The sequence below is a fragment of the Mesorhizobium sp. M0306 genome (genome assembly GCF_040321655.1).
Taxonomy (GTDB): Bacteria; Pseudomonadota; Alphaproteobacteria; order Rhizobiales; family Rhizobiaceae; genus Mesorhizobium.
In genome coordinates, this window is the sequence record NZ_JAMYRY010000012.1 from 57672 (window position 1) to 115342 (window position 57671).

Annotated in this window: 46 protein-coding genes and 8 pseudogenes (2 of these 54 cut by a window edge); 27 read left to right on the plus strand and 27 right to left on the minus strand. The window is 62.3% G+C overall.

All coding sequences use genetic code 11. The annotated features are described in order from the left end of the window. On the plus strand, positions 1-1121 hold the 3' portion of the coding sequence (locus NKI95_RS18195) for a helix-turn-helix transcriptional regulator (protein WP_352718627.1). The gene continues 94 nt to the left of window position 1, outside the view; the window shows 1121 of its 1215 coding nt (coding positions 95-1215); its start codon lies beyond the left edge, outside the window; it ends in the stop codon at positions 1119-1121. A 321-nt stretch (positions 1122-1442) separates the two neighbouring features. After that, a pseudogene (locus NKI95_RS18200) lies at positions 1443-2108 on the plus strand (IS6 family transposase); the annotation flags it as partial. A gap of 404 nt (positions 2109-2512) precedes the next feature. Here NKI95_RS18200 and NKI95_RS18205 read toward each other — a convergent pair. From NKI95_RS18205 to NKI95_RS18235, 7 genes are all read right to left on the minus strand, one after another. Further along, positions 2513-3490 carry a chymotrypsin family serine protease gene (locus tag NKI95_RS18205; protein ID WP_352718629.1) on the minus strand — a complete coding sequence of 326 codons (978 nt, stop codon included), beginning with the start codon at positions 3488-3490 and terminating at the stop codon, positions 2513-2515. Positions 3491-3673: 183 nt separating this feature from the next. After that, positions 3674-5239, minus strand: a complete 1566-nt coding sequence (locus NKI95_RS18210; RefSeq protein WP_352718632.1) for a hypothetical protein — start codon at positions 5237-5239, stop codon at positions 3674-3676. A gap of 6 nt (positions 5240-5245) precedes the next feature. Next, positions 5246-9802 carry a hypothetical protein gene (locus tag NKI95_RS18215; protein ID WP_352718634.1) on the minus strand — a complete coding sequence of 1519 codons (4557 nt, stop codon included), beginning with the start codon at positions 9800-9802 and terminating at the stop codon, positions 5246-5248. Continuing rightward, positions 9799-12492 (minus strand): hypothetical protein, encoded by a 2694-nt coding sequence (locus NKI95_RS18220; RefSeq protein WP_352718637.1) that lies wholly within the window; start codon positions 12490-12492, stop codon positions 9799-9801. Before NKI95_RS18220 ends, NKI95_RS18215 begins: the two co-directional genes overlap by 4 nt. A 2-nt stretch (positions 12493-12494) precedes the next feature. Next, positions 12495-15776: a DUF6603 domain-containing protein gene (locus NKI95_RS18225; protein ID WP_352718639.1), complete on the minus strand. Its 3282-nt coding sequence runs from the start codon at positions 15774-15776 to the stop codon at positions 12495-12497. A 59-nt stretch (positions 15777-15835) separates the two neighbouring features. Next, entirely contained in the window at positions 15836-16237 is a 402-nt protein-coding gene (locus NKI95_RS18230; protein ID WP_352718641.1) for a hypothetical protein, read from the minus strand. 291 nt (positions 16238-16528) lie between these two features. Continuing rightward, positions 16529-16774 carry an IPT/TIG domain-containing protein gene (locus NKI95_RS18235; RefSeq protein ID WP_352718644.1) on the minus strand — a complete coding sequence of 82 codons (246 nt, stop codon included), beginning with the start codon at positions 16772-16774 and terminating at the stop codon, positions 16529-16531. A gap of 114 nt (positions 16775-16888) precedes the next feature. Between NKI95_RS18235 and NKI95_RS18240 the strand changes: the two are divergent. Continuing rightward, positions 16889-17110, plus strand: a pseudogene (locus NKI95_RS18240) (DUF2130 domain-containing protein); the annotation flags it as partial. 224 nt (positions 17111-17334) lie between these two features. Beyond that, positions 17335-17802, plus strand: a complete 468-nt coding sequence (locus tag NKI95_RS18245; RefSeq protein ID WP_352718647.1) for a Ros/MucR family transcriptional regulator — start codon at positions 17335-17337, stop codon at positions 17800-17802. 102 nt (positions 17803-17904) lie between these two features. Here the strand turns inward: NKI95_RS18245 and NKI95_RS18250 are convergent, their stop codons facing one another. After that, a complete protein-coding gene (locus NKI95_RS18250; protein ID WP_352718650.1) occupies positions 17905-18456 on the minus strand; it encodes a DUF309 domain-containing protein in 552 nt (183 codons plus the stop codon). Between the two features lie 326 nt (positions 18457-18782). Here NKI95_RS18250 and NKI95_RS18255 point away from each other — a divergent pair, with 326 nt between their 5' ends. From NKI95_RS18255 to NKI95_RS18305, 11 genes and pseudogenes are all read left to right on the plus strand, one after another. After that, positions 18783-19688 carry a tyrosine-type recombinase/integrase gene (locus tag NKI95_RS18255; protein ID WP_352718653.1) on the plus strand — a complete coding sequence of 302 codons (906 nt, stop codon included), beginning with the start codon at positions 18783-18785 and terminating at the stop codon, positions 19686-19688. Between the two features lie 4 nt (positions 19689-19692). Next, positions 19693-20478 (plus strand): annotated as a pseudogene (locus tag NKI95_RS18260) (IS91 family transposase); the annotation flags it as partial. Between the two features lie 598 nt (positions 20479-21076). Then, positions 21077-22000 (plus strand): MBL fold metallo-hydrolase, encoded by a 924-nt coding sequence (locus tag NKI95_RS18265; RefSeq protein WP_352718656.1) that lies wholly within the window; start codon positions 21077-21079, stop codon positions 21998-22000. 54 nt (positions 22001-22054) lie between these two features. Continuing rightward, positions 22055-22273 carry a (2Fe-2S)-binding protein gene (locus NKI95_RS34450; protein ID WP_502909189.1) on the plus strand — a complete coding sequence of 73 codons (219 nt, stop codon included), beginning with the start codon at positions 22055-22057 and terminating at the stop codon, positions 22271-22273. Between the two features lie 599 nt (positions 22274-22872). Beyond that, positions 22873-23628: an SDR family oxidoreductase gene (locus NKI95_RS18275; protein WP_352718659.1), complete on the plus strand. Its 756-nt coding sequence runs from the start codon at positions 22873-22875 to the stop codon at positions 23626-23628. A 435-nt stretch (positions 23629-24063) separates the two neighbouring features. Continuing rightward, entirely contained in the window at positions 24064-24474 is a 411-nt protein-coding gene (locus NKI95_RS18280) for a cupin domain-containing protein (RefSeq protein ID WP_352718760.1), read from the plus strand. Positions 24475-24507: 33 nt separating this feature from the next. Next, positions 24508-24783, plus strand: coding sequence for a CBS domain-containing protein (locus tag NKI95_RS18285; protein WP_352718661.1), 276 nt, complete (start codon positions 24508-24510; stop codon positions 24781-24783). A gap of 77 nt (positions 24784-24860) precedes the next feature. Continuing rightward, positions 24861-25504 (plus strand): annotated as a pseudogene (locus NKI95_RS18290) (response regulator transcription factor). Beyond that, on the plus strand, positions 25497-25886 hold the full coding sequence (locus NKI95_RS18295) for a response regulator (RefSeq protein WP_352718664.1): 390 nt from the start codon (positions 25497-25499) through the stop codon (positions 25884-25886). Before NKI95_RS18290 ends, NKI95_RS18295 begins: the two are co-directional and overlap by 8 nt. Then, a pseudogene (locus NKI95_RS18300) lies at positions 25876-26268 on the plus strand (response regulator transcription factor); the annotation flags it as partial. The gene NKI95_RS18295 and the pseudogene NKI95_RS18300, both read left to right, overlap by 11 nt. 70 nt (positions 26269-26338) lie before the next feature. Continuing rightward, on the plus strand, positions 26339-26926 hold the full coding sequence (locus NKI95_RS18305; protein ID WP_352718667.1) for an SOS response-associated peptidase: 588 nt from the start codon (positions 26339-26341) through the stop codon (positions 26924-26926). Positions 26927-26952: 26 nt separating this feature from the next. Here NKI95_RS18305 and ligD read toward each other — a convergent pair whose 3' ends face one another. From ligD to NKI95_RS18325, 4 genes and pseudogenes are all read right to left on the minus strand, one after another. Next, positions 26953-27960, minus strand: coding sequence for a non-homologous end-joining DNA ligase (ligD, locus tag NKI95_RS18310; protein WP_352718669.1), 1008 nt, complete (start codon positions 27958-27960; stop codon positions 26953-26955). A gap of 64 nt (positions 27961-28024) precedes the next feature. After that, a pseudogene (locus NKI95_RS18315) lies at positions 28025-31286 on the minus strand (error-prone DNA polymerase). Further along, complete coding sequence (locus NKI95_RS18320; RefSeq protein ID WP_352718672.1) at positions 31283-32806, minus strand: Y-family DNA polymerase; 1524 nt, start codon at positions 32804-32806, stop codon at positions 31283-31285. The pseudogene NKI95_RS18315 and the gene NKI95_RS18320 overlap by 4 nt, the downstream one beginning before the upstream one ends. Then, the gene (locus NKI95_RS18325; protein WP_352718675.1) at positions 32721-33479 is read right to left on the minus strand and encodes an ImuA family protein; all 759 of its coding nucleotides are present in this window, start codon (positions 33477-33479) and stop codon (positions 32721-32723) included. The genes NKI95_RS18320 and NKI95_RS18325 overlap by 86 nt, the downstream gene beginning before the upstream one ends. Before the next feature lie 200 nt (positions 33480-33679). Between NKI95_RS18325 and NKI95_RS18330 the strand changes: the two genes are divergently transcribed. Further along, positions 33680-34345 (plus strand): DUF6088 family protein, encoded by a 666-nt coding sequence (locus NKI95_RS18330; RefSeq protein WP_352718677.1) that lies wholly within the window; start codon positions 33680-33682, stop codon positions 34343-34345. Next, entirely contained in the window at positions 34342-34566 is a 225-nt protein-coding gene (locus tag NKI95_RS18335; RefSeq protein ID WP_352718679.1) for a hypothetical protein, read from the plus strand. Before NKI95_RS18330 ends, NKI95_RS18335 begins: the two co-directional genes overlap by 4 nt. A gap of 161 nt (positions 34567-34727) precedes the next feature. Here the strand turns inward: NKI95_RS18335 and NKI95_RS18340 are convergent, their stop codons facing one another. From NKI95_RS18340 to NKI95_RS18355, 4 genes are all read right to left on the minus strand, one after another. Further along, positions 34728-35105, minus strand: coding sequence for a TetR/AcrR family transcriptional regulator (locus NKI95_RS18340; protein ID WP_352718762.1), 378 nt, complete (start codon positions 35103-35105; stop codon positions 34728-34730). Positions 35106-35306: 201 nt separating this feature from the next. Continuing rightward, positions 35307-37040, minus strand: coding sequence for a ubiquinone-dependent pyruvate dehydrogenase (gene poxB / locus NKI95_RS18345; protein ID WP_352718682.1), 1734 nt, complete (start codon positions 37038-37040; stop codon positions 35307-35309). Between the two features lie 103 nt (positions 37041-37143). Then, entirely contained in the window at positions 37144-37641 is a 498-nt protein-coding gene (locus NKI95_RS18350) for a Dps family protein (protein WP_352718684.1), read from the minus strand. A gap of 46 nt (positions 37642-37687) precedes the next feature. Beyond that, a complete protein-coding gene (locus NKI95_RS18355; protein WP_352718686.1) occupies positions 37688-38737 on the minus strand; it encodes a cupin domain-containing protein in 1050 nt (349 codons plus the stop codon). 182 nt (positions 38738-38919) lie between these two features. Here NKI95_RS18355 and NKI95_RS18360 point away from each other — a divergent pair, with 182 nt between their 5' ends. From NKI95_RS18360 to NKI95_RS18375, 4 genes are all read left to right on the plus strand, one after another. Then, positions 38920-39624 (plus strand): YoaK family protein, encoded by a 705-nt coding sequence (locus NKI95_RS18360; RefSeq protein ID WP_352718687.1) that lies wholly within the window; start codon positions 38920-38922, stop codon positions 39622-39624. Positions 39625-39658: 34 nt separating this feature from the next. Continuing rightward, positions 39659-41173, plus strand: a complete 1515-nt coding sequence (locus NKI95_RS18365) for a sensor histidine kinase (RefSeq protein ID WP_352718689.1) — start codon at positions 39659-39661, stop codon at positions 41171-41173. Beyond that, a complete protein-coding gene (locus NKI95_RS18370) occupies positions 41170-41787 on the plus strand; it encodes a response regulator transcription factor (RefSeq protein ID WP_352502293.1) in 618 nt (205 codons plus the stop codon). The genes NKI95_RS18365 and NKI95_RS18370 overlap by 4 nt, the downstream gene beginning before the upstream one ends. 103 nt (positions 41788-41890) lie before the next feature. Beyond that, the gene (locus NKI95_RS18375; protein WP_352608321.1) at positions 41891-42259 is read left to right on the plus strand and encodes a response regulator transcription factor; all 369 of its coding nucleotides are present in this window, start codon (positions 41891-41893) and stop codon (positions 42257-42259) included. 87 nt (positions 42260-42346) lie between these two features. Here the strand turns inward: NKI95_RS18375 and NKI95_RS18380 are convergent, their stop codons facing one another. From NKI95_RS18380 to NKI95_RS18405, 6 genes and pseudogenes are all read right to left on the minus strand, one after another. Beyond that, positions 42347-42910 carry an HdeD family acid-resistance protein gene (locus NKI95_RS18380; RefSeq protein ID WP_352718691.1) on the minus strand — a complete coding sequence of 188 codons (564 nt, stop codon included), beginning with the start codon at positions 42908-42910 and terminating at the stop codon, positions 42347-42349. Positions 42911-43237: 327 nt separating this feature from the next. Continuing rightward, a complete protein-coding gene (locus NKI95_RS18385) occupies positions 43238-44695 on the minus strand; it encodes an FAD-dependent oxidoreductase (protein WP_352718694.1) in 1458 nt (485 codons plus the stop codon). A gap of 192 nt (positions 44696-44887) precedes the next feature. Continuing rightward, the gene (locus NKI95_RS18390; protein WP_352718696.1) at positions 44888-45193 is read right to left on the minus strand and encodes a UBP-type zinc finger domain-containing protein; all 306 of its coding nucleotides are present in this window, start codon (positions 45191-45193) and stop codon (positions 44888-44890) included. A 63-nt stretch (positions 45194-45256) separates the two neighbouring features. Next, the gene (locus NKI95_RS18395; protein WP_352502288.1) at positions 45257-46078 is read right to left on the minus strand and encodes an alpha/beta fold hydrolase; all 822 of its coding nucleotides are present in this window, start codon (positions 46076-46078) and stop codon (positions 45257-45259) included. A 171-nt stretch (positions 46079-46249) separates the two neighbouring features. Next, positions 46250-47062, minus strand: coding sequence for an IS21-like element helper ATPase IstB (istB, locus tag NKI95_RS18400; RefSeq protein WP_352718698.1), 813 nt, complete (start codon positions 47060-47062; stop codon positions 46250-46252). Next, positions 47052-47228: pseudogene (locus NKI95_RS18405) on the minus strand (IS21 family transposase); the annotation flags it as partial. The pseudogene NKI95_RS18405 and the gene istB, both read right to left, overlap by 11 nt. Between NKI95_RS18405 and NKI95_RS18410 the strand changes: the two are divergent. From NKI95_RS18410 to NKI95_RS18435, 6 genes and pseudogenes are all read left to right on the plus strand, one after another. After that, a pseudogene (locus NKI95_RS18410) lies at positions 47219-47359 on the plus strand (aminoglycoside phosphotransferase); the annotation flags it as partial. The pseudogenes NKI95_RS18405 and NKI95_RS18410 sit on opposite strands and share 10 nt — an antisense overlap. A 213-nt stretch (positions 47360-47572) precedes the next feature. Continuing rightward, entirely contained in the window at positions 47573-48139 is a 567-nt protein-coding gene (locus NKI95_RS18415; protein WP_352718763.1) for a hypothetical protein, read from the plus strand. Beyond that, a complete protein-coding gene (locus NKI95_RS18420) occupies positions 48136-48843 on the plus strand; it encodes a hypothetical protein (protein ID WP_352718700.1) in 708 nt (235 codons plus the stop codon). Before NKI95_RS18415 ends, NKI95_RS18420 begins: the two co-directional genes overlap by 4 nt. Before the next feature lie 295 nt (positions 48844-49138). Beyond that, entirely contained in the window at positions 49139-49951 is an 813-nt protein-coding gene (locus NKI95_RS18425; protein ID WP_352502287.1) for a helix-turn-helix domain-containing protein, read from the plus strand. Positions 49952-50098: 147 nt separating this feature from the next. Continuing rightward, positions 50099-50998, plus strand: coding sequence for a sugar phosphate isomerase/epimerase family protein (locus NKI95_RS18430; RefSeq protein WP_352502286.1), 900 nt, complete (start codon positions 50099-50101; stop codon positions 50996-50998). Between the two features lie 2 nt (positions 50999-51000). After that, on the plus strand, positions 51001-52101 hold the full coding sequence (locus NKI95_RS18435) for a Gfo/Idh/MocA family protein (protein WP_352718703.1): 1101 nt from the start codon (positions 51001-51003) through the stop codon (positions 52099-52101). A 242-nt stretch (positions 52102-52343) separates the two neighbouring features. Here the strand turns inward: NKI95_RS18435 and NKI95_RS18440 are convergent, their stop codons facing one another. The 5 genes from NKI95_RS18440 to NKI95_RS18460 all read right to left on the minus strand — a co-directional run. Beyond that, positions 52344-52889 carry a VOC family protein gene (locus NKI95_RS18440; RefSeq protein ID WP_352718705.1) on the minus strand — a complete coding sequence of 182 codons (546 nt, stop codon included), beginning with the start codon at positions 52887-52889 and terminating at the stop codon, positions 52344-52346. 89 nt (positions 52890-52978) lie between these two features. After that, the gene (locus tag NKI95_RS18445) at positions 52979-54565 is read right to left on the minus strand and encodes a GMC family oxidoreductase (protein WP_352718706.1); all 1587 of its coding nucleotides are present in this window, start codon (positions 54563-54565) and stop codon (positions 52979-52981) included. Positions 54566-54643: 78 nt separating this feature from the next. Continuing rightward, positions 54644-55960 (minus strand): histidinol dehydrogenase, encoded by a 1317-nt coding sequence (hisD, locus tag NKI95_RS18450; protein ID WP_352502282.1) that lies wholly within the window; start codon positions 55958-55960, stop codon positions 54644-54646. A gap of 70 nt (positions 55961-56030) precedes the next feature. Continuing rightward, entirely contained in the window at positions 56031-57311 is a 1281-nt protein-coding gene (locus NKI95_RS18455; RefSeq protein ID WP_352718708.1) for an ABC transporter substrate-binding protein, read from the minus strand. 115 nt (positions 57312-57426) lie between these two features. Continuing rightward, a protein-coding gene (locus NKI95_RS18460; RefSeq protein ID WP_352718709.1) for an ABC transporter ATP-binding protein crosses the window boundary here: on the minus strand, positions 57427-57671 show its final stretch. The gene runs 919 nt beyond the window's last position; only the last 245 of its 1164 coding nucleotides appear in the window; its start codon lies off the right edge, out of view; its stop codon occupies positions 57427-57429.

Genomic DNA, 57671 nt, shown 5'->3' on the forward strand with positions numbered 1-57671 from the left:
ACTGCGCGCTCGATCCTTCGCACTGGGAGCGGACGCTGGCGGAGATCACACAGGCGATGTCCGGCGAATCCGCCATTCTCTCTCTGAACGATCTTCGACATGATCGCCTCTTGATCGAGAAGAGCGTGGGTTGGGGACAGCTCGGGTTCGAAGAGAGGCAGAAACATATTCCAGAAATACACGCACGGTTGAGCGAATGGCTCGCCAAAGGACCCTCTCTGGACGACCCATTTGTCGCCTCGCGTCAGCTCCAACCCGATTATTTGGAGAAATCGCCTTACGTTCAGCGTTGTCTGAAGCCGCTTGGCATCGTGGACGTCATGCATCAATTCCTAGTGTATACACCTTCGCATTTCTCTGAGCTTGTGATTGGGCGCCATGAGCGGCATGGCCTTATCACAGATAGGGAGGTCGAGATCGTGGCGCTCCTGCTTCCGCATCTCCGTCGCGCGGTCACCGTCAGCAATGTGCTGGACGCCCACGCCATCGGGCGCGTGCGCATGGCCGATGCCCTCGATGCGCTCCGCATCGGCGTGGTGCTAACTAATGGGGAGGGCAGTATTCTGCATGCGAACCGCTCGGCGGAGCGTATGCTGCAAGACGGCACTGCCGTGCAAGGTACGAGCGGCATCCTCAGCGCCAAAGCGCCGGCGGCGTCGCGGGAACTGCGCAGGGCGATCCGCCTTGCGGCCCGGGACGAGGTGATGCTCGGCAAGACGGGCCTTGCCATCCGCCTCACCGGACCGCCGGCTCCGCCCGTCCTCGCCCATGTAATGCCGATGAACGGCAGCGAACTGCGTACGAGGTTGCAGCCCGAGGCGGTGGCCGCCGTATTCATCGGTCCGTCCATGACCGCAGCCTTCGACATGACGCCCGTCGAGACGAAGGAGTATCTGCGCCGCCGGTTTGGGCTAACGAACGCAGAAGCCGACGTCGCCCTGGAGGTTGTCAAGGGCGACGGACGCGCCGCGGCTGGAGCCCGGCTTGGTATCACGGCCACGACGGTCAGGGCACATCTGAGCCACATCTTCGAAAAGACCGGCGTGCGCCGCCAGGCCGAACTTGTCCGGCTCCTGATGCAGGCCGAGTGCGAGTTGACCGGCGCTGCTGGTGAAGCTTAAGTTTAGGGCTGATCCCTCGCTCCAGACGTTCTCGTGAGACCGGAAGGTCAGGGGTAGGGTCTTGAGGGCCGGTTGCGCTCAACGTCCGCTTTTAGGAAGAGATAGCGGCCCCGGAAGGTCTCGAAAGGACACGACGTTCCCTTGACCTCCCATCGGGGATGGTCCGAAAAGGAGGGTCAACTCCCGTCGTTTGGAAAACCGCCGCGAACGCTCCCGGTCATCGTCCAAAGGGCATCCTAAACTTAAGGAAAAAGGCGAAACCTTTGTGAGATCGGGCGCTCCATGCCCAAACACTCCCTGATCCGCTCTACCGTCGCCACCTTTCCTGCCGAGATCATCGCGCATGCTGTGTGGCCCTATTTCCGCTTTCCGCTCAGTCTGCGCATGGTCGAGGAGATGCTGGCTGTCCGCGGCATCATCGTTTCCCACCAGACCGTGCGGGCATGGGCGGAGAAATTCGGTCGCCATTTCGCCAATCAGATCAAGCGAAGATCGGCCGGCCGCCTTGGCGACAAATGGCACCTCGACGAAATGGTCGTCACCATTGCCGGCAATAAGCAGTGGCTATGGCGGGCCGTCGACCAGAACGGCTTCGTGCTGGACGTTCTGGTGCAAAGCCGCAGGAATGCCAAGGCTGCAAAGCGGCTGATGCGCAAACTGCTGAAAAAGCAGGGTCATGCACCGCGCGTGATGATCACCGACAAGCTCGGCTCCTACGCTGTGGCTGGTCGAGAGATCATGCCGCAGGTCGAACATCGCCGGCACAAGGGATTGAACAACCGAGCGGAGAACTCGCACCAGCCGATGCGACGACGAAATAGAGCGCTTCAAGTCATCAGGCCGACTTCAGCGGTTCGTTTCCATCCACATCCGTTTGCCAACCTGTTTCGCTTTCCCCGCCACGCTCTTTCATCCGCCGACCATCGTGAACTGCGCAGCGCTGCCATGGAAACTTGGCGCGAAATCGCTCACGTCACTGCTGCATGAAACTTGGATGAGGACGCCACCACTGTACCTTGCAAGCGATAACTTTACGGTGCCGTCGTCCGGTAGCAATGTTGCCGCGATGAGCTGCTGGACGCGGCCCGTCTTCAACAGGAACTGCGTGAAGGCGCCCCTACCTGGCAAGGCGCCTTCGAGGTCGCTGTCGAACGGTGCGAGGAAACCGATGTCGCTGAGCCGCCTCGGCTGATTCGCCCGGCAAGACGGATCCCCCGCGAATTCGTATGAGCCCCCCAAGCCGCTGGAGAAGATCAATCCCCTCGTGGAATTGTCGCGCGGGTCCGGGAGCGAACCATCGATGCGTATGGTTGAAGCCATATTGGATCTCCATTGGTAACTCGGACGAGGTCAAAGTCGGCCGCGCATCACGCCATCAGCGTCTGGATTGCCTAGAACTTGATTCCCAACGCGTTCTCGACGGCGGCTGCGGGATTGACTAGGCCAAACGACAAGGGGTCGCCGTCCGAAAAGCTGCCTGATCCCCAGTAAAGCCCTACGACCTGGTTGTTGAAATCCACGACGACCGAACCGGAATCGCCGTGATCGCCAAACACGATCGATTGCGGGAAATCGGCATGTATCTGGATCTGATTGATGAAGGTCCGCCTGGTCGTGAGCGTTCCATCGGAAGCGGTAACGGCTGGCATATTGGGGAAATCGAGTGAGAAGCTCCCTTCAATTCCGCTGATCCAGCCAAATGTCAGGCCTGTGGTCCGGCCACGCTTGCGAACTTGCATTGCTACCTTGGGAGGGACCATGCCGGATACCGCGCCGATCTCGAGAACTTCCAGCTGGGACGCCTCTGTGAGCGTGCAGATGGCCGCATCGACAAACCCTTCCTCCGAGGTTTCAGGGAAGGACCAGTCGCGAAGCGTTCCAATCTGCGTGCCGGCCAGGATGCCAAGCGGGCCCGGCTCCGGCTGCACCATTGGATCGCCCGACGCCCGATTGCTGTCGACGCACATGACATGGAAGTTGCTCAGCCCATAGCGGATGTTGGGAGTAAGGGTGTCTGTCACGATGGCGCCTAAGGTGCCGGCATGGACTGTAGCGTCGGCCGTGAAGAATCTGGAGGACGCCATAGACGAGCCGCCCACGACCGGCCGGTGTGGCGACTTGTCGGGTAGTCCTGTCGTCTTGAAGACCCGTTGGATCACCACTGCCGGAAACGGAAAGAACTGGATTGCCGCAAGGATCTCGGGCGCGATGAAATTCGCGTCCGCGACAAAAATACGCAGCACCAGGTCCTCGGGATCGGGGTGCTCCTCGTCGCGGACGCCGAAATCCATGCCGGTGATAAGCCCGGCCGCAAAAAGTGGTCGCTCCAGCTCATTCTTAGCCGCGATCACTTCGGGGGGTATTTCCATGCTCGCCTCCATTAGCCGTCCAGGCTGTCGATTTCGTTCATTCCCAACATGTTAGCGTCACGTGACCGTCGAGGCCCCGGGAAGCATCCTCTCGATCTACCGCCGGACCCCCGGGACATTGTCGGCTTTTGCTGCAGTTACGACACGCGCTACGCTCGAGCTACGCCCGCTCGTCAACCAGCGTCATGGCACGGGCTCGCTTTCCTCCATCACGTCGAACCTTATCGTCCTCGCCGGCGGATTTCGCAGCACCCGGCGCTGACGCTGGACCCAGAGAACCGGCCGACCGGTCATGTCGCGCGCCAGCTGCCAACGGCGCTCGAGCTCAAGTCCGCCGCGCGCCATGGCCGCTGCGGAAATCCTGTGTATCTGTGGGGCCGCGGCGGTTCCGGCCTTAAGCACCTGCGCCTCCGGGTGCGGTGTTGGTCGCGGAACCTGGAGCGAGTAGTCGGCCAGTCCCCATTGCGTGAAGGCCGGCTCGCTCTCGGCTTTCCAGTCGAGAATATAGGGATGCCAGCGGGATTCGACGCCGGCCGCCGGAACATAGGTGTATTGCCTCTTTCCCGACAAGTTGCTCACTGGCACGGCCGCGGGGTACTGCGGATGCCCGTCATCCGGTTCACCGCCAACCCGGTTGACCTCGCGCGTGTCGACGATGCGCTCGAGCGCCCAGAGCACATTGCTGTGCTCGTCGACGCCGAACTGGACACGCTCTACGGGAGCGCTTTCGAGCGGCGATTCGGCGACCGGCCACAGCACCAGCGACTCGTCTTTGAGCCCATCGCATTTGAAGATCGAGAAATCGCCAGGCGCATGAAGGCCCGGGTATTTGATGTTGGCGTTGTCGAGGTCTTCGCTCGAATACGTCTTGCCGAACGAATCGGTAACCGAGAGAGAGCGGATGGTGACGATGTGGCCGGCCTTTGCGGCCACCGGAAACAGGAACCAGTCGTCGCCGTGCGAGTAAACCAGATCGACCAGAAGCATGGTCGCAAAATGGGCCGTGTCGGGCGGGTATCCGCCTATATCGACATTGGCGTCCTCGATTTCCCAGAAGCGGCTGTGCGGCGCCCCGGGATATTCCAGCGGCATGGGGATTGTCGCGCGCATCGCCGTGGCCGCCGCCGGTTCCGCCAACGGGCTCTCGGTCGCGGCGTCGGCCGAGTACCAGTCCATCGGACCGCCATGGTGGTCGATCACCGCCAGCGGCCGCTCCGCCGTGTCGAATTGGGTGTTATAGTTGAGCCGGAAGGAATCCCAAGCCTGGGGACTGTCGGCCGGTGGCGCGTCGCCGCCAAAAGCCGCTTCAGCTATGCCGAGCCGTTCACGGCCAAGCCAGATCGCGCGACCATCGAGCCGGCCGGCAAAGGCGTCATAAGGTGGCGGCGGGTCGAGAAACCGCACGCCCTTAGCCTCGGCCGTGGCTGGGTTCGCTGCGAAGCGCTCGCCGACGCGCACTCGGCGGCCTATCGTCCACCAATCGTCCAGCTCGGATTCGACAAGGGCCTCCGCCGGCACGACGGTCGGATCGAACGCCGGATCGCCAGCCAGCGGGGCGATCGGCGTTCTCGTCACCGTGCAGTCAATCCGAACCGGTGACGAAGCATTTTCGCCCTGGTGTTCGCCCATCTGCCATTGGCGGGCGAGCAGCCACAGTGGGTCGTGGACGCGGGCCGCAAATCCGTTCTGCAGATCGCGGTCGCCGGGCCGGGATTCAAGCCGATGATACCTGTCGATGCGAAGAACCATGTCGGGTTACCGCCAGTATTGGGTGCCATTGTCGAGACGTACGCGCAGCGGGCTCGCCCCATCGAACCACATGCTCGGCGCGACCGGGTGCCCGACCACATCTTCGGGGCGGGCCGCTCGGGCGCGCAGCAACTCCCGCGTTTCCATCAGGATATCCAGCGTCCCGGCCGCATCGAGCCGCCTGTCGGATCGAGGCGGCACCGCGAGCAGGATCGCCTGCGGCGGCCGCGCGGCGGGTGCGTTGAAACCAAAAGCGGCGTAGGTGCTGCGTTCAGCCATTGGCACAGCTTCTGTGAACTGGTCGATCAGCGCGACAGCGACATTTGAGCCCTGCCAGGCTTCGCTTGACCCGAAGGCAGCCACGAACCGCTTCAGGTCAAGTTTGGTCACGTCGCCCGCCTGGCGTTTGGCAGCGTTGCCAGCAACGACAGGCTTCCGCCAAGGGTCGTCGGGCGCGTTCGACCACGCCTCCAGCGGCTGCATGCGACCAAGAACGCGCGCCTCAAGCTGGATCGCCTCCAGCCGCGCAAGCGACGGCCGCACGGCGGCCGTCACCGCAAGCCATTCGTCTTCAAGCCTGGCATCGACGGCACCCACATCGAGCGCGGCAGCGTCGCGCAGTGCTTGGGTCGACCATTTCGCGGTCACCGCCAGCCTGCCGCCGGGCGCCACGACGTCTCCGATCGCACGAGCGAGCTTGACCGGTGAGAGCTTGCGCGTTTCAGGATCAGCGATGTCGGGCGCGTGGGAAAGCCTGCCGTTGAGAGTGTCTTTGGCGCTGGTGACCAGCCCGGCCAGAACGTCGGGCGTTGGAACTAGATCCCCGAAGAGTATTGCAGCCACAATGTTGCGGGGCGTGCTGCCGGCAGGCCCGACAATACCCCATGCGAGCGCCCGGCGAAGCCACGCGATGCGCTGGGCATCGGTGAGGCCAGCCGCCTCGGTCTCCGCGATGAATGCAGCAAGCGCATTGCAAAGCGCCTCGTATCGATCTGCCAGCTCCGTGCGCATCGTCTGTTCGAATGGCTGCAGGACATCGTTGGGAACCTCCTGCTGCAGCGCGACGTCCGAGATGGATGCCGGACTGGCGCCCAGCGTTCCGCCAAGCTGCCGGATCAGCCTGTGCGCCGGTGGGGCGGTAATCCTGGCGTCGGGCTGATGTGCCTTGCTACGCACGATCTCGGCCATGAAATCTTCGGATATGAAGACCGTTTCGAGTGGGGTGAGACCGAGGTCGGCAAGCGCGACCGTTTCCGTTTGCTCGACCCCGTTTTCTTCCCGGGTCGCCGTCCACGACCACTGGGCGGGGTCGCCGAAACGGCTGCCGAGCAAGCCGGCGAGCGAGGCGTCCGCAAGCTCGAGTGGCGAACCGCCGGCATCCGGTATGCGATGGGGAAAGACTGCCAACACGCTGGTGCCGAGACGATAGCCAGAGGGCGGCGTATGCACGAACTCAAACGCTGGCGGCCGGCCGAAACCCGCCGCTGCGTCCATTGCATCCGCGGCGAGGTCGGCATGGCCAGTCACGACCTGATGAACGCCTTCGGCAACCAGCAGATCGCTGTAGGCTTCCAGTGCGGACTTGAGATTTCGCAGCTGCTCCAGTTGCCTCCCGTGTTCGGCAGCATCGTCGCTGAGAACGCCGGCGATCGCTCCGGCGAGCAGCCCATCAAGAGCATCGATCCCGTGGCAACTATCGCGGGTGTCGGGCTTTTCGGGACGCAGCGGCTTGGCTTGGCGCAGGGTCCTGACGCGGTCGGGCCGGCCGACAACCCCCTCGACGCGGCGGCCGACCACTTCAAAGATGTGGAAACCCATCCGCACCTCGTCGGCCATCTCGACGGCGAGACGAACGCTGATGGAGGAGAGGTCCATCTTCCATATGTTGCGGCCGTCGGCGGTCAGCTCGTCATTCGACGACAGGTACTTGTCGCGCAGGATGATGCTGGTCAGCGCTTGCGCGTGCGAAGGCGCATGCAGGCGGCCCGCCCGTGTGGGACCCGGCTTGCCGAGGAAGGGGCCATCGACCCAGCCATAGGCGCCGAGACGGTGGCGGTCGCGGCCGCCGGTAGCATGCTGCCGCAGCCGCCGCCACGCGATCGCGGTCGCAAAGGAATCGATTCGATGGCCGGCCGAATCCAGCGTGGCCCGCAGTACGCGCTCCAGCTCCGCATGTCGCTCGGGCGGGAGTTTGAGTTGGTTGACGGGCTCTCCGGATTCCGGATTGAGCGGATCGCGGTCCTTCACCAAGTGCTGATCGAGCTCGGAGACGAGGCGGAAGACGTCTTCCCGATGAAGCTGCATAAGCTTGCGGATCAAATCCTCGCCCAATCCCGCCTGCTCGGAATCGGAGAAGCTGGTCTGAAGGGCCTCGATCGGTGTGAGTACTTCAGGATCGTCCCAGATCAGCGGATTTTGCAACGGGCCGTTTATGTGGTGGACCGACTGCATATACCAGGCCTTAGCCAAGAGAACCGACTGGATCACCAGACGCACCAGCAGGCTCTGCGGAACGATTCCCCCCAACGTTCGACCGTAGAATACGGAGGCGAACTGGTCGGCTTCGATCTGGTAGAGGTCCTTCACCATGTCCGTCAGCGTGAGCTGCGGCGGCAAAAGCCGCCTTGAACCAAGTAGCGGCAGCCGAAGCTGTGCAAGGTGCCCTGCCGCGAGATAGGGGCGCGACGCCCGGTGCTGCAGCACCTCGCTGGCGGGCTCCCAGAATTTCTCCGCCATTTGCATGAAATCGGCGTGCGGCACGGGTGGGTAAGCGTGGGCGAGCTGCTCGGCGGCGACGAACGATCGGTACGAATAGCGGGCGCTAACGCCCGGCCGGGCAAGATGTCCGAGCAGGCCTCTGGTATCGGCTCCGACGATGGTGCCGCGGCGCGTCGCAGCATCCGCCCAGGCGGGTACCAGCGTCGACAGCCCCTTGATGATCTTCTCTTCGATGCGTTCGAAGTCGCCCCCGTCGGAGGCTTGCCAGTTGCGCAGCGAGGTTACCGGCAAGACGCCGTATGGTTGCGCGCCGATGCGGAGCGGCAGCAATGGGCCTTCTACGTGCAACACCTCGAGCGCCCAGCGCCAGAGGACAAGCGCCTCGTTGCCGCCGTTCCAGACATCGCGGAAATAGTGCCCCCAAAGCACCGGCCACAGCGTCCTCAGCAGCAGTGTGCTGTCCTCCACATCATGAGATGATCCGGCCAGATAGGGCAAGGCGCCGCTGTCCCCGCAAAGCGCCTCGGCAAGCTCCCGCACGCCTGCGCCGGTTTCGCCGGCGAGGCGCCTGCCTGCGATGACCCGCCAGGACTCGCTGTCGAGCGCAAGATCGGCGGCGGGCGTGCCCTGGATAGTGTTCGTTGGCGCGCCGAGGCGGACCAACGCCATCTGTCCGGCATCGACATGGGCGCGGAAATGCTCGGCTGGCGCCTCATCGCCGATCCCATAGACATAGAGGGCGGCGATCGTCTCCGGTGTCACGCCCGGCGGCAGCGTGAATTCGCCACCCATGCCGACGGCCTGGGCTCGCGGCCAGGAAATGAGCCAGCTATCGAACGCGTCGTCGCCGGCGGGAACCTTGAATTCATCAACGGGCAGATTTGGCTGCAACACCCCAATGTCCATCGCCTGCTGGTTGTTGTCGACCACCGTCACGACGAGTTCGCGCGGCAGCCCGCCGACCCGCTCTGGTAGCGGCCGCCCTATCCGATCTTGCGGGATGGCGGCGACAAAGGCGCCGTCCTGAAGCGCGGCAGGGAAGGTCGTCACTAGCCACGCCGCCCGCGGCGGCGTGAGGCGACTTGACAATTGCTCCCACGCGACGACGCCCTCGGGGTGCAGCAGCCATTCGACCGGGTCGGTACCCGGAGCAGCCCCCATCACCTTCGACCGCCCCCAGAACTCGGCTAGGAATTCAGCCTCCATCGGCGTCACGCTGGTCTGGTCGCGGCGGATCGAGGCCTCGTCTGGAACGACGCGCAGCAAGACTGTCCAGCCGCCCTGCCGCTCCTCGAAAAGCGTCTCCAGGCGCAAGGGCAGCATGACGCCGATGTCCCGGAAGGGCGACCCGCGGGGCTCGGGCTGGCGCAGCCAGTGACCGAGGGCGAAGCCAACAAGCTGGTCGACGGAGTTCGCATCGGCCCCGGCGGTGGCGATCTCGTCGAGGAAGCCGGGCCGTGGCGCCGGACCGCCACGCGGCAGCGCCTCGATCGCCGCCGCCACGTCGCCTGTCAGCAAGGGCGGCTGCCCAGTCGCGACAATCGCCGGATCGGCCTCGACCAGGGGCAGCAGACCGGCCGTTGTCTCCCACAAAAAATCCCTGGCAAGCGCCGCGCCGTGTTCGTCGCTCACGTCGAAACGATCCTGCGTGAGTTGGGTCCGCTCGCCATCGAGATCCGCGTGCAGCGCCTGAGCTCCTGCCAGGCGGCCCTGGAGCACCAGACCCTGCGCCAGGTCGGCTTCTGCTGCGATGTCCAACTGCAGGTCTGCGATTTGCTGGTCGAGTGCGTCGATCGCGTGCCCGACCACGCCGAGGCGCCGATCCCGGTGCTCAAAGGTCATCATCCGTTTTGCGCCTGTCGTTCGAGTTCGGCTCCGCTGATCGCAACGCGCGTGGGCTTGTCGATGGTTCGTTCGGCGAATTTGGCACTGTTGGGCCACGCCAGTCCCTGGTCGTTGCGGAAGCGCAGTTCCGACGGCGGCTCGTCGAGCACCAGCCAGAACTGGTCGAGCGTCTGTGGGTCCACGTCGAAGGCGAAGAAGACGAGGTCAGGCTCCATCTGGCCGAAGAAGATCGGACCAAAGTAGCGGCGCTGATTGCGGTCCGCAGGCGCATCGGCGAAGTTGGGCGGAGCCTGGAGCAGCGTGTCGGGATCATCGCCCGGCAGCGGGCGAACGAGATAGACCAGTGTCGACGGATAGCGGCGGAACAGCGCGGTACGAAATGCGATGACGAGGTCCTGCTTGCCGGTGGTGTCACCGGGTTTGATCGCCTGGTGCGAAAGGTCGCCGACATCGTCTGCGCCGGGTTCGCCGAACGGCTTGGATGGCCAGTCGACGACCGGCCGTATGTCGGCCTCGCGCTTGGCGGTCTCGTGGTTGATGTAGCCCCAGAACATCCGTAGTGGCGTGCTGACGCGAGGTGCAGGGAGATTGCGCCAGCGCATTTCGCTCAGGAATTGCGTGTTGATGCCGACCATGAAGGCATCGACGAAGGTCGGGTTCGTCTGCAGCGAAACTATCGAATTGGGCGGAATGGCCCCGGCGCCCGGCAGCAGCCATTCGCGCTCGTGTCGGTTCACCAGCGTCCAGGTCGGATAGTCGAGCCCGATCGGCGCTTCGGGCGGCGCCAGCGTGGCGAGATCTAATCCGATGATTGTGGCTTTTACGCGCACCCAGGCGGGCGGCATTGCCTGTGTCGGGTCGATCGCGCCGCCAACGATCGCGGCTAGGTCGCCGAGCTTTGCGGGGCGCCGCCCGTCCGGCTCTTCGGGCCGCGGCAAGGCGGCTCCCAGTCCGCCTTCCTGCGACTCCCCGCGCAAATTGCCGGCAAGGCAAGACTCGATCGCCGCCAGCATCGTCTCGCGATCGAAGAACCGTGTTGGCCGTCCCGATCGATCAAGGAATGGCTGGAATTGGCTGAAGAAGTGTTCGATTAACTCGCCGCACTGAAGACCGAAGGCGTCGTTTACCACTGCCACGAAATCGCGGATCCGCTCGTCGTCGACAGGCTGGCCGGCGAACTTCTGCAATATCTCTTCAAGCCGCTCGTCGAATGGAGGCAGCCCGAGCGCGTCCTCTAAGGGCTGCTCGCCTAGCGCCCTGGCGACCGCATCGACGTGGGGCAACCCGGGCGGAGCTTTCTCGGCCCTCTCCGGCGCCTCGTTAGCTGCTGCCAGGAAGGCGGCGCGGTCGATGCGGCCGTTGGAAAAGCGCGAGCGCGCCGTGCCGTTGCGCAACAGGCGCTGCGCCGCGCTCGAGAATATCGCACTGTCGAGCGTCCTGGTTTTGGACGTGACGTAGCCGAGCAGGGTTCCTTGACCGTCGGTCAACATCCGGCCCATCGCGGGGCCGAAAAGCCTGAGCTCCAGTTCCGCCACGTCCGGCAGCCGGCGTCTCCACAATCTCCTGGCGGCATCCAGGCCGAATGCGAGATGGCCGACGCGCTGCGCGGCATCCTGCAATGCGCCCGCTTGCTTGACGGCCGCGTCCATCAGCGATTCCTGCTCGACGACGCCCATCCACAGCCCGAGCCCGGCAACGCCGCGGTGACGCGGATCGTCGTTCATCGACTTTGTCCATTGAGTCGTTGATGTGTCCTCTTTCCATAGGCCGCCATAGTTCGGCAGTTGCATGATGTCGCGTAGCGGCGGGGGCGGTACGATCTCGGGCGGTTCCACGTCCGCCAGCTCGTCGTTCAGGCGGTCAAGATCGTCGCGAGCTGCCTTGACTTGGACGGGTTCGCTCGGATGGTTCTTGAGCGAGGTGATGGCGCCGCCCAGCGTCAGCTTTGCGTCGACATTGGTGACAGGCCGACGATAGCGAAGGTCGGCTATCCCCAGGCCGCCTGATGGCCGCAGCTGCAGCGCGGTTGCGAGCGTCTCGAAATCCCCTTCTTCCGCCGCCTGAAAGCGCCAGCTGAAAAAGGCCGGCAACGCCTCGAAATTGCGCTGGGCGCCCTGCCACATCGCAGCGCCGGTGGCGGTGAACGTCGGAACGATGACGGCGACGTGGTCGCGCAACGGTACCAGCCGGCGCGGCGAGAGAAGCCGCGAGAAAGTGACGGCGCCTTCGGTCTGAACGTGTGCCCAGAGATGGGATTTCGCCAGATCGTGATCCTCCAGCACCTTGTTTTCGAGGCGGGTGACGAATCCGCCCTCCGCGCCGAGCTCGTCAGTCGTGCCGACTAGCAGCACCATCCAAGGCTTGAGGCCGATCGATCCCGCGGCCGACGGGTTCGGCGTGTAGCGCCACGGCAGGTCGGCTTCATGGAAATCGACATGGACGAACTTGGTCGTCTCGGCGTCGGGCGTAGATGGCTTCGGCGCCAGATGCCTGATCGCAACAGCAGACCTCAGGCCGCCGACATCGCTTGCCGCCGGAAACAGGACGGGCACTTGGCCTTGCAACGCTGGCTGGCTATCGCCAAGATCGTCCAGCGTCAGGGTCAGCGATCTCCCGAGGCGGCCGCCCGCCTCCTGTGCTTCGGACAGGATTTTCGAGCGCTGCCAGGCAAGGAATTTCATCGTCGCCATGGCTAGATCACTCCCACGACGTTGACGGTCTGGGCGGTCGCCGGCTGGGCAACGCCTTTGCCGCTCCGCGTCAGCAGGAATGCCTGCGTCGAGCTTAGATTTTTCTGCAGCACGCTGCCGGCAGAATCATGCGCGTTCCAAATCTCCTGCGAGGCAGTGATGCGTGGCGCGCCTGGCTGGACAGTGGCGATGCCGGATCGCTCCCGCTGCATGCTGGCAAGGGAAGCCAGCATGTAGCCGGCTGCCTCGATGAGCAACGGGAAGAGGAAACGTTTCGGCAGCTTCACAAGCTTGAGCATCACGGTGCAGTCCTCGCTGGCGCCGAAGCTCGGTTCCAGAAGCGAGATGCGGATGCCGGACTGCGCCTGCGTGAAGCGTGCATTGTTCAGCACCTCGGATTCGGCAAGTGTCAGGTACGTGCCGGCCCCGAACCAGTCCTGCTCGATGCCGGCCGATGCGTCGGGCGTCGCAAGCGTAAGGTGGTGGTTGCCATTCTGCCCGGGCGCCAGGGGCGCACCTTCAAAGCGTTGGAGATCAAGACCGAAGGGTACGCGCCTCTGTTCCCAGATGATCGCGCCGACCGCGCCAACCACCGGAATATTGTTGACGAGCGTCGGGGTGCCCTGGCGCAGCACGACGCTGCGGTCCTCGCCCTCGCTGCGCGTGTTGTCGGGCTTGGCGAACTCGGGCGCCAGCAGCGCGACAATATTGGTGATGGCGGGAACCTGGCTGCCGCCACTGCTTCCGAGCTGGATGGTGACGCTCTCGGAAACTCTCACGAACAGCACTTTCACCGAGGCTCTTGCCTCGATGACCAGCGGTCCGGGGCCGCTCAGTTTGCCCTGCAAGCGCACGCCGCAAAGCGATTCGCCGAATATCTCGATATCGAAACCGGCATCGATCGTGGCGACGAAATAGAACGGCTCGAACTGGACCATGGCGTCGAAGCGGAGCCAGCCATGCGCGGAGATGGGACCTAGCTCGATGCCGGCTTCGACGGCGGCGCCGATCTGGAACGTATTCGACGTCAGCGCGAAATAGTTCTCAAGCTTGAACCAGGCGATGCCCACCGAGGCACATGTGCCAGCGCGGGCGAGGCGCGGCAGTTCGAGCCCACCCGGATTGAAGGATGGGTGGAAGCCGCCGACGCTGAACAGGAAATAACCATTGTCGCCATAGGCGATGCGCAATGCGATGCCGCCGGTGATCTTGAACACTTGCATCACGTGCGAATTGACGAGCACTGCGTCGAAATAGATCAGGCTCTTGGTGAGATCGATGCCGCCGACGAAGTCCATGCGCAGGTAGACGAGGGCGAACTCTTCCGAGCCGATGACCAGCCGTGCCGAGCCGGCGATGAAAATCTGCCGCGGCCCCGGAAGCTCGATGAAGATTCCAGCATCGAGACGAAGCAGTTCGAGCCATGAGATCTGGAAGGTCGGCCCCACCAGGAACACGCCGCGCGCCGCCGGGAAAAGGCGCGGAAGCTGGCCGATGACAGTCAGGGCGTTGTTGGTCGGATTGTCGCAGAACAGGATCTGACCGCTTGTTCCCGAGGCAAGCTGTTCGCGCAGCACGTCGGTATCAGCACGCCGGTTGATGCCGACTAGCCCGCCAACGCCGGTGATGGCGAAGCCGAAGCCGATCTGCACGCCCGGCAGCGGCAGCCTTATTCCGAGGATGCCCACGAAGGCCGGTGCGCCGTCCGCCTGTCCGAAAAGCGCGAAGGCGTCGACGCCGATGCCGACCACCTTCAGTTCGAGCCCGCCGGCATATTCGTCGTTGCCGAGCTTGGCGAGGAAGCCGCCCCCGGCCACCGGGCCGGCCTCCAGCGAAACGCCGAGCGCGGTAGGGCCCTCAATGCCGAGGAAACCATCGTCCCAGTGCCCGAACCAGGCGCCCATCCCGTCGGCCACGATGCGCACCGGCCCGAATGCGCCATTCGCGCCGAAGTGCAGGACAATGCGCGAACGCAGGCTTTCGCCGGCAAGCTTTGCCTCGATGCGGACCAGAACACGCTCGATCGTCAGGCCGGCGGCGCCTCCGCCTACGCTGAGATTGACAGGAACGGTGAACTCGGTGGCCAATGGCGGCAGGCCCGCTTGTCCACCCATCGTCTGCAGGCCGACGCCCTGCAGGTAGCCAATCGAGATCTCCGTTTGAAACCGCACCTCGGCAGGGAGCGAGACGATGCTGGAAAGCAGACCCAAAGGCTTCGTCGAAAAAACGAAGGACACACGCTCGACGATCCCCCGCAGGCCGAAGAGCGGCGAGCCTGCCAGCACATTTGGTTGCAAGCGAAGAAGCAGCCGCGCCGGACCCACCTCCAGCCTTGTGTCGCCGGGTGGTCCAATGATCGCCGCCCCGCCTTGTGGATCGAACCGCAAGCCGGCCTCGAACACGCCGCTTGAGGCGAGAGCGGGATCGAAGGATCCGTTCTTCATGACGAGGCGGTAGGTCTGCGCTCCGGTATCGGTCGTCGATGCAACCAGCCGGATGCCGCTGCCGAGGTCGAGCGAACCTGCCACGAAGGCCGTTGCATTGCTCAATTTGAGCTCGACGCCGAGGCCGTCCAGCCTGTTTGCGCCCAGAACGTCCGGCCCGACTATTGCCAGGTAATCCGTTAGGAGCGCCGCGCCTTCCGCCGCCTTGGCCTTGAACGAGGACACGTCCAACGGCGGCGTGATCGGCATACCAAGCTTGAGCGGCGAATTGATGAGATCCTGGACGAGCTGGATCAGATCGACTGCCCCGGCGGGATGAGGGTCGGGCAGCGCAGCATATCCTTGCTGCGCATATTCCAGCTTCAGGAGCTCGCGCGGCGAAAACAGCAGCAACCCGGTGAGTACCTGGGCGACTTTCAGGTCATCGAGGTCCTGTATGCGCGAGAGCAGAACCGCCAGGGTCGTATCGCCGGGCGAGCGCAAGAACGCGTCAAGCCGGTTCCAGGCGAGGCGAAACGCGAAGGCGCGTGGGTCGAGATCGCGAAACTCGACCTCGATCAGGCCCGCCAACGTCAGTGCCTCGGCCAGCCGGGGCGCGCGAATCTGCAGCGCGCGGACGATGATGGTGTCCCTGACCCCTACGTCGTTGAGCACGCCGTCGATCGTATCAAGCCAGTCCGCTATGCCGTTGTGGTTCGGATCGAGCTGGATCGCAGTGAGCTTGTCCTTGATATCGGCAATGTCGCCGAGCTTGCCGGGCGGCGCAGGATCACCTCCCGCCGGGTCCCCCTCGAGGCTTTCCTTGAGGAAATCGATAATCAGTTGAACCAGCGAAGCCACGGCGACTTGTCCCTCTCTGCACGATGGTCACGCCTGTCGCGACCGCTTCCACGCGAAGTTCAGAAACCGAGGCCGATGCCGCCGTCGAAGGTGTAGGTGTTGAAAGAGTTTGACTCCACTGAACTTCCCGCCACCCACCGTGCGTTGATGAAGACGTGAAACGTGTATGTGCCGGGAGCTATCTCGTTCGGCGGAATATTGACGATGTGCGCCAGGGTCAACGCTGGCACAAGCCCGTCGACCTGCTCCTCTCCTTGCCAAACCGTAACGTTGCCGTTGCGGTCGCCGGTGATCTTGCCGGCCTCGCTGTACGGCCCGGCGACGAGGATGCTAGCGTTCCAGTCCGTCGACTGGACGGCAAAATCCTGGCCGGTGTAAGGCATCGTGGGGTTTGTTGATCTGGAGGCCAGATTCCTGCCTTGCGGCGTGAGCAGCGGGCCGAAAGTGAGATTCGGGTGCATGATGGGCCTCTCCGCAATACGAAGAACAAAGGCCCCTCCACATTCCCCATGGGAAGCGTATTACAGAATCCGGCGTTTGAGCAATCCAAATCGTCAATCCATCGCCAAGAAAATATTTGTTGGTGATTTGGGGGCGAAAGCAATACCAGTAAGACAAAGGTTTAGGCTCGTCGGTTGGCGCGTTTCATTAAGTATTGCCTAAAAATCTATGCTCTCGACGAGCTTCCGTCGCAAATTCAGAAACGCCCATCGCTTGGTCGCTTCATCGCGCGCCCGCGAATGAATTTCCGGTCAAAAATATGCGATGGACGCGCTGATCAACGGGTCCGAACTGCCGCCGGGAGCGTTCACGATTGCCGTCGCGACGCCGTTTCCAGGCGGCACAATAGCGACGATCCGCTGGTCACTCTGGACCTCGAACGACAGGGCGGCCACGCCACCAAACGACACGGCTGAGGCGAGCTGAAAGCCAATGCCGTCGATGTCCACCTGATCGCCACCCTGTGAATTGCATTGGGAAGGCGATATCGACGACACCTGCGGGATGGGCCAGAAGAATGAGATACCCAGTTCCGCAGCGGTCGTTTCTATGTCGCTCGCATAACCATACGTGCCTCCCGTCCCGCCCCAATGGAGCCCGACTACCTCGCCGAGGCCATCGTCGAAAAGTTCTCTGATATGCAGGAGGACCTGGCAAAGGAACGCAAGGCCACAACGCGCCTGTGGGCCAAGCAGGAGGCTCAAATACAAGGCGTAATCGAGTCGACCGTCGGGATGTACGGCGATTTGCAAGCTATCGCTGGAAAGGTGATGCAAGAAATTGAGGGCTTGGAGGTTCTGGCCATCGAAGCATCTCTGCCCGATGCCGAATAGGCAATCGGCATGGAGCCAACAGAAAAACGATTGGCAATCTGGAACGGCTTGCCAGACGAACAGGGGACGGACCAACACGCGCACGACGCGGGATGCGTTGCCATGACCGCTGTGCAGAAACAGGCATCGCAATAGTGCCCAATGCATTCGTTGCGTTTGGCGCAAACCGCCACTATGAAACGGACAATTTCGCCGACTGTCTTTCAAGCCGCCAGGAGAGTTTCGTGACAGAAGAAGCTGAAAGCAATGCCGACAACCTGATCGAACTCACTGCCGACGTCGTCTCGGCCTATGTCTCGAACAATCCGGTTCCGGTCGGTGACTTGCCGGCCCTCATCAGTCAGATCCACGCCGCATTGAAGGGCACCGGCGGCGGCGGTGCTGCGCCGGATAAGTCCGGGGCTCTCAAGCCTGCCGTGCCGATCAAGAAATCGGTCACTCCGGACTACATTGTCAGCCTTGAGGACGGGAAGAAGTTCAAGTCGTTGAAACGCCATCTCGCGACCCACTACAACCTGACGCCCGACGAATATCGCACCAAATGGGGCCTGCCAGCGGACTATCCGATGGTCGCGCCGAACTATGCCGCAGCGCGCTCGGCATTGGCCAAGACGATGGGGCTCGGCCGAAAGCCGAAAGAACCGGAAAAGCCGGCGCCGGTGAAGCGGACGCGCAAGAAGACCGCGGCCTGATTGCTGCAGATCCATCGGCCTATGTAGCCCGGACACAAAATAGGCGGGAGTAACCAGCCTTCCACAGGCGAAGCTGGGTTGAACGCTACCAAGGGTTGCCGATCAGACACTCTCAAGTTTTGGTGCGAGAATAAAATCGAAAACGGGCTCGGGCTGGTCAGGCTTTGGTTCTGGCAAAACCCGGGAAGTTACGGCTGCTTCGGCATATTCTGCAAGCGCGGCAGGTGTCATCCCGAGTGCGGACTCAAAGAGCCGGCTCGGCATCGTCACCACCTGACGAAAAAGCGCGGCAGCTTTTGTCGCATGGCGCACGGCAGCGACCCGCTTTCCCTCTCGGATTTTCACCCCGGCTGCGGCCAGCAGGATCAGTCCTTTGAAGAACAGGCGGTGCTGCGTGCTTCGTTTCGCAGCGTGCCAAAGAGGCTCCCAAGCCTCATGGGCTTCCCAGTAATAGCCGTGGTTGAAAAGGTCGATTCCCCATCGAAAGACATCCGAGCCCAGTGCTTCCGCAAGGGCGATGGTTACGGGCTCGTTTCGGTAGCTATGGCCTAAGGGGTCACGTACCGGATGTGGATGTTTGCCAGGCAGGTACGCATAGGTCGGAAAACTCTTTTCGGGCAGCAGGCGAGGACGAGACATCGGCCCAGCAAGCATGAAAGCGCGTTGATGGCAATTCGTGTCACATGGAGCTGACGGCATAGGCTTCGTATGTCAGAGCTGAGGCCATGGATGGGGCTGAGTTCCGGTTTCTGGAGATTTTCCTCCCAATTCCAGACTGCCAATTATGCGACTTTCGAAGCACAAATCATGAACATCCGTTGAGCCTGAACTTGCTAACTCAACGTCGGCTTTGCGCCTCATGCACGAACCCGCTGCGCGGGAGTGTCGCCTGGTTCTGAGATGGCGCGGTATTCATAGGCCTTGAGCGGGTAGAGCCCGCGATCCGACCATGGAGTTCCCTTCAACGAGAGGAACTTGCCATGGCTACCTTGTCGACCGATGCTCCGACTACGCCGCTTCGCCAGCGCATGCAGCAAGATATGCTGCTGCGGGGTCTGGGACCGCATACGCAGCAGGACTACGTTCGTCATGTCCGGCGCTTCGCCGCGTTCCTTGGTCGCGCCCCCGACACCGCGACGACCGAGGACATCCGACGCTTCCAGCTGTGCCAACATGAGAACGGCATGGGCCCTGCCACGATCAACGGTGCGGTCTCGGCGTTGCGATTCCTGTTCACGGTGACGCTGAGGCGGCGCGATCTGGCGCGCGCGCTGGTGGTCACGCGATATGCGCGCAAGCTGCCCGATGTGCTGAGCGTTGAGGAAGCGGCGCGGCTGCTCGAAGCGGCGCCAGGCATCAAGTACAAGGCCGCGCTCGGTGTCGCCTATGGCGCGGGCCTGCGCGTATCCGAGGTCGCGCATCTGAAGGTCGACGACATCGATTCGACACGCATGCTGATCCGCGTCGAACAGGGCAAGGGACGCAGGGACCGCAACGCCATGCTCTCGCCGCAACTGCTGGAACTGCTGCGGCTGTGGTGGCGCGAAGGCAAGCGGCGCGGGGTGATGCTCCCCCATGGCTGGCTGTTCCCGGGGCGCGGCTGCACAGCGCCGATCTCGTCGCGGCAGCTGCATCGCGCGGTCCAGGAAGCCGCCGAAGTCGCCGGCATCCGCAAGCGCGTCAGTCCGCACACGCTGCGTCACAGCTTCGCCACCCACTTGCTTGAGCAGGATGTCGACATCCGCGTCATCCAGGTGCTGCTCGGGCACAGCAAGCTCGATACCACCGCGCTCTACACCAAGGTCTCGACCCGGACGATCCACGCGGTCGCGGGGCCGCTCGACCGGCTGATGGCGCTGATGGAAGGCAAGACGCCTCCCGGCTGAACCGGTGCGGGCGGACCTGGAGGTCGCCGATATCTTCCGTGCTGCCGGCCCCGGATACCGGGTCGCCCACGCCGGGCATCTGAGCCTGCAGCAGCTCAAGGTCATGTCGGCGATCGAACACTGCCGCACCGCTGCATTGGGTGGTCATGTCGAAGCCTGTGCGGACTGCGGCCAATGGCGGATCGCTTACAACAGCTGCCGCAACCGGCACTGTCCCAGGTGCCAGGGCGCGGCCGCCCGTACATGGCTCGCCGAGCGCGAAGCCGACCTGCTGCCAGTCGGCTACTTCCACGTCGTGTTCACGCTGCCCGCCGAGGTCGCCGTCATCGCGTTCCACAACAAGGCGCTGGTCTATGATCTGCTGTTCAAGGCGGCATCGGAGACGATGCTGACGATCGCGGCGGATCCCAAGCACCTCGGCGCGCGCATCGGCATCACCGCCGTGCTCCACACATGGGGCTCGGCAATGACCCACCATCCCCATGTCCACATGATCGTGCCGGGCGGCGGCATCGCGCCGGACGGGTCACGCTGGATATCGTCGCGGCCGGCCTTCCTTCTCCCAGTCAGAGTACTGGGCAAGCTGTTCCGCCGTCTGTTCCTGACCCGGCTGGTCGCGCTGCACGACGCCGGTCGGCTCGCCTTCTTCGGATCGGCGGCACACCTGGCCGACCGTCGCGCCTTCCTGCGTCATCTGAAGCCTGTTCGCAGCAAGCGCTGGGTGGTCTATGCCAAGCCGCCCTTCGCCGGCCCCCAAGCGGTGCTCGCCTACCTGTCGCGCTACACTCACCTGCGGCGCGGCGATCAGGATGAGATTCAGCGTCAATCAAGATGAGACTCGGCGCAGGTGGTGTGACGCAGTGAGGGCGTAGCCCGAACGGAGTTACCGCGCCTGTCCCTGCAGGATCGTCAAGCCGCCGAGCAGGACGCGCAGCGGGGCGCCATGTCGCGAACACTGCCAGCGCCAGCGCTATCCAACCTTTGCCGGCGGCCAGTCTGATTTCTCGTTAAGCAGTCACTAAAGCAGTCAGCCCGCCTGCGGCCGGACGGCCGCCGCGAGAGCGCTTATGCGGCTGCGAGACCGGCAGCAGGATCCGCCGATGATCACGCTTTACGATACGAGCCGTCCGGCAATTGCTACAAGTTGCTCACAGCGGCATATTCCCTGCTCGAAGCGGTCTCTTCGACGTTTGCGGGAGATCATCCGCCCTTGCAACGGTCGGTCATGGACCTTCGCATTGCCTGACCGATACTTCCGTTTGATGGTCGCGCAGGCCGCGGCGGCGCAATCTCGTGTGCAGACGCCGTGTGGCCGTCCGCCGATCCACGGGGCCAGCGGCGGAGGCGGCCGATATGGCCGTGGCAAAGGCGATCAACAGGAGACAAACATGAGCACAAACATGAACGTGGACGACATTTCCGCTCGACCGGGGCCCGACGAGCTGGTTCCATCGCGCTACGCACTTAAGATCGGCGAGATTGACGTGCTCGTGGTCAGCGATGGGATCCTACCAATTCCAGCCCCGACCATCGCATACAACGTCGACCCGGCCGTCCGGACAGCCTGGCTGGAGGACGAATTCCTCTCGCCGGAGACGCTCGAGTGGCCGCTGAACGTGGCTGTGGTGCGCAGCGGCGACCAAACCATACTCGTCGACGCTGGGCTGGGGGCGGACCCGGAGTTGCACTTGCCGCGGGCTGGGCAGTTGATCCATCGACTGACGGCCGCTGGCATCGATCTGGCATCAGTGACTGACGTGGTGCTGACCCACATGCACATGGACCACATTGGCGGGCTGCTCATCGACGGCGTGAAGGAGCGGCTGAATCCGCACCTGCGGATTCACGTTGCAGCCGCTGAGATCAAGTTCTGGGAATCGCCCGATTTCTCCCGCGTGTCCATGCCGCAAGGGTTTCCAGACGCGCTTCGGCGGGCAGCCAAGCGATTCGTCAATGAGTACCGCAGCCAGCTGCGCCCGTTCGAAGACGAACACGAGGTGGCGCCGGGGGTGGTCGTCCGTCGCACAGGCGGCCACACCCCCGGGCACAGCGTGGTCCGTCTGGCGTCAGGCGGCGACCGGCTGACGTTCGCCGGGGACCTCGTGTTCCAGGTCGGATTCGACCATCCCGACTGGCACAACGGCTTCGAACACGACCCCGAGGAGGCGGCCCGCGTCCGCGTTAGTCTTATGCGGGAACTCGCGGCGAACCGCGAGCCGCTGGTGGCCACTCACCTGCCGTTCCCGTCGGTCTGCCATGTGGCGGTCGACGGCGACGCCTTTCGTTGCGTACCGGCGGTTTGGGACTACTGACCGCTTGCCGGGTGACGACCAACCTAGCCAATCTCCGTCGAGAGCCACCGCGCCATGATCATCTGTTCATGCAGTGTGTTGAGCGATCAGGATGTCCGCTCCGCCGTCGAGGCGGGGCGGACGCGCTCGATTAGTCAGGTCTATGGCTGTCTCGGCTGCAGTCCCAAGTGCGGCCGTTGCGTGCGCGGCATCCTGCAACGGCTGCGCGCGGTCCTCCCAATCGTGACTCGGCTGCCGCAGGCCGGCTTTCTGGGAGTGACGGCCGCTTGTTGAGTCAAGATCGAACCACGACGAACACGCGAGTTTGAACAACTGCTCGAGCGCCAAGGAGTCGCGGGTTGACGAAGGGGGCACGGACGCTGTCGCGCTGCAAAATGCGCGAGGGTTCGATTAATAGAGCGTTACCGCTTCCCCACACTCGCGGATCCCTGCGATTTTTCCATGGACATGATGTATTGTCTCGCTGCTGCTAAAGAGCAGTGGCGAACGGGAAAGTCTGACCGTAGACCGACTACGTTTTCCACGACGGGAGCCGCAGCTTTGCGCTGCGCATCTCGGTCGAAGAGTTCGATTTTGCTATTTGGCCGAAAGTCGCCCTCTCCGCCGACCTCACGCTGCTGATGAATGTGGCCTTCTGATCGCTCCCTGGCCGCATGTCGGTTGGCTAGCAGATGAGACACTGTCTCCTTGCTGACTAGAGTCCCCAATCTACGGATGCATCTATCCTAGACCTTCGCATGACATGACAGATGCTTCCGTTCGATAGTCTGGGCCCGCGCCCCGATGCATTGTCCGAACGACGGGAGCTGATGCGCCAGCGGTTGTCCGCTCGGTCAGGCAATCAACGCCGAAACGCCAACGAGGAAGTCGTCATGAAGATCGTGGTTATTGGTGGCACCGGGCTGATCGGCTCGAAAACAGTCGAGAGGCTGCGTAACAAGGGCCATGAAGTCTTCGCCGCGTCACCGAACGGCGGCGTCAACACCATTACCGGCGAAGGCCTCGCGAAAGTGCTCGCCGGAGCGCAGACCGTCATCGACCTGGCAAATTCGCCCTCCTTCGAGGATAAGGCAGTTCTGGAGTTCTTCGAGACCTCCGGCCGGAACTTGCTCGCAGCAGAAAAGCTGGCCGGCGTGACGCACCACGTCGCACTTTCGATCGTGGGGGCCGAGCGTCTGCCCGATAGCGGCTATATGCGCGCCAAGATTGCCCAGGAAAAGCTCATTCGGAGCTCCGGCATCCCCTACACCATCGTCCACTCGACGCAGTTTTTCGAGTTTCTTGGCGGCATCGCGCAGTCAGGAACGGTCGGCGACATCACCACAGTCCCGAGTGCCTATTTTCAGCCAATCGCGTCTAACGACGTCGCGGACATCATGACCGAGGTTGCGCTCTCGCCGCCGGTCAACGGCGCGATCGAGATCGCGGGTCCGGAGCCGGTCCGCATGAGCGAGCTTGTCGCGCGGTTTTTGAAGGCTACGAACGATCCGCGCAAAGTTACCGCGGATCCCCATGTGCGATATTTTGGCACGCTGCTGGACGACCACTCGCTCGTGCCAAGCGACCATCCGCGCATCGGCACAACGCGCTTCGAAGACTGGTTCAGCCACGCCTCGCTCCACGGATGATGTGTGGCCCGCGCGCCTCAAGGTCAAGCAGGATGAGACAATCCTGAAGCTCAACCTCCTTCGGGTCCAGCTATGAGACCGGCAGAAATAAATGCAGGAAATGATGAAATGCCTTACCATGTAAGAGAACAAGCTGACGGCAATGGTTCCTCTGGATTCTACGTCTACAACGACGAGAAATACATCGGCGGCCCGCGGTTCGAAGATTGTCAGGCTACGAACTACATCGAGACACTGACTGATGGCCGCTATATAGCAAAGGCTGACAGAACCACGGTCATGCGAGGCCGCAGAAGTAACGGCAAACTTGTACTGCGCGAGAAGCGCGATCATCAACCCCATCTGCTCGCGCCGCGTCCCCTCGGCGAGAGCCTGATCGCCGGCCGCCCCTCCCATCGGCTGGCGATCCCCCATCACACACTAGGAGCCAAGACAATGATCAGGACTACACTCCTCATCGCTGCTGTCGCAGCCATCTCCGCAACCGGCGCTCTGGCCGACGATTCGCACGGCCCCAGGGCCACGCTGGTCTACGACCAGCCGCTACCCAACGTTCCAGGCAAGAGCATCAAGGGCGTGCTTGTTGAATATGAGCCCGGCGGCAGTTCCCAGGCGCACACTCACGCAAAGTCGGCATTCATCTATGCCACGGTCCTCGAAGGAGCAATCAACACTCAGGTCAATCACGGTCCGATAAAGACTTATCGGGCCGGCGAAAACTTTTCTGAGTTTCCGGGTGATCATCACACCTTCGAGGAGAATGCCAGCAAGACGGAACGCGCGCGCATGCTTGCCGTGTTCGTTGTCGATACGAACGACACCAACCTGACGACATCCGAAAAATGAGCTCGACAGCAGGCGATCTCTCGGAGGATTTTGATGCAAATCGAACAACTCAACTCGATGACGAAGGCTCGCCTGATGGTGCTCGACGCCAATGCAGCGGTGCAAGTCGCTGCTCTTTCGCTTTCGAAGCCCGGTATTGGCCTCGTCGTCGTGTGTGACGACAATGGAGCGGCTGCAGGCGTGCTAAGCAAATCCGACCTCATCCGCCACCTCACCGGCGCAGGATCGCCGACGCCGCCGGCCTCGGCCGCACAATGCATGGATTTCCATAGGGTGCAGTCGGGTGGTGGGACTAGGTTACTGAGGTGAGTCCATCAGTCCAGATTCAATTCCTGAGCAAGTTGCTGCACGAAGCGCCAACAATCCCCTGAAGGGAGGTCTGCGCCGTGACTGATCATATTGTCTTCGTGGTAGATGATGACGAGCGCGTTCGGGAGGCTCTGAGCGAGTTGCTCGCTTCACACGGACTGCGTGCCCTCGCCTTTGGATCGGCTGGGCACTATGTCAGCGCGGACAAGCCAGACCTTCCAGCCTGCTTAATCCTCGATGTCGAGTTGCCGGATATCAGCGGGTTCGATTTGCAGAAGCAGATCGCGGGAAGGGATCATCCACCGATCGTCTTCATAATAGGGCATGGCGACATCCCGTCATCCGTCCGGGCTATCAAGGATGGCGAGGTAGATTTCCTGACCAAGCCTTTCAGCGATTCTGATCTCATGGCCGCAATTCGCGTGGCGATCGCCCGCGACCGAGAAATCAGATCGGAGCGCGCTGAACTTGGCGTGTTGAAGCAGCGCCATCAGGAACTCACGCCACGCGAGCGTGAGGCGCTGCCGCTTGTGGTGAGTGGCCTGCTCAACAAGCAGGCCGCCGCCGAGCTTGGGATCAGCGAGGTCACTTTGCAAATCCACAGAAGAAACGTCATGCAGAAGATATGGCAGCGTCCCTTGCCGATCTCGTGCGTATCGCCGAGCGACTGGAAATACCGATAACCCACTCGCGCCGGGCGGCAGGGAGTGAGCGTGAGTAAGCATAAACCTATTGTGGCGGTGGTCGACGACGATCCAAGACTTCTCGAGTCAATGGAGGAGCTCCTCGAATCCGCTGGCTATGTGGCCCGCAGCTTCTCGTCGGCGCAACAACTGTTGATCTGCGGGCTAACGGGGCTCGATGTGCTGATCACCGACATCGGAATGCCTGGCATGGATGGCTTTGAACTTCGTGACCTGGTGAACAGGGCACGCCCGGAGCTGCCGGTCTTCCTGATCACAGGTCGTCACGAGATAGTCAATCAGGACCGAGCGCAGGGGATGAGCGGGTTCTTCCGGAAGCCCTTCGATGCCCACGCCCTACTTGCGGCCATCGGCGAGACTTTGCGCAACCATGACGCGGAGGACGGACATGAGAGTTGACCAGCCGCTCTTATGGAGATCGGCGCCGTTATCGCAGCAGCGGAAGGGTGAAGCGGACCCGGTGCTCGTCATTATTGTCGATGACGATACGTCTGTTCGGGAGGCCCTGTCGGAATTGATCCTGTCGGCGGGTTTCCAGCCAGTCTCCTTTGCCTCGACCCGCGAATTGCTTGACTCCGATGTGTTGGACAGTCCAGGTTGCCTCATCGTCGACGTGCGCATGCCAGGAGCGAGCGGTCTCGATCTGCAGCGTCATCTGGCCCAAAACGGCAATCCCAAGCCATTGATATTCCTGACCGGGCATAGCGACATTCCGATGACTGTCCAAGCGATGAAGGCCGGCGCGGTGGATTTTCTCACCAAGCCTGTGCGGGACCAAACCTTTGCACTCATCGTCGTTCAAACATAACAAGAACACGGTCGCGCTGCGATGGCGATCGAACGGAGGACCGATGTGCAATGACTATCGATTGATGGTGGATGTCGCTTCGATCGTGGAGGACTTCGCCGACCTCAAGATCAAGATCCGTTTCGGCGAAGGCGCGCCGAACATCGAGGCGCGCGAGGATATCAAGATCACCGACGTGGCGCCGATCATCAGGACTGTCGATGGCGTCCGAGGCGAAGGCGATATGATGCAACGGCGCTGGAGCTGGCCCGGACCGAACAAGCGGCCGGTCTATAATTTCCGTTCGGAGGGCCGAGAATTCTCGTCGAACCGGTGCCTGATCGTGGCGGACGGCTTCTACGAGTTCACCGATCCGGAAGACCCCAAGAAGAAGCGCAAGGACAAGTGGCTCTTCACAAAGAAGGAGGAGCCGATCTTCTGCATCGCCGGCATCTGGCGTGAAACGCCTGAGGTTGGCGAGGCATTCACCATGCTGACGATGGAGCCAGGACCCGACATCGCGCCCTACCACGACCGGCAGATCGTCATCCTCGATCGCAGCGCGTGGGCGGATTGGCTCGACTCTTCGGTGTCGGCGAAGTCGCTCATCAAGCCCCTTCCCGGCACGCTGCAGGTGGAGCAAGTCGGATGAATGAACCGGTCGGCGACCGATGCCGATCAGGGATGGGGCACGGAACGCACCACCTGCCGGGCTGGCTTATCCTGCCGCTCACCTTGATACGAAACCTGACGCAGGAGATTGTCTTCCGTCCAGGTGAGATAGGCGACCTCGACCACCATTTCAGGACTGACCCAATGCACGCGCGACAGCTCAAGCGGCGAGCCGAACCGGCTCTCACGTGGCGGTGGGGCGTCGAGGGGCATTCGATCTACCTGAAGTGGTCCAAGCCGGCCAGCCAATCGCTTGAGCTCTGCAACCGTGATGCCCGTGCCGGCGCGGCCCGCATAGATCAGACGACCATCATCGGTGTAGTAGCCGAGAAGCAGCGAGCCGATATGCGGCCGGCTTCCTGTCGGATCGGTCCAGCCGACGACGATGAATTCCTCCCTGTTGAGACACTTTGACTTGACCCATAGGCCGCGATTGCCGGATGCATAGGCGCTGTCGATCCGCTTTGAGATAGCGCCCTCGAGTGCAAGCCGGCAGGCGTGCTTGCGGAACGCAGGCCCGTCGCCGATCACGTGATCGCTGAAGCGCAGGCCGGGCATGTAGGTCGAAAATAGGCCTTCCAGTCGCGCCTTGCGGTCGATGAGCGGCAACTTCGCAATGCTTTCTCCGTTCAGGAACAGAAGATCGAAAGCAAAGAAGGCAAGATCACCCGTGCGGCCCTCGTCCATAGCGGCCTGCAGGCGGCTGAAGGAGGTGACGCCGTCTGCCCGAACGGCGCACAGCTCCCCGTCGACATATGCGTCTTTCACCGGGAGCGCGCGGAGGGCCGCTATCGTCGCTTGATAGCGATGCGACCAATCGAGGCCGGTGCGGGTGAGCAAGCGGATGTCGCTGCCGTCGATCCGCGCGTGCATGCGGTATCCATCATACTTGATTTCGTGAAGCCAATCGGGGCCGTTGGGCGCTTCGTCAACCAGGCGCGTCAGCTGAGGCTCGATCCATTTCGGCGGATGCGTTTTATTCGGCCTTGTGGGATTCACCGTCTTGCGCGCCAATTGAGATAAAGCGTCGTCATGCGGGCCAGACTACCACATGATGACGGTATATCCGCTGCAGCTTCTATCGGAAGTCCCGCGTCTTCACCTTGATGCGATCGGTGTGCTCGTAGGGATCGACGATATCGCGCGTTTTCGGCATGCCGCGCGGATCGATGCCCGATCCGCCATGATGGGCCTCGTCACCGCGGCCGTGTGGCAATGGAAACGGCGTCTCGCGGTTTCCGACGCTGGCGAGTTCGGCCGACAGATCGGTCAACTCGTGGGCGACGAGATGCACGACCTCCCCTTCCCGCTGGATGCGGCCGCGCACGCCGAGCATGGCCGACGAGAGAAGCACGCGACGGAATTTCTCGAACACCTTGACCCAGACAACGACGTTGGCGGCGCCGGTCTCATCCTCCATGGTGAGGAACATGACGCCTTTGGCCGAGCCCGGCCTTTGCCGCACCAGCACCAGGCCGGCGGCCTCGAGCCATCGTTTGTCCCGCGCCTGCATGGCTTCCTGGCAAGTCACGATGCGACGCCGGCGTAGATCGGCGCGTAGAAACGACACCGGATGGCTGCGCAAGGTCAGCCCGATATGACCGTAATCCTCGACAACCTCGCGGCCGGCCGTCATCGGTCTGAGCGTGATGACAGGCTCGTGGATTTCAGGCACGGTCTTCTGTTCACGGGACGTGGCGGCCGCGAACAGCGGCAAAGGTTCATCGCGCAGCGCCTTAATCGCCCAGAGCGCATCGCGGCGGGCAAGGTTCAGATCCGGCAGAAATGCGTCGGCCTCGGCGAGCTGGACAAGTGAAAGCCGCCGGCACGCCGGCGCGGCGCCAGAGATCGTCAACCGAGAGGAAGGGTTCGTCGGCCCGCGCAGCGACGATTGCGGCCGCGTCATCATTGGCGAGACCCTTCACCATGCGCAGACCAAGGCGGACAGCGAAGCGATCTTCGGCATCGGTCGGCTCGAGCGTGCAATCCCAGCGGCTGGCATTGACGCAGACCGGACGCACCTCGACGCCATGATCGCGAGCATCACGCACGATCTGGGCCGGCAGATAAAAACCCATTGGCTGCGAATTCAGCAACGCGGCAGAGAAGACATCCGGATGCCAGCACTTCATCCAGGATGAGGCGTAGGCGATCAGAGCGAAGGAGGCGGCGTGGCTTTCGGGGAAGCCGTAGCTGCCGAACCCTTCGAGTTGCGAGAAGGTCTTTTCGGCAAACTCCGGGGTGTAGCCGTTGGCGATCATCCCGTTGATCAGCTTGTCGCGGAATTTCGAGACGCCGCCAGTGTGCTTGAACGTGGCCATTGCGCGTCGCAGCTGGTCGGCCTCGCCGGCGGAAAAGCCGGCGCAGACCATGGAGACCTGCATCGCCTGCTCCTGAAACAGCGGCACGCCGAGCGTCTTGCCGAGCACGCGCTCGAGCTCCGGCGTCGGAAACGTCACCTCTTCCTGGCCGTCGCGGCGGCGAAGATAGGGATGGACCATGTCACCTTGGATCGGGCCCGGCCGGACGATCGCGACCTCAATGACCAGATCGTAGAAAGTTCGGGGCTTCATGCGCGGCAGCATCGACATCTGCGCGCGGGATTCGATCTGGAACACGCCGAGCGTATCGGCCTTCCTGATCATCGCGTAGGTGCGCGGATCCTCGGCCGGGATCGTCGCCAGATCGAGGGCGATGCATTTGTGCTCGGACAGGAGATCGAAGGAACGCTTCATCGCGGTCAGCATTCCGAGCGCCAGCACGTCGACCTTCATGAATTTCAGCGCGTCGATGTCGTCCTTGTCCCACTCCACGACCTGGCGGTCCTTCATCGCCGCCGGCTCGATTGGCACGAGATCGTCGAGCCGGTCATGCGTCAGGACAAAGCCGCCCGGATGCTGGGAGAGGTGCCGCGGCGTGCCGGCAAGCTGGGACGCCAGCTCCAGTGTCAGGCGCAGCCGCCGATCGCCGAGATTGAGGTTGAGCTCGCCGGCGCGCTGTTCATCGACCGCCTCGCCATGGCCCCAGACCTGCGAGGACAGGAGTTTGGTCATGTCTTCGGGCAGGCCGAGCGCCTTGCCGACATCGCGGACGGCGCCCTTGGTGCGATAACGAATAACCGTGGAGCACAATGCTGCGTGATCGCGACCGTAGGTCTCGTAGACCCACTGCATGATGATCTCGCGCCGTTCATGCTCGAAATCGACGTCGATGTCGGGCGGCTCGCGCCGTTCCTGCGAAACGAACCTCTCGAACAGGAGGTTGTTGCGTTCGGGATCGATGGAGGTGATGCCGAGCACATAGCAGACCGCTGAATTGGCGGCCGAGCCGCGGCCTTGGCAGAGGATGTCCTGGCTGCGGGCGAAGCGGACGATCGAGTTGACGGTCAGAAAGTACGGCGCATATTTGAGCGTCTCGATCAGCCGCAGCTCGTGTTTCAGGATCTTGACCACCTTGTCGGGCAAGCCCTCGGGGTAACGGCGGGCCGCACCTTCCCAGGTCAGTTTTTCCAGTGCCTGCTGCGCCGTGAGGCCCGGCATCGTTTTTTCCTCGGGGTATTGGTAGGCGAGCTCGTCCATTGAGAAACGGCAGCGGCCGGCGATTTCGACGGTGCGCGCTAGCGCCTCAGGATAATTGCTGAACAGCCGTGCCATTTCATCGCCCGGTTTGAGATAGCGGTCGGCATGACGTTCGCGCCGGAAGCCGGCGTCATCGATGGTGACGTTGTGGCGAATGCAGGTGACGACATCCTGCATCATGCGGCGGGCCGGCTCGTGGAAAAGCACATCGTTAGTGACGACGGTGGGCACGCGCATCGCGGCCGCCAGGTTAGCCAGCTCGTAAAGCCGGAGCTGGTCGTTCGGACGCCTGCGAAAGGCGAGCGCCAGATAGGCGCGATCGCCGAAAGCCTCGCGCAGCCGCCGCAGCCGGACGGCGCAAAGATCATCGGCTTCGTCCGGCACGAGCACCGCGATCAGTCCCTCGCCATAGGCAACGACATCATCCCATTCGAGATGACACTTTGCCTTGCCGGCCCTGCCCTTGCCGAGCGAAAGCAGCCGGCAGAGCCGCGAATAGGCCGGCCGGTCCGTGGGATAGGCCAGGATCGACATTCCGTCGGCGAGATCGAGACGGCAGCCGACGATCAGCCGGACGCCTGTCGTCTTTGCCGCTTCATGCGCGCGCACGATGCCAGCAAGCGAATTGCGATCGACGACAGCGAGCGCCTCGATGCCAAGCAGTGCCGCCTGCGCAAACAGCTCCTCGCAGGATGATGCTCCACGCAGGAACGAGAAATGCGAGGTCACCTGCAGCTCGGCATATCGGGTTGCGCCAGTCATCCGAAGATCCCGTGCATGAACCATTTATGCGATCCGGTCGCGGCGTCTTCGCCGTCGCCGGCGCGGTAGACCCAGTAGCGCTCGCCGTTCTCGTCCTCGACCTGAAAATAATCCCGCACCGCCGCGAGCTCGGCGTCGCGCTTCCACCATTCTCCGAAGACGCGTTCCGGGCCGTCCGCCCGTTTCACGCGGCGGCGCACCCCGCGCCAGGTGAAGGTCACGGGCGGATGGTCGGGAAGAAGTGCTACCGTCTCGATCGGCTCGGGCCGCGGCAGCAGCCGCGACGGTCGCGGCCAATGGCCCGGCCAGCCCTCGCCGGTATCAGGCGCCATCGGGGCAATGCGCTGAACGGAGCGTTCGGGAACGTCGCTCTGCACGGGGGCGAAGCGATAGAGCCGGTCCTCGCCGGCACGGTTGGCGAGGATGTCGATCACATCCGAGACATCAGGTTCCGGCGCCTCGGCAAGTGAAGAGATCGTCTGTTTCGCCCGCAGCGGCTCGGCGGCAGTCGCGGCTAGCCGCATCTGCTCGATGCCAAATCCCGGGTCGATCGTCTCGATCTTGTCGGTGAGGAGCCGGGTCATGCGCTTCGTGTCGCGAACCGGCGTTGCCGTGCCGACACGGATCGCCTCGATGCGATTGTCGACACGGAAGAACAGAAGATCGAGCCGGCGCGCGCCAAGCCCCCGCGTCTCGAGGTCAATGCAGAGTTCCGCCACCAGCTTGCCTGTATAGCGGGCGATCGTCTCTGGCGCGCCGATCGGTTCGGCAAAATTACGGCGTACCTCGACGATCTCCTCCGGCCGGATCGGCTCGATCGGTTCGCTCACCCTCCCAAACGCCTGGTCGAGGCGGCGACCGGGTTCCGGTCCGAAACGCAGAGCGAGCGACGCGCGCGGCGTGCCGGCGAGGTCGGCGATTGTCTCGAATCCCAGCCGCCTTAGGCTGTCGATCGTCGCGGCGGGCAGGCGAAGCGCCGCGATCGGTAATGGCAGGATCGCCTGGGCTGTCTTGCCAGCTGGCACAACGATCGTGGCCCGGGTGCCGAAGCGCGCCAGCGCGTGGGTCGCCCCCCAGCTATCGGCGACCGCCGCCCGGGCTGTAATGCGGGCAGCGGCAAGCCGATCTACCATCTCGGCAAGCATTGCCGCCTCGCCGCCATGCAGATGGTCGGCGCCGGTCGTGTCGATGACGAGGCCGTCCGGCGGATCGGCCTTGACGATTGGCGCGTAGCGGCGCAACGCCCACAGCGCCAATCGCTCGAGCGCCATGGCGTCGGCATCGGGCTCGGCATCATGGACGATCAGGCCCGGGACCAGCGCCTGCGCCTTGCTCGCCGGAATGCCGATGCGCAGGCCCGCTGCGTGGGCTGCAGCATCAGCGGCAAGCACGACACGGCGGCGCCCGTCACGGCCGATGAGGACGAGCGGCGTCTCAGGCGGAGGCGCGGCGTCGCCCGATTTCCTTCTGAAGCGGTCTGTTGGCCACATCGGAAGGAAGAGCGATACGACCCTTGGCATCGCAAGCCTCCACTATGAAATCTGCACTCTCTCCTGCACGGCATCGGATCAGTTCAACGTGCCAGCGCGCCCGTCCAATCCCCGGCACCGGCAATGGTGTCGACGGCAGGACCGACACCCGCCAGCGTGTCTCGGCGGCGGTTGGCTGCCCAAAATCCGTTGCCTCCGTCTGCCGACGCCAGCGGCGGATGGCGATGCCGATGGCGCCGGAGCTTTCGGCGGCAAGCTGAAGCCGCCGTGAGGCCGTCATCGAAAGCCGGGCAATCTCGGCAACGACAGCGCCAAAACCTCCGCGAAGACCCTCTTCGAAACAGGCGAGAATGGATTTTTCGTCGCCGGCTTCGACATAGATTACCCGTCCCGGAGGAAGGCCGGCCTGTTCGATTGCAGGCGCGAAAAGATCGGGCCGGGTAACGCACCACAGCACCTTGCCCACCGTGCGCGCGGCAATACCGGCAGCGAAGAGTGCCGCGGCCGCGCCATCGACAGCGCCATTTCCGCCACCCGCGACCTCGTGCAGACCGCCAAAAGCCAACCCGCCTCCAGGCAGAACCCTGTCGATCGCGGCCACTCCGAACGGCAAAACCGTACGCTCGCGCGCATTTCCACCTTCGAGACGCGCGATGCGTTCTCGAAGCTCGGAAATGGCAACAGGGGGCGCCGATACACTCATCTGACCCTTGAAACGCGGAAAGCCTGGATATGTTCTACATTTGTTCTCGTCTTGGGTAAGAGTCAACCGGGATGATGTCGTGCCCTTGGGGAAGGAGGCATTCGATGCTCGGGGCCATATCCTCAATGCGAAAATGCGAGTTCCATTTTTGGAGTTTTAGGCGCCACGAGTGTGTCCGAAAATTGTAGCATATTTCGGACATGTCCATAGTTGAGCCCGATACCGACGTTCGCTCACGCCTGCTTGCCCGCACTGAGTCCAAACCGGACGAGGTCTGGACCCCCGGCGACTTCGCCGATCTCGGCGCGCGTGCCGCCGTGGACAAAACCCTGCAGCGCCTGGCAGCCGCAGGGGAGCTGCGCCGGATCGACCGAGGCCTCTATGACCGGCCGCGCACGAACAACCTGACAGGCCGCGCCACCGTGCCGGATTATCGCGCTGTGATCCGCGCCGTCACGCGCCGCGATCGGGCGCGTGCCGTCATCGATGGTATGACGGCCGCCAACGACCTCGGCCTGACGACCGCCGTCCCCGCCCGAATAGAAGTGCTGGTCGATGCGCGGTTGAAGCCAATCAAGCTCGGCACGCAGGAAATCCACTTCAAATACGCTGCCCCTAGCCGCCTCTATTGGGCGGATCGGCCGGGGATGCGGGTCGTCCAGGCCTTGCATTGGATGCAGGACATGCTGGCCCAGAAGGGCGAACGCAAGCGTATCCAGGCGACGTTGCGCCGCCTGTTTGCCGACCCCAAGCACGGCGAGGCCATCCGCGAGGACCTGCGCGCCGGTCTCTCCGCCGTGCCGATCTGGATGCAGGAGTTCCTCCGCGAAATCCTGAGGGCGGACCCGCACGAGGCGAAGCCATGAGTACTGATGCTTACCGCCAGATCATCGCGGCATCTCCACGTGACCGGCTCGACCTGTTCCTCGCCACGGCCAATCGGATCGGAGCTCCGGTGGGTAATGTCGAAAAGGATTTCTGGGTCTGCTGGACCCTCAATTCGCTCTACCACGAACGGCCTGAGGGGGAGCCGCGGATGGTGTTTTCCATATCGGGGATGACGCTTGCCAGCGAGTGGCCGTCATAAGGATTGCCTGGCAGTGCCTTTGAATTCCGTTCCAGACGCCGATAAGCAATCGACTAAGCAGATGGGGGTCACGAGCGCGGTCAACACGGCCCTTCGCTTGGTCGAAGGCGAATGCCGCGGCGAGCTCCTCGGTCTTGCGGCGATATCGCTCGACAAACCAGTCATGTGCGGGATGCTCGGGTGCGGACGACTCGGCCGACAGGATTGCGAACAGCCTGAGTGTTCCTGGGCGTTCGAGGCCCGAGCGGGCCCGCTCCAGGGTGGCATGCGCGACTCCCGTACTGCGCGCAGGCAGCGCCAAAATCGAACATCTCGTTGCCATCGGTCTTGTCCGCACGCTCAAGCACGGCTTCGAGGAGTTCAAACTTCGTCCCGAAGTGGTGGACAATGCTGGTCAAGCTCAAATCCGGCTCACGAGCGATGTCGCGCAGCGAGCCTCCGCGATAGCCGTGAGTGGCGAAGACCGTCGCCGCAGCATCAAGGATGTCGATGGAGCGCTGCGCGGATTTGGCATAAGGGCCCGCGAGAGCCGGCGTGATTTTGTATGGTCATCTTCACAACGATAGTCCGGCACTCGAGAGTTGGCCGCCTGAAGAAAAATGTAGCACCTATACATTTGAGTGTAGCTTCCAAATACCCACAGGGCGAGGCAAAAAGACCTCGGGGTGATTAAGGACGAAGCCCATGTCCGATAGGCCCGCAGCGGACTTCTCTTCAGAAGAGCTCATTTCGGTCATATCCTAGCGGGGCAGCAGATTGGTGGCGGCGAGATCGATCACCTCATCGCCGCGACCGCTCATCACGGCGCGGATCATCCACAGGCCGAAGCCCTTCATTTCGGCGCTGGTGATCGTGGGCGGCATGGACAGCTCCTGGGTGGCGCTGACGACATCAAGCAGGGCCGGTCCGTCATGGGCCAGAATGTCGGCGACTGCACCGGGCAACTCGCCCGAATCCTCGACGCGGATGGCATGGATGCCCATGGCCCGTGCCATGGCGGCAAAGTCGGGATTATCCAGCGACACACCGGTTTCGAGAAACCCGCCCGCTTTCATTTCCATGGCGACAAAGCCCAGTACGCCATTGTTGAGGATGATGATCTTGACCGGCAGATTCTGCTGGCGCAGCGTGATCAGGTCGCCCATCAGCATCGAGAAGCCACCGTCGCCGGCGAGCGCGACCACCTGGCGGCCGGGCTGCGCCGCCTGGATGCCGATGGCTTGCGGCATGGCATTGGCCATCGAACCATGTGCCAGCGAACCTACCAGCCGGCGCCGGCCATTCATCTCGAGATAGCGGGCCGCCCAGATGGTGGGCGTGCCGACATCGAAGGTGAACACGGCATCCTCGGCTGCCAGGTCACTGACCACCTTGGTCAGATATTGCGGATGGATCGGCCCGCGCCCTGCGGTGCCCGCGGCCAGATCATCGAGCCCCTTGCGTGAAGCGGCGTAGCGCTTGAGCGATTTATCCAGATGGGCCCGGTCTGTGCGCGCCGGCACATGGGGCAAGAGCGCGGCAATCGTCAGCCCCACATCGCCGACCACGCCGACGTCGAGACGTACCCGGCGCCCCAGGTTCTCGGGTCGAATATCGACCTGGGCTATTTTGCATGTAGACGGCAGGAATTGCTTGTAGGGGAAGTCGGTCCCCAGCATGACCAGCAGGTCGCAATCGTGCATGGCCTCATAGCCCGAGGCAAAGCCGATGAACCCGGTCATTCCCACGTCATGGGGATTGTCGTATTCGACATATTCCTTGCCGCCCAGGGCATGGACGATTGGCGCTTTCAGGGCCTCGGCCAGCGCCATCAGCGGCGCATGGGCACCGGCACAACCGCGACCGCCGAACAGTGTCACCTTGCGCGCCTCGCCGATCAGTTGCGCCAGCGCCTCGATGTCGGCATCGGCGGGGTAAACCTGGGGCAGAGACGGCAGCAGACTTTGCCGGCTGGCGACAGCGCGAGCCGGGGCGTCGCGCAGGGCGACGTCGCCGGGAATGACCACGACGGCAACGCCGCGCATGCCCACGGCAGCGCGAATGGCATTTTCGAGCACATATGGCAGCTGGCTCGGATCAGACACCAGTTCGCAATAGTGGCTGCATTGGGCGAAAAGGTTCTGCGGATGTGTTTCCTGGAAATAGCCGCTACCGATTTCAGCGGTCGGAATCTGCGCCGCGATCGCGAGTACCGGCGTGCGGCTGCGATGGGCATCAAACAGACCATTGATCAGATGCAGATTGCCCGGGCCGCATGACCCCGCACACACTGCGAGTTCCCCGGTAACCTGGGACTCCCCTGCGGAGGCAAAGGCGGCAACCTCCTCATGCCGAACGTGGATCCATTCGATCTCGTCATGGGTCCGCAAGGCATCGGTAAACCCGTTCAGACTGTCGCCAACCACGCCATAGATCCGTTTCACGCCGGCGGCGGCCAGTGTCTCGACCATCAGTTCAGCAACATTCCTGCTCATGGCAAATCGCTCCGGCTCGGTGGCCGCGCATAGCGGCGGCGTGGTGAAAGGTCAGGCCCTCAAGGGGCAGTGGCGCCGGACTGGCCGGCACCACCGTGCAAAGTCAGGCGCGACGGTTGGATTCATAGAGGAACCACACGCGGCGCTCGGTTTCGTCGATCCAAACTTCGATCAGGCTGGTGGTCGCAACATCGTTGTACTCATCGGCAGCACCGTGGCAGGCCCGCAGGATCACGAGCAGCTGCTGGTTGTCGCTGGCCAGTTCGGCCAGCATGTCGCCGGGGGTAACGAAGGCGGCATCATTGTCGGCAATACGCTGTGTGCGGGCAATCTGGCCGATCGAACGCAGGGTGGTGCCACCGAGCTTGCGGGCCCGCTCAGCGATCACATCGGTCATGGCAAAGATTTGGTCGCCCTGCTCGTCGAGCATCAGGTGATAATCGCGGAAATGTGGCCCAGACATATGCCAATGGAAGTTCTTGGTCTTGAGATAGAGCGCGAACGTATCGGCCAGCAGGCCCGTCAGGGCGGCCGAAATATCATGGCTGGCGTCATTGCCCAGGTCGGTGGGGGTAAGCAGGGGTGCGGTCAGGTTGCTCATGTTGAATTCCTTCTGGTTGGGTAGGCGTTTGAAAGGGGAACGGCGGCTAGATCACGGGGTCGATGGGATTGGTGCGCGGCACGAGGAGCGGGTCGATCTCGGTGAAGGGAAAATGCGGCAACTGGTCTTCCGCAATGCCAAAGGACTGCGCCAGCACGCTGCGCGGAAACACATTGATCAGCGACCGGTAGCCGATGTCCCCGGGCGATACCTGGTCAAAGAAGATCAGGGCGTGGAACGTGCCCGCTCCGACGTTTTCGATGTGGTGGGGATAGGCCGGCGGGATGAAATACACGTCGCCCTGCGTCACCGTGTAGGTATCGATCTTTCCATCCGGATCCAGAATGGTCATGCGGGCGGTGCCCGCCGCGACATAACCCATTTCGGCGGTCTCAGGATGCCAGTGCGGCTCGCGCGCGCCCCGATCGGTTATCCGTACCGAGAACATGGCAATGTCGCGCAGCGCTGGCCAGAGGGCGGCCTTGGTCGTGTGGGCGGTGCCGGCCGGGAAATCGATCTGCGGCGGCGTGGCCTCAACGCTATACTTGTAAGCATTGACATGGCGCGCCTGGCCCTCGACCAGGGTGTGGCCCTGCACAGTAACGATCTCAAGGTCAGCCCGCTGGCGATCAAAGTCCTCGAAGGCAGCACTGGGCAGGTCATAGGTATTGCCCAGAACCGCATTGCTCATGGCGCCGAAGGCGGCCTTTAGGCCGAAGTCTTCGGGATGTTCATGGGAAAAAGCTAGGACGAACTCGGCAGGTTCGCTGCCGATGTTTTCGATACTGTGCATCGCCCCGCTGGGCACGAAGAACATCTCGCCCTGGCCAACCACAAAACTCTCACGCTGGGCGTGGTTGGCGGCGATGGTGATGAGTGCTTCGCCGCGCAGGCAATAACCCAATTCGTGCGCATTGGCGTGCCAGTGCGGCTCGCGCACCCCGTTTGGAGCCAGGCGCAACCCACGGATCGACAGGCCTCGCATGATCGGCAAATCGCCTGCATCTACATGGGTTATCGAACCCATCGGGCCGTCGAACCGGGACTGGCTCGATAGTGTTGCAACGTGGCGGCTGGTGCTCTTGGTCATGGTCATCGTCTCATCCCCTGCTGGTTTCAAACCCGATGGCCACAAATTACGGCGGCCCCACTCAGCGCACTATCGGACGCTGGTTTGGCCGGCTCATACGTGCGTATAGGGCGACGGCTTGCGGTTGCTGCGGCTAGGTTCTGGCCAGCTATTTCCGAGCGGGGCGCTGCGCGCCCAGGAGCATGTTGATGCTGACCAAGAACGACGCCAGCCCTGCGCAACGCAGCGACACGGGACTATCGGTGATGCTGGCGCTCGTCGCCGGCTATGTCGATGTCTGCACCTTTCTGGCATTCGCGGGCTTCTTCGTCGCCCAGGTGACAGGCAGCTACGTCGTGGCTGGATCAGGCCTGTTCGGCGACGGTGACGGTCTGGGCGTCAAGGTGCTCGCCATCCCCGTTTTCCTCCTCGCTGGCATGGTGACCACCGCCATCGTTCGACTATCCGGACCGCGTCAGCACCTGGCGATGGTCGGCTCGCTCGGCCTTGAGGCCGCGCTCCTGTGCGGCCTCACCATTGCGAGCCTGCACGACGGCGCGGACCCCATCACGGCCGGGCCGGCCCTGTTTGGTCTGGCGGCGATGGGCATCCAGAGCGCGACCGTGCGGCTGCTGCTCCCCAGCTCGGCCTCTACCAATGTCATGACCAGCAATACCACCCAGATGGCGATTGAGCTTGTCGACAGCTGCCGCAGCCGCCGGCCCACAGTCAGGCTGCTGCAGACCGGCAGTGTGATGCTGGGGTTTCTCGCCGGCATCATCGCAGGCGCTCTCGCCCATCGCGTCGCTGGTCTCGCCTGCCTTGGCCTTGCAGCGCTGGCGCTCTGCGCGCTGGTGGCCCGCGAAATTCTTGTGGTCACCGCAAAAACGCGTCCCCACGCCGGAAGCCTATGATATGTCTCGGCCATATGTTCCGGCTGGGGGCACCATGTCACGCTATGCCTTTGTCGCGGCTATCGTTCTGGCCACAGGCATCTTCATCTTCGATACGCTGACACCGCTCAATATCGCCGTCGCCGTGCTCTATGTGGCCGTCGTCCTGCTGTCGCTCAACTTCACCAACCGGCGCGGTACCCTGCTGGTCGGAGCCGGCTGCATGGGCCTGACCATCCTCAGCTTTGCCATTACCCACAGTGCCGATTTCGAGGCCGGCGCCACAGCACGTGGGCTGTTCAGCCTGGCGGCCATCGGCGTCACAACCTTTCTGGCGCTGCGGCTGGCCTCGACCATCACGGTGATCGCCGACAGCGAACAGCGCTATCGCTCGATCTTCCGGGCGGCCGGCGTGGCCATTCTCGAGATGGACTTTTCGCCCCTCAAGGCGCGACTGGAGGCCCTGCGGGCCGAAGGCTTCACCAGCATCGCGGCCATCGCGCGCGAAAGGCCCGATCTAGTTGGCGAGGTCACTGGCCTGATGCGGCTGATCAATGCCAACGACCGGACGCTGACCATGTTCCGCGCCCCCACCCTGGCAGTATTTGCCCAGCGCCTGCCGTCGCTGATTCCGCCCGAGATAGCGCCATCGACCTGGCGACTTCTCGAGGCCATCTGGTCGGAACAATCCAGTTTCGAGACCGAAAGCGTGTTCGATACCGTCGACGGCAAGCGGCTCAATGTTCTGTATACCGTGGCCATGCCAACAGACCGTCCGGCGCTCGACAGGGTATTGGTCAGCTTCATGGACGTCACAGCCAGGCATCAGGCCGAGAACGATCTGCACCAGGCGCAGGCCGAGCTGGCGCACGTGTCGCGCGTGGCGACCCTGGGCGAACTGACCGTTTCGATTGCCCATGAGGTGAACCAGCCGCTGGCGGGCGTGGTGACCAATGGCGAAGCCGGACTGCGCTGGCTGCGGCGGCCCGAGCCTGATCTTGCCGAGGCTTCCGCCGCCATCGAACGCATGATCGCCGATGCGCGCCGCGCCAGCGAAGTGATCAAGCGTCTGCGCGCGCTCGCCAGCAAAGCCGTGCCCCAGGCTGCGCCGGTCGATGTCAACGAGCTGGTGCACGACACGCTGGGAGTGGTGCAGCGCGAGATCGCCGGCCACCAGGTCAGCCTCAAGTTGGCCTTGGCGGACGGGTTGCCACCGGCGTTGGGCGATCGCGTGCAATTGCAGCAGGTGCTGATCAACCTGATCGTCAACGCCATCCAGGCCATGGCCGCGACAGGCACCACCCAGCGCGATCTGACCATCCGTTCGAGACCCACGGACACTGGATTGTCCGTTGAAATCACCGACACCGGCCCGGGGTTCAGCAGCGATGCCGCCGCAAAGCTCTTCACGCCCTTTTTCACCACCAAGGACGAAGGCATGGGCATGGGCTTGCCGATCTGCCGCTCGATCGTGGAGGCCCATGGCGGCACCCTGCGGGCCCACTTGCTTGCAGAGGGCGGCGCTGCGTTCGAGTTCAATCTACCTGCACATACGGAGACACAACCATGACGGCTGTCGCACCCACGGTCTTCGTCGTTGATGATGACGCCTCGCTCCGCGATGCCCTCGATAGCCTGTTCCGCTCGGTGGGCATGCGGGTAGAGCAGTTTGCCTCGCCAAACGACTTCCTGGCACGGGGCCCGGTCATCTCGGAAAGCTGCCTGGTGCTCGATATCCGCCTGCCCGGCGTCAGTGGCCTCGAGTTCCAGACCCAGCTGGCCCAGATGGGCAACGCCATCCCTATCGTGTTCATGACCGGCCATGGCGACGTTCCCATGTCGGTCAAGGCAATGAAAGCGGGCGCCCTCGACTTCCTGACCAAGCCCTTCCGCGATCAGGACATGCTCGATGCAGTTTCGGCGGCCCTAGCGCTTGATCGTGAGCGCCGTGCCGGCGATGCCCAACTGGCCTCCCTCCGGGCGCGCCACGCCACCCTGACCCCGCGCGAGCGCGAGGTGATGGATCTGGTCACCACCGGCCTGATGAACAAGCAGGTCGCCGGCGAACTGGGCGTCAGCGAGATTACCGTCAAGATCCACCGGGGTCATGTCATGGAAAAGATGGCCGCGCGTTCGCTTGCCGAGCTGGTCAAGATGGGCGAGGCCCTGCGCCCGTCAGGGTAGCGCCGGCGACACTAAACCTGTGTATGATTGAATTGGTGCCCCGGTGGGCGCATTTGGATGGCATTAGCGCAGCGCGCTCCAGTATGCTGCGCGAGGAATTTCAATGTCACACGTCAAGACCATTGCCATTGTCGACGATGACCCTTCGGTGCGTCAGGCGACATCCAGCCTGATCCGCTCGCTGGGCATGCACGCCACCACCTTTGCCTCGGCAGAGGACTATCTTGCCGCGCTCGGCACGTCCGATGTCAACTGCCTGATAACTGACGTCCAGATGGATGGGATCGGCGGCGTGGAACTATCCCAGATCCTGCGCGACCGGGGCAATGCAACGCCTGTCATCTTCATAACGGCCTTCCCCGACGAGCGTATCCGCGAACGGGTCATGGCCGCCGGCGCCATTGGCTTCCTGGGCAAGCCCTTCGAGAGCCAGATGCTGATCGACTGCATCGAAACCGCCCTTGCGGCGTGAGGTCGGCTTCCCTCTGACGCGTGTTCCACATGCAAAATTGGCCGCCCGACACGGGGCGACCCTTTCTGCGATACTGGCAGCACTTGCCTAGCGCTGGCGCAGCGCCCAGGCCATGCCCAGCGCGCTGAGCCCTTGGAAGATCAGGTCCACACTCAGGATGGCGCCCAGAAGCCACAGGCTGACCCCGGGCCATGCCAGAAGGACCGCCAGACCAGCCAAGGCGGTCACCGTTCCCACGGCAGCGAGCGACCAGGAAGGACTGCCCTTGTGTTCAAGCGCGGCCGAGCCGATGCGGGATGCGCCGCCAATCACCAGCAACACGCCGATCAGCAACGTCAACCCGGCACTGGCCAGCAGCGGGTTGGTAAATGCCAAAACGCCCGCGACGGTGTAGAGCACGCCGCCAAACGTCCAAAGGATCTTGGCCTGCCAGCCCGGGGCGGTGAAGGCAAAGCCCACCTGCGCAAGACCGGCAATGATCATCATTGCGGCAATATAGATGATCGAAAAGACGGTTGCGAGCATCAGGCTTGCGCTGGCCAGCAGACCGGCGACCAGCAGGGCCAAGCCCAGCGTAGCCAGCCAGATCCGGCCGTTGCGGGGTTTGTCGGAAACAATGCTGCTGGCGGTTGAGGTGGATATGTCGTCCATTTTCATGTCCTGTCTTCAAGGGTTGGAGGGACGGTCTGGTGCAATGCGTACCCGCGATCAGCCCGCGTCGGCGGCGATGAACTCCGCCCCGACATACCGTCCTCTCGATGACTACAAGGATCGCATGGGCACCATCGTGGGGTCTGTCATACGTGTAGGCGGCCCGGACGTGTCTTGGTTTGATTGCCCCATACGCAGGTATGGGTCGCCCGCCGTGGCAGGAGGTCGCCCGGCCGCAAGGCCTGCCGAGCATCGGTTAGGCCGGACGGCTTTTGACCCATCAAGGGGCAGAAGAGCGGGCAGCCAGCGCGGCATGGATCTGGGCGATTACGGCAGCCCTTCGCCGACCGCCGCAGCAATGCGCTTGGTGGAGCCTGCCCGCACGTCGCCTATGGCAAACACGCCCGACATGGAGGTCTCCAGCGGCAAACGACCGGCCGGCGGCGGGATGGCAGCCATACCCGCACCCGTCACAATGAACCCGTGGCTGTCCGTTTCGACACAGCCGTCCATCCAGCTAGTGTTGGGATCGGCGCCGATGAACAGGAACAGGTGTCGCAGCGCCAGCCTGCTGTCCTGCCCAGTCTTCCGATGGCGCGGGACCACTGCATCGAGCCCGGCGACCTCATCGCCCTCCAGCGCCGACACCTCGGAGCTGGCATGCAGCACCACATTGGGCAGCGATGCGATGCGGTCGATCAGATAGCGCGACATGGTGGCCGTCAGATCGGGCCGGCGGATCACCAGATGCAGCTTTTTCACCCGCGGCGCCAGAAAGGCCACAGCCTGGCCAGCGGAATTGCCGCCGCCAACCAGCGCAATCTCCTCGCCCTCGCACAGCCTGGCTTCAATGGGGGACGCCCAGTAGGCGATGCCGCGCCCCTCAAAGGTCTTGAGATTGGCAAGCGGTGGATGGCGATAGCGCGCCCCGGAGGCCACCACCGTGGTCCGGGCCCGGATGACCTGCCCGTCAGACAACGTCAGGGCGGTCAGGCGCTCATCTGTCAGAGACTTCAGGGCGGTCACCGACTGCGCCAGCGCTATTTTCGTGCCAAATTTGAGCGCCTGGCTGAAGGCGCGCCCGGCCAGCGCCTGGCCGGAAATGCCACTGGGAAAGCCGAGATAGTTTTCGATTCGGGCCGATGCGCCGGCCTGCCCACCAATGGCATTGGCCTCCAGCACGACTACGCTGAGCCCTTCTGACGCGGCATAGACCGCCGCCGCCAGTCCCGAGGGACCAGCACCGATGATGGCTGTGTCATAGACGACGTCCGTGTCGATGGTCGGCGATATGCCGATGCAATGCGCCAGCGCAGCGTCGTCCGGACGGCGCAGCGTGCTGCCGTCGGCGCAGACCACCAGCGGCAGAGTGGCCCCGCCGGGCTGCATCTGCGCAACGAAGGCCCGAGCCCTCTCATCAACTGATACGTCAAGCACGACATGGGGAAAGCCATTGCGGGCCAGAAAGCCACGCAGGCGCACCATGTCCGGACTATTGGGATCACCGATGAGGATCGGTCCCCCGCTGCCGGCGTCGATCAGCGCAGCCCGCCGAAGCATGACCGCACGCATCACCGTTTCGCCAATATCGGCCGAACCGATCACCAGCGCCCGCACCTGCGCCGCCGTCAATAGCACCGCCTGACACCCCTGCGCACCGGCGCGGCCGCCGGCCAGCGTCGGCTGCCCCGTCAGCTGGTTGATTTCCCCGCTGAACTGCCCGGGGCCAAGCGTCTGGATCAGGCGCTCATCGTCGAGGCCCGCATGGGAAAAAATGTCCATCATGCCGGCGACGATGAACCAGGCAGGCGCGTCTGTCGCGCCCACTGCATAGGCCAGGGCACCTGGCGTCAATGTCGCCGGGGCACCGCCGCTCCGCCGCTCGACCACAGCGAGTTGATCAGCCGTCAGGGTGGGAAAGCGTCGATCCTCAGTGGTCTCGCTGGTAGCCATGGCCCAAACCCTCTTGGCAATAATTCAGTAGTAGCGGGGGATTGGCCCCAGCTGCGGCGTCTGGGAAGGCAGATCGATCATCATCTCGTCGACATAACACCAGCCCCAGCCCTCGGGCGGATCATAGCCTTCGATGATCGGGCGACCGGTATGGTGGAAATGGGCGGTGGCATGGCGTCCGGGCGACTGATCGCAGCAACCGACATGGCCGCAGGTGCGACAGATGCGCAGGTGCAGCCAGCGCTGCCCGGTCCTAAGACACTCCTCGCAGCCGCGGCTACCGGGCGTCACCTCGCGTATGGTCTGTACATGCGTGCAATGGCTAGACATGGGGTCTCTCCTGGGGCCGAAAGAAAGTGGGCCACACAGTGGCTGCGTGGCCCCGGGCGCTGATCAGGCCCTGATGAAGGCGAGCACGTCAGCATTGAATTTTTCGGCCTCGGTTTCGGCCAGACCATGCGGCGCGCCGGGATAGATCTTGAGCTCGGCGCCTTTGACGATCTTGGCCGTCTTGAGGCCGGCCGCTGCAATCGGCACGATCTGGTCAGCATCGCCGTGCACGACCAGCGTGGGCTTGTCGATCTTCTTGAGGTCCTCGGTGTAGTCGACCTCGGAGAATTCGCGGATGCAGTCATACTCGGCCTTGATGCTGCCCTGCATGCCCAGCCGCCAGAAGGTGTCGCGCAGACCCTGGTTGACCTTGGCGTCTTCCTTGTTGAAGCCGTAGAACGGCATCGACAGGTCCTTGAAGAACTGCGACCGGTCGGTGGCCGTTCCCTTGCGGAGTCCGTCGAACGCCTCAATCGGCGTACCCTCGGGATTGGCTTCGGTCTTGAGCATCAAGGGCGGCACGGCACCAACCAGCACCATCTTGGCGACCCGTGCCGTGCCGTGCCGGCCAACGTAATGGGCGATCTCGCCGCCGCCGGTCGAGTGCCCGACCATGATCATGTCCTTGAGATCGAGCGCCTCGATCAGCTCGGCCAGATCGTCGGCATACTGGTCCATGTTGTTGCCGGCCCATGGCTGGCCCGATTTGCCGTGGCCGCGGCGGTCATGGGCGATCACGCGGTAGCCCTGCGAAGCAAAGAACAGCATTTGCGGCGCCCACGCGTCGCCGGCCAGCGGCCAGCCATGCGAGAACAGGATCGGCTGACCCGTGCCCCAGTCGGTGTAGGAAATTGCCGTGCCGTCGGTGACCTGAAAAATGCTCATTTTGCTCTCCACTGTCGCGAACCCGCCGGTGCGGCCGGTTGATAGGGAGAGCATCGGCCAGACGATGATTTGGCACCATTCTACGAGTGGTTCGTGGCATCATACTTGTGTATGCCTGTTGATTTCCGCCGAGAAGTGACCCTGGCTTTCCACTGAGAAGTGACCCGCCTTTTAATTGTGTTCTTGGTCAAATGTGGTGGTCAAGGGTCTGGGTTTCTCCTTCGGTTTTGGCGGCGCATGGGCCGAGCTGTTCTTGAAGCGGAAGCTGTCGTTTCCGGTCTCGAGGATGTGGCAATGATGGGTGAGCCGGTCGAGCAGCGCCGTCGTCATCTTGGCATCGCTGAAGACGCTGGCCCATTCACTGAAGCTGAGATTGGTGGTGATGACCACGCTGGTATGCTCGTAAAGCCTGCTGAGCAGGTGGAAGAGCAAGGCGCCGCCTGAGGCACTGAACGGCAGGTAGCCGAGCTCATCGAGGATGACCAGATCACAGTGAGCCAGGTGGCCGGCAATCTGACCAGCTCGCCCCTGCATTTTCTCCTGCTCGAGCGCATTGACCAGCTCGACGGTCGAGAAGAAGCGGACGCGTTTCTGATGATGCTCGATGGCCTGCACCCCGATGGCGGTGGCGACATGGGTCTTGCCGGTACCAGGGCCACCGACCAGAACGATGTCATTGGCTTCCTTGAGGAAGTCGCAGCGATGAAGCTGGCGCACCAGGGTCTCATTGATCTCGCTGCTGGAGAAGTCGAAGCCATTGAGGTCGCGATAGGTCGGGAAGCGGGCGGTCTTGAACTGGTAGGCTGTCGATCGAACCTCACGCTCCGCCGTCTCGGCCTTGAGCAGTTGCGACAGGATCGGGATGGCAGCCTCGAAGGCCGGAGCACCTTGCTCGGTCAACTCGCCTGCGGCCTGGGCCATGCCGTGCATCTTGAGGCTCTTGAGCATGATGATGATCGCGCCGGCGGCGGGGTTATGACGCATGGCGGGCCTCCGAGGCTTTGCGCAGAGCGTCATAGCGCTCGACATTGACCTTTGGCTCATTGGTCAGCATCAGGGCTTGGGGCGCATCGATGGTCGGCGGCGTGATGGCTTTGCCGTCAACCAGGCGGTGCAGCAGGTTCAACACGTGCGTCTTGGTTGGGACGCCTGGAGCGGCTCACTGGCGGAGTCGCCAATGAGGGTTGGAGCGTGCAAGTCGGTGGGTGGTTTGCAGCCGCCCGCCTTGGCACGCGGAGCGACGCTGATCTGGCTTTGGAGACCGGGCTCCTCCAGCACCTCGGAGTATTAACCCGTTGTGGTGCGCGGGATCGATCCGCGCTTGTCCACTGTCCCGGGACTGAGGACGAGACTCGAGGACTGCGGTTGCTAGCGGCATGCCGAGCGGTTGTGGAAACGGTCGACCCACCGCCGAGACCACCAGTTGCAGCCGTGATCGTTGACACTCAGTGTGTACGATGATTAGGTGTCCTCTGTCCGAGGACAGAGGACATGATGAAGAGCCAGGATGTTGTCGTTCTGCTCAAGCTGGCGAGCTTGGAGGACTACTCAAAGGATATCGGTGACGAATCTACGCCGCTCGGGCTGGCCACGGGCGAGGATCCCTATTCTGTGCGCGGCCTCGAGGCAGCCCTCGGAATCAGCAAGACGGAGATCGGCGCTTCGCTCAAGCGCAGCATTGCGGCGGGCCTCGCGATCAAGGACAGGAAGACAGACCGGCCTAAACCGAGCCGGCGCCATCTCCGCGAGTTCATTGTCCACGGTGTGAAATTCGTCTTTCCGGCGAAACCAGGCGCCATGCAGCGCGGGTTGCCGACGGCATTCGCGGCCCCCGTGCTACGTGAATCCCTGCACAGCGCTGGCAATCTCATCTTCGTTTGGCCCTACGCGCATGCAAAAGAAATGGGTCAGTCGGTCGACCCGCTGTTCAAAAGCGTGCCGGAGGCCTGCGAGAAAGACAGGCGGCTCTACGCCTATCTGGCCCTCATCGACGCGATCCGCGTCGGCAATCAACGCGAAAGCAAGCTCGCCGCCGACCTGCTCGCGCAGAGGCTGGGATGACTGTCCAAGATCAGTTGAAGGCCATGTTGAAGGCCGTCGCCGAGGCACTCGGCGAGGAGTTGCGCGCGCGCCTGGTCTTCGTCGGCGGCTGCACGACCGCGCTCTACATTACTGACCCCATCGTTCTCGAAGGGGTGAGAGCGACCGATGATGTCGACCTTATCGTCGATCTCGCTGGTTTCGCAGAATGGGTCGAGCTGACGGAGCGTTTGCGCGCACGCGGCTTCACCGAGGCGGCTGACGATTCCGTCATCTGCCGTATGAAACTCGGCGAGATCAAGGTCGACTTCATGCCGGATGACGAGGCGATCCTCGGGTTCAGCAATCGCTGGTACGCAGAGGGGATCGCGACGGCCGTACCAGAACAGCTGGAGGAGGCGCTCGAGATCCGGCGCCTCACGCCGCAGCTGTTTGTCGCGACCAAGTTGGAGGCATACCGCGGACGCGGCCAAGGCGATCTCATCGCCAGCCGCGATGCCGAGGACATTCTGCTTTTGGTCGACGGGCGGGAGGAGATCGTCGAGGAAATCGCAAACGGCGAGCCGGAGATCCGGGCCTACATCGCCGAACAGGTTACCATGCTGCTCGCTGATCCAAACTTCGACCATTTCCTGGAGGGAAACATTCGCGGACCAGTGGGCCGCACCGACATCGTCTACGACCGGCTGGTCGCGATCAGCACGCTGGATCTGGATATGCGCTGACAATTCCAGACTGCAGATTATCCGACACTCAAAACGGGTAGATTGCCCCATCACCACCGCCGAGTCCGACGTTGTCGGCGGCGAATGGAATGGCGAGGTCACGGACGACACAGGCTGCGGGAGGCCACACGGGACGTGATACACGACCTCCACTTTTTGTCACACCAACTAAACGTGCGCTATTCAAACTGACGCGACTGCGGTGTAATCTAGCGTCAATTCGCGGCAACCAAGCTTCAAAATAGAGGGCATATCGCTGCCAACGCTCAGCGCAGAGCGCAGCAGGAGAACCGCGATGAACCAGCAGGCGAACCTAGCCGATAATCTTAAAACTCTATGCGAGCAGCACGGCACCGTATCGGAAGCATGCCGAAAGTTGGGCATCAATCGTCAGCAATTCAATAAGTATCTCGCCGGAACTCACGCGCCGTCGCAGAAGAATCTCCGCTTGATCGCGAATTTCTTCGGATTGAGCGTCGATGTCATGACATACAATCCGCATGACTTTCAATCGCTTGTTGAGGGAAACCACTTCCATCTGTTCAAGCGGATACAAAAATCGCCTAAGATGATGATGTTTATCACGGAAATACTGTCCGCGAATGCGACAGACGCGGCAGATTTTCTTGGGGCCTACGAACGCTACCACTACTCCTCGATCTACAAAGGTCAGATACTCAGGTCAATATTTTATCTCTATTCGAAAGACGGGATATTGATGCATAGCTACGTTGAACGGTTCCCGAACCTCGATGGCTCTAATAAGATTGACTATATTTTCAAATACCACGGATTCAGTTTCTATATTTCCAATCGCCTGTTCTCAATCGATTTCGAGACCATCCAACGTAACGAGATGACATTCAGCAATCTCGCCTCAATCGACCGAAATTCGAAGAAGTTCATGTTCGGGGTAACCAGCGGAATCGCGGCGAGCATGGTGCGACAGCCGGTTGCGCAAAAGGTGGCCATGCATTTTGTGGGAGACCGGAAGACTCGGAAAGGCGACCTGCGCCGTGCCACGGTGCTTTCACCGAGCGACGCTTCGATACCCAAGGAAGTGATCACCTATCTTACATCCGGAACGTCGACGATAGACTCCATTTGAGATTGACCGTCACCGCTCAAGCGAAGTGCGTCAGAGTGCTCAAGTGTCATGCCGCCTGCGAAATTGCGCTGAGCGCTGCTTGCGGGTGAAGTCAGCTGCCGTCGATGCCTGTCAGCCGCGCGCGTCCACGCCAGTTGGTGGGTGCAGATGGTAAGCACCATCGCAGACGTGCCGGAGCCGCATATGTCGAGAACCGTCAATTCCTACATGATGCCGTTCTCGAACGTAGCGCATCTGTCTTTAACGGACAAATTCCGGGCGACGCAACTTGCCGGCTTCAAGGAGCTGTCGCTCATGCCGCGTGACGTCGAGAGACTGATCGAGGGCGGCAAACCGGCATCGGACATCGTCGCGGAGGCCGCGGATCATGGTGTGCGCATCACCCGGCTCGACCCGTTGAACACCTGGCCGCGGATCTGGCGCCCGGATAATATGGACGAGGCCTACATCGCCACAGTTAACACGCCACCGGACCAGTTTTTTCGCCTGACCGACGCGCTCGGCTGCACCCATGCGAGCCTGAACGCCACCTTTCCGTTGAATGCAATGTCGACAGACGAGATCACGGAGCACTATGTGGCGATCTGCGCCCGCGCGGCTGCGCATGGCCTGAAGTGTGATCTCGAATTCATCCCGCTGTGGGGCGTTCCAACGCTGGAAATGGCATGGAATGTCGTCCGTGATTCCGGCGCGTCGAATGGAGGGCTGGTGTTCGACGTGTGGCATTTCGTGCGCGGAGGCTCCGACATTGGGCTCCTCAAGACGATCCCCGGCGACATGATCCATTGCGTGCAGGTCAACGATGGCCCTCTGGCGCTGCCGAAGGGGGTGACGATCAAAGACAATTGCTACGACCGCCAGTTTCCTGGCGACGGTGAATTCCCGAATGCCGAAATCCTGCGAATCCTGGCGGACACAGGCGGCCTCAACCAGGTCGGACCCGAGGTGTTTTCGCCTACGCTCACGTCAATGAGCGTCGAGGACGTGGCGCGCAAGTCTGCGGAATCGACACGAAACGTGCTTCTGGCCGCAGGTCTGGCGGTCTGAGCTTGAGAAAAGGCCCGACGGGTTCGACCCGACGCCACGCCCCACTCACTGACTGGACGAGGTGTTTCGTTGAAACGGCAAGAGCGACCCAATCAGGCTCCAATCTGGCATTCCTTAACAGCGGTGCAAACGATGGCGACGAAAAACTCGGCCATTTGGAAGGAGGATTTGTGACAATTCAAATTTGCGTTGTAGGCCTGGGCAAGATCGCACAGGATCAGCATCTGCCGGTAGCTGCCAAGAACGCTGACTTCAACCTCGCAGCGGTAGTCAGTTCGCGCGGCTCTTACGGAAATGTGAAAACCTTCAAGACTTTTTCGGAACTCGTCGCAAGCGGGATCAAACTCGATGCCGTCACGCTGTGTATGCCTCCGAAACCGCGCTTCGATATCGCACACCGAGCAATCGACGCCGGATTTCACCTTCTTCTCGAGAGGCCGCCGACATCGACAATCGGTGAACTGGAGGCACTGCTGGCCCATGCTGCCGCCCACAAACGCATTGTCTTCACAGCATGGCATTCGCAACACAACGCGGCGGTCGACGAGGCAAAACGCCTCCTTGCTGGTTTGACGGTCCGCCGTCTGCATGTGTCGTGGAAGGAGGACGTCCGCTACTGGCACCCTGGTCAAGAATGGATCTGGGAGCCAGGCGGGTTCGGCGTGTTTGATCCTGGCATCAACGCATTCTCCATCATCTCGAAAATCATGCCGGTTCCGATCCTTGTAGCCGATGCGCTCCTGATGATCCCGTCGAACAAGGCAACACCCATTGCTGCCTCCATTCGCTTCAAGTCGCCCATTGGGATTGACGCCGATTTGACCGCCGAACTCGACTGGCAACAAACCGGTGAACCATCCTGGGACATAGACGTCGAAACCAACGAAGGCACGACTCTTCAGCTGAGCAACGGCGGGACGCAACTCCGTGTTAATGGCGAGGTTACTCTCGCCGGTTCATCGTCCCAGGAATACGAAGGCATCTATGCCCATTTCGCCGAGCTGTTGAAGTCCGGGAAATCGGATGTAGATTCAACGCCGCTACAACTGGTCTCCGACTGCTTCATGCTGGGGCGACGGGTCGACGCGGACCCGTTTGTCTGAAGGCGACACTTGCTCGGGTGCGCCCAATCCAAACCATCTGACTGACTGAATCCGCGATTGGGTCGTGGAGTAGTTTGTGGACAAGTCGGAGGGCACTCGTCGCCGCCCAGTTCTTCTGCGCCCGCCCATCTGCACACACAAATGCGCCCCGCAGCCGGGCTGTCCGGACTACGGAGCGCACTTCGCCTTGGGAGGCAATCGAACCCGATTTGGATCGGGGTGGCGGATAGATAGCGGTGGACCTAGTGGCTAGATTGTGTCGGGTTCCACAGCCGCATTCCTGCATTTGCCTCATAGGCCTTGCCGGATGGATAGCTGATAAGTTCCATTTGAAGGCCCCATGGCGCTTCGAAATAGACCCACGACTCGCCCGCTCCGGGACCGTGTTTTTCGAACTCCGGTTTGTCGTAGACTTTAACCCCATGGCTGCGGAGATGTTCGCTGGCTGCGTTGATATCATCCACATAAAAGCACAGATGATAGCCGCCAATGTCGCTGTTTCGGGGGAATACTGTCTTTTGATCAGGGGCCTCGAAATCGAAAAGTTCAATGTTGCTCGCATTGCCACAGCGCATGAAGACGACCTCTTTCATGTGTGCGCGCGGGTGGATATTCATTTTGTCTTGCATGAAATTCCCGGTGTCGTCCTTCAACGATCCGCCGGAGTAGATGAATTCGCATCCGATGATGTCTCGAAAGAAGGCGATCGCCTCTTGCATGTTCGGCACCACCAAACCGGCGTGATCGATCCCTGCCAGTCCAGGGAGGCCCTTCGTCTGATTGTTCATGTCTGTCTCCTTTTTTGAATCCGAAAGATCAAGTTTCCCGGCGCGCCGCCTTCATGGAATGGTGGCAGAAAGGCGCAGCAACCGGCGTGTCAGGTCAATGAGCGCAAGATAAAGTCCGCCCCTCGTTCCCCGATCATTATTGTCGGAGCATTCGTGTTGCCCGACACCACGGACGGCATCGCTGAAGCGTCGATGACGCGCAGGCCGTCGAGGCCGCGGACGCGTAGTTCCGGATCCAGGACGGCGAGGTCGTCGGTCCCCATTCTGCAGGTGCCGCTGGGATGCAAGGACGACTGCGCATACTGCCGTATGTACTGCTCGTAATCGGCTTTCGTCATAAGTTGCTTGCCCGGCATATGCTCACGTTCGATGTATTTTGAGAGCGCCTTCTGGGACATGATCTCTTGGCCGCGTTGAACTGCCTCGACCAGGCAACCGAGATCGGAAGGCTCGGAAAGATAGTTGGGCACGATATGCGGAGGCTGCGCGGGGTCGGAACTTCGTAGCCCCAACCATCCTCTGGACTTCGGTCGGATGTGGGTCGCGTTCAAGGTGCAGCCGAACCCGCCAGGAACCGGGGCGCCGGATTCTATGCCGCTGCCGCACAGGAATATGTACTGAATATCCGGCCGATCGGTGGATTGGCTCGTGCTCCAGAACGCCCCCGAATCCATGACGTTCGACGTAACCGGCCCGCGTCGGAAAAGCAGATACTCCAGGCCTGCCCAAGACTGCCACAGAGGGCTTTTGTAGCGATCGTAGCTGTAGGGTCCCGACAGTTGATAGGTCATATAGATGTCGACATGATCACAGAGATTTTGTCCGACACCAGGCAAATCGTGCACCACGTCGACACCGCAGGATCGCAAATGCGCCGCGGGACCGACGCCGGAAAGCATCAGCAGGTGGGGTGAGTTGATCGCTCCCGCGGATATGATGACTTCACGATCGGCATAGATAGTCGACGTCCGTTGCCCGTCGGCTATCTCTACCCCTACGGCGCGTCCCTGTTTGAAGACGATGCGCAAGACGCGACAATCTGTTCGCACCTTCAGATTTGATCGCCTCTGCGCCGGCTTCAGAAAGGCAACGGCTGCACTCGAGCGCCGGGCGTTGCGAATTGTCAGCTGATAGAAACCACATCCAGCCTGCTCCCCGGAGTTGAAATCCGCATTGAAGGCAAGGCCAGCCTCCTGACAGGCTTTCAGCCATGAACGGCTCAGCGGGTGGACATAGCAGGGATCCGAGACGCCCAGCGGGCCGCCCTCACCATGAGCTTCGTTGGACAGCCGGTCATTGTCCTCGGAGCGTTTGAAAAACGGCAAGACCTCCTTGTAGGACCAACCCGTGGCCCCTTGCTCCACCCAGCGTTCGTAGTCGTCCGGCGCGCCTCGAATGTAGAGCATGGCATTGACGGAACTGCCGCCACCAAGAACCCTGGGCTGGACCATTGTTTGAGCGCCAAGATGCTTGTCCGCCTCGCTGCGGACCTGCTCAAAGCGCTGCAGCAGATTGCCCTGTGCGGTCTTGTAGTAGGTGACCGGCATATGGATGTAGGGGCTGTTGTCTCGGGGGCCTTGTTCAAGCAAGAGCACCGAAACATCGGGATTCTCGCTGAGCCTGGAAGCCACCACGCAACCGGCAGACCCTCCTCCAACCACGATGAAATCGACCATACTCCCTCCAAACAATAGTAGCGCCACGCGTGAGAAACAATAGTAGCGCCACGCGTGAGAACGGATTTCCTCTCCGAATTAGGCGTAGCGCCGGGCGCCGGTCCCATAGGGCAGATTCAAGCCGCCATAGCGCCGAAGACGGATGTTGGCCTGTTCCGCGTGACCAACGAAGCCTTCGAGCATGCACAGACGCGAGCAATAGGCTCCGACTTCCGCGGAAGCAGCGTCAGTGTCGATGCGCTGGAATGTGCAGGTCTTGAGGAACTTGCCCACCCACAGCCCACCGGTGTAGCGCGCCGCAAGCTTCGTAGGCAGCGTGTGGTTGGTGCCGATCACCTTATCGCCATAGGCGACCGTCGTGCGCGGCCCGAGAAACAGCGCGCCATAGTTGGTGAGATTCTCCTGGAAGTAGCGGTCATCCCTTGTCATCACCTGCACGTGCTCACTGGCGATCCTGTCGGCCACCTGGAGCATTTCCACTGCGTCCTCGCACAGAATGACCTCCCCATGATTGGCCCACGCCTTGGCCGCGACCGCCGCCGTCGGCAGGATGGCCAGCAACCGATCGATCTCGTTGAGCGTGTCTCGAGCGAGTTTTTCGGAATTCGTGATCAGAATCGCCGGCGTATCGACGCCATGTTCGGCCTGGCCAAGCAGATCGGTCGCGCAAAGTTCGCCATCCACGGTTTCGTCGGCGATCAAAAGCGTCTCGGTCGGGCCTGCGAAGAGATCGATGCCGACCCGCCCGAAGAGTTGCCGCTTGGCCTCCGCGACAAAGGCGTTACCGGGGCCTACGATCATATCGACGGAGGCGATCGTCTCGGTGCCGAGGGCCATCGCCGCAACGGCTTGCACGCCACCCAGACAATAAATGACGTCGGCGCCCGCCAGATGCTGTGCGGCCACGATCGCCGGCGCCGGCTTGCCTCGAAAGGGCGGCGCGCAACTGATCACCCGCGGACATCCCGCCACCTTTGCCGTGATGATCGACATATGTGCGGAAGCAAGCAATGGGTAGCGGCCTCCCGGTACGTAGCAGCCAACATTCTCGACCGGTATGTTCTTGTGACCGAGGAAAACGCCCGGCAGCGTTTCGACCTCAAGGTCGAGCAGACACGCCCTTTGTTTCTCCGCAAAATTGCGCACCTGTGCTTGAGCAAAACGGATATCGCTGAGTTCACCCATCGAAAGCTGGGACAGGCAATCCTCGATCTCCTGCTCGCTCAGGCGAAAATCTTCACGGTCCCAGCTGTCGAATTTCGCCGAGAGCGCCCGCACCGCCGCGTCACCATGCTCTGCGACGTCGGTGATGATCGCCTCGACCGTCGCGCGCAGTTCGCCTTCGAACACAGCGGGGCGCAAGTTCTCGTCTGCTCGCTTCAAATGGCGTGCCATGGTCATCTCGTCTTTCCGGTTGGCAGGATGCGACGCCGCCGGCTTTCGCACCGGCGGCGTCCAAGGAGGGTCAGAGGGAATTCAACCCTTCGACAAGCTTGTCGACTGCCTGCTGCGAGGTCATGTCGGGCGTATTTGCGAACTGTGTAATGACGTCCATGTACGGAGCGCGGATGTCGCGCGGCAGCGCATTGTTTTCGACGAACGAGGGAATGAGCGTGCCGTCTTTCATGCCTTCCTCACGGTCAGCAAAGGCCTGCTTGGAGCAGTCATTGAACCTGTCACGCGGTACATCGAGGCGTGCCGGAATAGAGCCACCTTTGAGGTTCAGGTTCTCCTGAACTTCGATCGACATCGCCGCGCTGGCGAGAATTTCCTGCTTCCTCTGCGCTTCGGGATTCGGCTGCTTGAACATGCCAAAGAAGTCGGTGAGAAAGACGTACGTGTGGCCGTGTCCGGGCGCCGCCGTGCAGAGATAGTCAACGCCAGGCTTCATGTTGACGGCGACGAACTCGCCATTTGCCCAGTCACCCTGGAACTGCATTGCGGCTTCGCCCTTGATCACCTTGCCCGTCTCGATCGCCCAGTCGGTGCCGGCGCGGTTGGGGTCGGCATAGGCGAGCACCTTGCGGAAGGTGTCGAACACCTTGACCATCGTGTCGCTCTTGATGGCTGCGTGGTCGGTCGCCATCACTGCCTTCTTGTAGAAGTCGACGCCGGCCTGGCCGATCAGGATGTCTGTCCAGATTTCGCCCTCCTGCCAGTCGTCACCACCCAGCGCCAGCGGTATTATCCCACCCGCCTTGATCTTCTCGGCAAGCGTCAGGAACTCGTCCCAGCTTTCCGGTACCTTTCCGCCGAACCGGTCGAGAACCTTCTTGTTGATCCAGAGCATGTTCTCGCGCCGCTGGTTGAGCGGCACCGCAACGATCTTTCCATCGACCTTCATGTAGTCGAGCAGAGCGGGAGCGACGAGCTTTTCCCATCCTTCCTTCTCAGCGGTTGCCGACAGATCGCCGAGAGAACCGGCTTGCGCATATTCCAAGACGAACTGACCTGGCATCTGCGATGCGGCGGGCGGATTGCCGGCCGCGAAGCGCGCCTGCAGCGCCTGTGTCATGTTCTTGCCGCCGGCGCCGGCGATCGGCGAGTCCACCCACTTGAGACCCTGCGCGTCGACAGCGTCCTTCAACACCTTCATTGCCGCAGCTTCGCCCGCGGCGGTCCATTGATGGACGACCTCGATTTCGTTTTCGGCGGAGTAGGCCGGTATGCTGATTGCCATTGACGCGACGGCCGCTGCACTCAGCAGAACTGGCCCGAAATATTTCCGCTTCCCCTTGATGCTCATTATGGTTGCTCCTTGTTCGGCAGACATTGGTGCACGAAGGCTCAGACGCGCCGAAACGTCTGCCGCCTTTTTCATTGTCGGTTGTGGCGTGTTGCCTCGAAGGCCCTGGGTTGATCTACCCGGTCGCGAACCGCGTCACGTCGATCGGTGGCATGCCCGCGTCCTCTCCAGCCTGCTCGATGCGCATGCCTGTGTTGACGTCGAATATCTGGATGCCATCGATATCGACCAGGAAGGTTTCGCGGCCTGCCCTCAGCGCCGATTTCGGATGGCACCGCGCAATGACTTTGTTGCCGCCAAGGGTAAGCGTGACGAAAGTGTCGGAGCCCGTTGGCTCGACAAGGTCGACCACCGCATCGA

Excerpts from the sequence above, each read along its gene's own strand:
- NKI95_RS18255 (WP_352718653.1), top strand. The coding sequence starts at position 18,783 with ATGGCTACCTTGTCGACCGATGCTCCGACTACGCCGCTTCGCCAGCGC.
- NKI95_RS18275 (WP_352718659.1), top strand. The coding sequence starts at position 22,873 with ATGAAGATCGTGGTTATTGGTGGCACCGGGCTGATCGGCTCGAAAACA.
- hisD (WP_352502282.1), bottom strand. The coding sequence starts at position 55,960 with ATGGCACGCCATTTGAAGCGAGCAGACGAGAACTTGCGCCCCGCTGTG.
- NKI95_RS18320 (WP_352718672.1), bottom strand. The coding sequence starts at position 32,806 with ATGCCAAGGGTCGTATCGCTCTTCCTTCCGATGTGGCCAACAGACCGC.
- poxB (WP_352718682.1), bottom strand. The coding sequence starts at position 37,040 with ATGAGCAGGAATGTTGCTGAACTGATGGTCGAGACACTGGCCGCCGCC.
- NKI95_RS18420 (WP_352718700.1), top strand. The coding sequence starts at position 48,136 with ATGACTGTCCAAGATCAGTTGAAGGCCATGTTGAAGGCCGTCGCCGAG.
- NKI95_RS18305 (WP_352718667.1), top strand. The coding sequence starts at position 26,339 with ATGTGCAATGACTATCGATTGATGGTGGATGTCGCTTCGATCGTGGAG.
- NKI95_RS18375 (WP_352608321.1), top strand. The coding sequence starts at position 41,891 with ATGTCACACGTCAAGACCATTGCCATTGTCGACGATGACCCTTCGGTG.
- istB (WP_352718698.1), bottom strand. The coding sequence starts at position 47,062 with ATGCGTCATAACCCCGCCGCCGGCGCGATCATCATCATGCTCAAGAGC.
- NKI95_RS18365 (WP_352718689.1), top strand. The coding sequence starts at position 39,659 with ATGTCACGCTATGCCTTTGTCGCGGCTATCGTTCTGGCCACAGGCATC.
- NKI95_RS18445 (WP_352718706.1), bottom strand. The coding sequence starts at position 54,565 with ATGGTCGATTTCATCGTGGTTGGAGGAGGGTCTGCCGGTTGCGTGGTG.
- NKI95_RS18250 (WP_352718650.1), bottom strand. The coding sequence starts at position 18,456 with ATGCTTGCTGGGCCGATGTCTCGTCCTCGCCTGCTGCCCGAAAAGAGT.
- NKI95_RS18205 (WP_352718629.1), bottom strand. The coding sequence starts at position 3,490 with ATGGAAATACCCCCCGAAGTGATCGCGGCTAAGAATGAGCTGGAGCGA.
- NKI95_RS18425 (WP_352502287.1), top strand. The coding sequence starts at position 49,139 with ATGAACCAGCAGGCGAACCTAGCCGATAATCTTAAAACTCTATGCGAG.
- NKI95_RS18210 (WP_352718632.1), bottom strand. The coding sequence starts at position 5,239 with ATGGTTCTTCGCATCGACAGGTATCATCGGCTTGAATCCCGGCCCGGC.
- NKI95_RS18455 (WP_352718708.1), bottom strand. The coding sequence starts at position 57,311 with ATGAGCATCAAGGGGAAGCGGAAATATTTCGGGCCAGTTCTGCTGAGT.
- NKI95_RS18265 (WP_352718656.1), top strand. The coding sequence starts at position 21,077 with ATGAGCACAAACATGAACGTGGACGACATTTCCGCTCGACCGGGGCCC.
- NKI95_RS18325 (WP_352718675.1), bottom strand. The coding sequence starts at position 33,479 with ATGAGTGTATCGGCGCCCCCTGTTGCCATTTCCGAGCTTCGAGAACGC.
- NKI95_RS18355 (WP_352718686.1), bottom strand. The coding sequence starts at position 38,737 with ATGACCATGACCAAGAGCACCAGCCGCCACGTTGCAACACTATCGAGC.
- NKI95_RS18440 (WP_352718705.1), bottom strand. The coding sequence starts at position 52,889 with ATGAACAATCAGACGAAGGGCCTCCCTGGACTGGCAGGGATCGATCAC.
- NKI95_RS18335 (WP_352718679.1), top strand. The coding sequence starts at position 34,342 with ATGAGTACTGATGCTTACCGCCAGATCATCGCGGCATCTCCACGTGAC.
- NKI95_RS18285 (WP_352718661.1), top strand. The coding sequence starts at position 24,508 with ATGCAAATCGAACAACTCAACTCGATGACGAAGGCTCGCCTGATGGTG.
- NKI95_RS18350 (WP_352718684.1), bottom strand. The coding sequence starts at position 37,641 with ATGAGCAACCTGACCGCACCCCTGCTTACCCCCACCGACCTGGGCAAT.
- NKI95_RS18385 (WP_352718694.1), bottom strand. The coding sequence starts at position 44,695 with ATGATGGACATTTTTTCCCATGCGGGCCTCGACGATGAGCGCCTGATC.
- NKI95_RS18330 (WP_352718677.1), top strand. The coding sequence starts at position 33,680 with ATGTCCATAGTTGAGCCCGATACCGACGTTCGCTCACGCCTGCTTGCC.
- NKI95_RS18380 (WP_352718691.1), bottom strand. The coding sequence starts at position 42,910 with ATGGACGACATATCCACCTCAACCGCCAGCAGCATTGTTTCCGACAAA.
- NKI95_RS18360 (WP_352718687.1), top strand. The coding sequence starts at position 38,920 with ATGCTGACCAAGAACGACGCCAGCCCTGCGCAACGCAGCGACACGGGA.
- NKI95_RS18215 (WP_352718634.1), bottom strand. The coding sequence starts at position 9,802 with ATGATGACCTTTGAGCACCGGGATCGGCGCCTCGGCGTGGTCGGGCAC.
- NKI95_RS18390 (WP_352718696.1), bottom strand. The coding sequence starts at position 45,193 with ATGTCTAGCCATTGCACGCATGTACAGACCATACGCGAGGTGACGCCC.
- NKI95_RS18430 (WP_352502286.1), top strand. The coding sequence starts at position 50,099 with ATGGTAAGCACCATCGCAGACGTGCCGGAGCCGCATATGTCGAGAACC.
- NKI95_RS18280 (WP_352718760.1), top strand. The coding sequence starts at position 24,064 with ATGATCAGGACTACACTCCTCATCGCTGCTGTCGCAGCCATCTCCGCA.
- NKI95_RS18220 (WP_352718637.1), bottom strand. The coding sequence starts at position 12,492 with ATGGCGACGATGAAATTCCTTGCCTGGCAGCGCTCGAAAATCCTGTCC.
- NKI95_RS18395 (WP_352502288.1), bottom strand. The coding sequence starts at position 46,078 with ATGAGCATTTTTCAGGTCACCGACGGCACGGCAATTTCCTACACCGAC.
- NKI95_RS34450 (WP_502909189.1), top strand. The coding sequence starts at position 22,055 with ATGATCATCTGTTCATGCAGTGTGTTGAGCGATCAGGATGTCCGCTCC.
- NKI95_RS18230 (WP_352718641.1), bottom strand. The coding sequence starts at position 16,237 with ATGCACCCGAATCTCACTTTCGGCCCGCTGCTCACGCCGCAAGGCAGG.
- NKI95_RS18370 (WP_352502293.1), top strand. The coding sequence starts at position 41,170 with ATGACGGCTGTCGCACCCACGGTCTTCGTCGTTGATGATGACGCCTCG.
- NKI95_RS18415 (WP_352718763.1), top strand. The coding sequence starts at position 47,573 with ATGAAGAGCCAGGATGTTGTCGTTCTGCTCAAGCTGGCGAGCTTGGAG.